50 protein-coding genes (2 of these 50 cut by a window edge) are annotated in these 57,671 nt (G+C 52.8%); 8 read left to right on the top strand and 42 right to left on the bottom strand.

What is annotated here, in order from left to right; translation table 11 throughout:
- Positions 1-1,647: the 5' portion of a DAK2 domain-containing protein gene (locus tag BLQ82_RS03110; RefSeq protein ID WP_062524085.1), read on the bottom strand. Its footprint begins 132 nt before the window's first position; 1,647 of the gene's 1,779 nt are visible here — the first part of the coding sequence; the start codon lies at positions 1,645-1,647; its stop codon lies beyond the left edge, outside the window.
- Between the two features lie 191 nt (positions 1,648-1,838).
- Between BLQ82_RS03110 and rpmB the strand changes: the two genes are divergently transcribed.
- Positions 1,839-2,027 (top strand): 50S ribosomal protein L28, encoded by a 189-nt coding sequence (gene rpmB, locus BLQ82_RS03105; protein ID WP_019911441.1) that lies wholly within the window; start codon positions 1,839-1,841, stop codon positions 2,025-2,027.
- Between the two features lie 200 nt (positions 2,028-2,227).
- On the opposite strand, the gene spoVM is transcribed toward rpmB, so the two are convergent.
- The 16 genes from spoVM to BLQ82_RS03025 all read right to left on the bottom strand — a co-directional run bounded on the left by spoVM (position 2,228) and on the right by BLQ82_RS03025 (position 19,544).
- Positions 2,228-2,308 carry a stage V sporulation protein SpoVM gene (gene spoVM, locus BLQ82_RS03100; RefSeq protein WP_020431362.1) on the bottom strand — a complete coding sequence of 27 codons (81 nt, stop codon included), beginning with the start codon at positions 2,306-2,308 and terminating at the stop codon, positions 2,228-2,230.
- Between the two features lie 277 nt (positions 2,309-2,585).
- Entirely contained in the window at positions 2,586-3,254 is a 669-nt protein-coding gene (gene rpe / locus BLQ82_RS03095; protein ID WP_062524084.1) for a ribulose-phosphate 3-epimerase, read from the bottom strand.
- Between the two features lie 4 nt (positions 3,255-3,258).
- Complete coding sequence (rsgA, locus tag BLQ82_RS03090; protein ID WP_062524083.1) at positions 3,259-4,164, bottom strand: ribosome small subunit-dependent GTPase A; 906 nt, start codon at positions 4,162-4,164, stop codon at positions 3,259-3,261.
- Positions 4,165-4,283: 119 nt separating this feature from the next.
- The gene (gene pknB / locus BLQ82_RS03085) at positions 4,284-6,509 is read right to left on the bottom strand and encodes a Stk1 family PASTA domain-containing Ser/Thr kinase (protein ID WP_062524082.1); all 2,226 of its coding nucleotides are present in this window, start codon (positions 6,507-6,509) and stop codon (positions 4,284-4,286) included.
- Entirely contained in the window at positions 6,506-7,282 is a 777-nt protein-coding gene (locus BLQ82_RS03080) for a Stp1/IreP family PP2C-type Ser/Thr phosphatase (protein WP_074647696.1), read from the bottom strand. Before BLQ82_RS03080 ends, pknB begins: the two co-directional genes overlap by 4 nt.
- Before the next feature lie 6 nt (positions 7,283-7,288).
- Positions 7,289-8,332: a dual-specificity RNA methyltransferase RlmN gene (rlmN, locus tag BLQ82_RS03075; RefSeq protein ID WP_062524080.1), complete on the bottom strand. Its 1,044-nt coding sequence runs from the start codon at positions 8,330-8,332 to the stop codon at positions 7,289-7,291.
- 197 nt (positions 8,333-8,529) lie between these two features.
- On the bottom strand, positions 8,530-9,933 hold the full coding sequence (gene rsmB / locus BLQ82_RS03070; RefSeq protein WP_082722704.1) for a 16S rRNA (cytosine(967)-C(5))-methyltransferase RsmB: 1,404 nt from the start codon (positions 9,931-9,933) through the stop codon (positions 8,530-8,532).
- Between the two features lie 101 nt (positions 9,934-10,034).
- Positions 10,035-10,973, bottom strand: coding sequence for a methionyl-tRNA formyltransferase (gene fmt / locus BLQ82_RS03065; RefSeq protein ID WP_062524079.1), 939 nt, complete (start codon positions 10,971-10,973; stop codon positions 10,035-10,037).
- Positions 10,974-10,978: 5 nt separating this feature from the next.
- Complete coding sequence (gene def / locus BLQ82_RS03060; RefSeq protein ID WP_025707141.1) at positions 10,979-11,464, bottom strand: peptide deformylase; 486 nt, start codon at positions 11,462-11,464, stop codon at positions 10,979-10,981.
- Between the two features lie 133 nt (positions 11,465-11,597).
- Positions 11,598-14,129 carry a primosomal protein N' gene (gene priA, locus BLQ82_RS03055; protein ID WP_062524078.1) on the bottom strand — a complete coding sequence of 844 codons (2,532 nt, stop codon included), beginning with the start codon at positions 14,127-14,129 and terminating at the stop codon, positions 11,598-11,600.
- Complete coding sequence (gene coaBC, locus BLQ82_RS03050; RefSeq protein WP_062524077.1) at positions 14,129-15,361, bottom strand: bifunctional phosphopantothenoylcysteine decarboxylase/phosphopantothenate--cysteine ligase CoaBC; 1,233 nt, start codon at positions 15,359-15,361, stop codon at positions 14,129-14,131. Before coaBC ends, priA begins: the two co-directional genes overlap by 1 nt.
- A gap of 223 nt (positions 15,362-15,584) precedes the next feature.
- A complete protein-coding gene (gene rpoZ / locus BLQ82_RS03045; RefSeq protein ID WP_062524076.1) occupies positions 15,585-15,785 on the bottom strand; it encodes a DNA-directed RNA polymerase subunit omega in 201 nt (66 codons plus the stop codon).
- A 55-nt stretch (positions 15,786-15,840) separates the two neighbouring features.
- A complete protein-coding gene (gmk, locus tag BLQ82_RS03040; RefSeq protein WP_025704315.1) occupies positions 15,841-16,410 on the bottom strand; it encodes a guanylate kinase in 570 nt (189 codons plus the stop codon).
- Positions 16,411-16,428: 18 nt separating this feature from the next.
- A complete protein-coding gene (remA, locus tag BLQ82_RS03035; protein WP_006209218.1) occupies positions 16,429-16,689 on the bottom strand; it encodes an extracellular matrix/biofilm regulator RemA in 261 nt (86 codons plus the stop codon).
- 51 nt (positions 16,690-16,740) lie between these two features.
- The gene (locus BLQ82_RS03030; RefSeq protein WP_062524075.1) at positions 16,741-17,631 is read right to left on the bottom strand and encodes a YicC/YloC family endoribonuclease; all 891 of its coding nucleotides are present in this window, start codon (positions 17,629-17,631) and stop codon (positions 16,741-16,743) included.
- Positions 17,632-17,669: 38 nt separating this feature from the next.
- Positions 17,670-19,544: a bifunctional homocysteine S-methyltransferase/methylenetetrahydrofolate reductase gene (locus tag BLQ82_RS03025; RefSeq protein ID WP_062524074.1), complete on the bottom strand. Its 1,875-nt coding sequence runs from the start codon at positions 19,542-19,544 to the stop codon at positions 17,670-17,672.
- A 168-nt stretch (positions 19,545-19,712) separates the two neighbouring features.
- Between BLQ82_RS03025 and BLQ82_RS03020 the strand changes: the two genes are divergently transcribed.
- Entirely contained in the window at positions 19,713-19,970 is a 258-nt protein-coding gene (locus BLQ82_RS03020) for a hypothetical protein (RefSeq protein WP_062524073.1), read from the top strand.
- Here BLQ82_RS03020 and BLQ82_RS03015 read toward each other — a convergent pair.
- From BLQ82_RS03015 to BLQ82_RS02985, 7 genes are all read right to left on the bottom strand, one after another.
- Positions 19,943-21,043, bottom strand: coding sequence for a GerAB/ArcD/ProY family transporter (locus BLQ82_RS03015; protein ID WP_062524072.1), 1,101 nt, complete (start codon positions 21,041-21,043; stop codon positions 19,943-19,945). The genes BLQ82_RS03020 and BLQ82_RS03015 overlap by 28 nt on opposite strands.
- A 19-nt stretch (positions 21,044-21,062) precedes the next feature.
- Positions 21,063-22,268, bottom strand: coding sequence for a Ger(x)C family spore germination protein (locus BLQ82_RS03010; RefSeq protein ID WP_062524071.1), 1,206 nt, complete (start codon positions 22,266-22,268; stop codon positions 21,063-21,065).
- Entirely contained in the window at positions 22,258-23,922 is a 1,665-nt protein-coding gene (locus BLQ82_RS03005) for a spore germination protein (RefSeq protein WP_062524070.1), read from the bottom strand. Before BLQ82_RS03005 ends, BLQ82_RS03010 begins: the two co-directional genes overlap by 11 nt.
- A gap of 165 nt (positions 23,923-24,087) precedes the next feature.
- The gene (locus tag BLQ82_RS03000; RefSeq protein ID WP_062524069.1) at positions 24,088-25,803 is read right to left on the bottom strand and encodes a methyl-accepting chemotaxis protein; all 1,716 of its coding nucleotides are present in this window, start codon (positions 25,801-25,803) and stop codon (positions 24,088-24,090) included.
- Positions 25,800-27,107 (bottom strand): ABC transporter substrate-binding protein, encoded by a 1,308-nt coding sequence (locus BLQ82_RS02995; protein ID WP_062524068.1) that lies wholly within the window; start codon positions 27,105-27,107, stop codon positions 25,800-25,802. The genes BLQ82_RS03000 and BLQ82_RS02995 overlap by 4 nt, the downstream gene beginning before the upstream one ends.
- 248 nt (positions 27,108-27,355) lie before the next feature.
- The gene (gene dapF, locus BLQ82_RS02990; protein WP_062524067.1) at positions 27,356-28,192 is read right to left on the bottom strand and encodes a diaminopimelate epimerase; all 837 of its coding nucleotides are present in this window, start codon (positions 28,190-28,192) and stop codon (positions 27,356-27,358) included.
- 71 nt (positions 28,193-28,263) lie between these two features.
- Positions 28,264-31,083, bottom strand: a complete 2,820-nt coding sequence (locus BLQ82_RS02985; RefSeq protein ID WP_062524066.1) for a calcium-translocating P-type ATPase, SERCA-type — start codon at positions 31,081-31,083, stop codon at positions 28,264-28,266.
- Positions 31,084-31,274: 191 nt separating this feature from the next.
- Between BLQ82_RS02985 and BLQ82_RS02980 the strand changes: the two genes are divergently transcribed.
- Entirely contained in the window at positions 31,275-33,197 is a 1,923-nt protein-coding gene (locus BLQ82_RS02980; protein WP_062524065.1) for an Rqc2 family fibronectin-binding protein, read from the top strand.
- A gap of 605 nt (positions 33,198-33,802) precedes the next feature.
- Here BLQ82_RS02980 and BLQ82_RS02975 read toward each other — a convergent pair.
- The 12 genes from BLQ82_RS02975 to BLQ82_RS02915 form a co-directional block, all read right to left on the bottom strand.
- The gene (locus BLQ82_RS02975) at positions 33,803-34,705 is read right to left on the bottom strand and encodes a PHP domain-containing protein (RefSeq protein WP_062524064.1); all 903 of its coding nucleotides are present in this window, start codon (positions 34,703-34,705) and stop codon (positions 33,803-33,805) included.
- 25 nt (positions 34,706-34,730) lie between these two features.
- Positions 34,731-35,297 (bottom strand): GNAT family N-acetyltransferase, encoded by a 567-nt coding sequence (locus BLQ82_RS02970; protein ID WP_062524063.1) that lies wholly within the window; start codon positions 35,295-35,297, stop codon positions 34,731-34,733.
- Positions 35,298-35,442: 145 nt separating this feature from the next.
- A complete protein-coding gene (locus BLQ82_RS02965) occupies positions 35,443-36,342 on the bottom strand; it encodes a LysR family transcriptional regulator (RefSeq protein ID WP_062524062.1) in 900 nt (299 codons plus the stop codon).
- Positions 36,343-36,418: 76 nt separating this feature from the next.
- Positions 36,419-36,856, bottom strand: coding sequence for a hypothetical protein (locus BLQ82_RS02960; RefSeq protein WP_062524061.1), 438 nt, complete (start codon positions 36,854-36,856; stop codon positions 36,419-36,421).
- 105 nt (positions 36,857-36,961) lie between these two features.
- On the bottom strand, positions 36,962-37,927 hold the full coding sequence (locus BLQ82_RS02955; RefSeq protein ID WP_062524060.1) for a GGDEF domain-containing protein: 966 nt from the start codon (positions 37,925-37,927) through the stop codon (positions 36,962-36,964).
- Positions 37,908-38,816: an EAL domain-containing protein gene (locus BLQ82_RS02950; protein WP_062524059.1), complete on the bottom strand. Its 909-nt coding sequence runs from the start codon at positions 38,814-38,816 to the stop codon at positions 37,908-37,910. The genes BLQ82_RS02955 and BLQ82_RS02950 overlap by 20 nt, the downstream gene beginning before the upstream one ends.
- 605 nt (positions 38,817-39,421) lie before the next feature.
- On the bottom strand, positions 39,422-39,685 hold the full coding sequence (locus BLQ82_RS02940; protein ID WP_020432997.1) for a YlbG family protein: 264 nt from the start codon (positions 39,683-39,685) through the stop codon (positions 39,422-39,424).
- 39 nt (positions 39,686-39,724) lie between these two features.
- Positions 39,725-40,165 carry a YlbF/YmcA family competence regulator gene (locus BLQ82_RS02935; RefSeq protein WP_062524057.1) on the bottom strand — a complete coding sequence of 147 codons (441 nt, stop codon included), beginning with the start codon at positions 40,163-40,165 and terminating at the stop codon, positions 39,725-39,727.
- A 73-nt stretch (positions 40,166-40,238) separates the two neighbouring features.
- Positions 40,239-42,197: a helicase-associated domain-containing protein gene (locus BLQ82_RS02930; RefSeq protein WP_062524056.1), complete on the bottom strand. Its 1,959-nt coding sequence runs from the start codon at positions 42,195-42,197 to the stop codon at positions 40,239-40,241.
- Positions 42,194-43,897 (bottom strand): DNA repair helicase XPB, encoded by a 1,704-nt coding sequence (locus tag BLQ82_RS02925; protein WP_062524055.1) that lies wholly within the window; start codon positions 43,895-43,897, stop codon positions 42,194-42,196. The genes BLQ82_RS02930 and BLQ82_RS02925 overlap by 4 nt, the downstream gene beginning before the upstream one ends.
- 130 nt (positions 43,898-44,027) lie before the next feature.
- Entirely contained in the window at positions 44,028-44,456 is a 429-nt protein-coding gene (locus BLQ82_RS02920) for a CBS domain-containing protein (protein WP_025704864.1), read from the bottom strand.
- A gap of 79 nt (positions 44,457-44,535) precedes the next feature.
- Positions 44,536-45,705 (bottom strand): M20 family metallopeptidase, encoded by a 1,170-nt coding sequence (locus tag BLQ82_RS02915; RefSeq protein ID WP_074647693.1) that lies wholly within the window; start codon positions 45,703-45,705, stop codon positions 44,536-44,538.
- A gap of 184 nt (positions 45,706-45,889) precedes the next feature.
- Between BLQ82_RS02915 and BLQ82_RS02910 the strand changes: the two genes are divergently transcribed.
- Positions 45,890-46,237 (top strand): YugN family protein, encoded by a 348-nt coding sequence (locus BLQ82_RS02910; protein WP_062524053.1) that lies wholly within the window; start codon positions 45,890-45,892, stop codon positions 46,235-46,237.
- A complete protein-coding gene (gene ftsW / locus BLQ82_RS02905; RefSeq protein ID WP_082722699.1) occupies positions 46,234-47,478 on the top strand; it encodes a putative lipid II flippase FtsW in 1,245 nt (414 codons plus the stop codon). The genes BLQ82_RS02910 and ftsW overlap by 4 nt, the downstream gene beginning before the upstream one ends.
- 115 nt (positions 47,479-47,593) lie before the next feature.
- On the opposite strand, the gene BLQ82_RS02900 is transcribed toward ftsW, so the two are convergent.
- Positions 47,594-47,959, bottom strand: a complete 366-nt coding sequence (locus BLQ82_RS02900; RefSeq protein ID WP_019911482.1) for an Asp23/Gls24 family envelope stress response protein — start codon at positions 47,957-47,959, stop codon at positions 47,594-47,596.
- A gap of 153 nt (positions 47,960-48,112) precedes the next feature.
- Here BLQ82_RS02900 and cax point away from each other — a divergent pair, with 153 nt between their 5' ends.
- Entirely contained in the window at positions 48,113-49,183 is a 1,071-nt protein-coding gene (cax, locus tag BLQ82_RS02895; protein WP_039835356.1) for a calcium/proton exchanger, read from the top strand.
- Positions 49,184-49,251: 68 nt separating this feature from the next.
- Here the strand turns inward: cax and BLQ82_RS02890 are convergent, their stop codons facing one another.
- The 5 genes from BLQ82_RS02890 to BLQ82_RS02870 all read right to left on the bottom strand — a co-directional run bounded on the left by BLQ82_RS02890 (position 49,252) and on the right by BLQ82_RS02870 (position 54,258).
- On the bottom strand, positions 49,252-49,557 hold the full coding sequence (locus tag BLQ82_RS02890) for an Fpa/YlaN family protein (protein ID WP_020433007.1): 306 nt from the start codon (positions 49,555-49,557) through the stop codon (positions 49,252-49,254).
- A gap of 159 nt (positions 49,558-49,716) precedes the next feature.
- The gene (locus BLQ82_RS02885) at positions 49,717-49,962 is read right to left on the bottom strand and encodes an HPr family phosphocarrier protein (RefSeq protein WP_062524052.1); all 246 of its coding nucleotides are present in this window, start codon (positions 49,960-49,962) and stop codon (positions 49,717-49,719) included.
- A 126-nt stretch (positions 49,963-50,088) separates the two neighbouring features.
- Positions 50,089-51,204, bottom strand: coding sequence for an aminopeptidase (locus BLQ82_RS02880; RefSeq protein WP_062524051.1), 1,116 nt, complete (start codon positions 51,202-51,204; stop codon positions 50,089-50,091).
- Positions 51,205-51,298: 94 nt separating this feature from the next.
- Entirely contained in the window at positions 51,299-52,165 is an 867-nt protein-coding gene (locus tag BLQ82_RS02875; protein WP_062524050.1) for a hypothetical protein, read from the bottom strand.
- A gap of 95 nt (positions 52,166-52,260) precedes the next feature.
- Positions 52,261-54,258, bottom strand: a complete 1,998-nt coding sequence (locus tag BLQ82_RS02870) for a sensor domain-containing diguanylate cyclase (protein WP_062524049.1) — start codon at positions 54,256-54,258, stop codon at positions 52,261-52,263.
- A 499-nt stretch (positions 54,259-54,757) separates the two neighbouring features.
- Here BLQ82_RS02870 and rpsD point away from each other — a divergent pair, with 499 nt between their 5' ends.
- Complete coding sequence (rpsD, locus tag BLQ82_RS02865) at positions 54,758-55,357, top strand: 30S ribosomal protein S4 (protein WP_025704015.1); 600 nt, start codon at positions 54,758-54,760, stop codon at positions 55,355-55,357.
- 139 nt (positions 55,358-55,496) lie between these two features.
- Positions 55,497-57,671, top strand: the 5' portion of a protein-coding gene (locus BLQ82_RS02860; RefSeq protein WP_062524048.1) for a transglycosylase domain-containing protein. The gene runs 795 nt beyond the window's last position; the window shows 2,175 of its 2,970 coding nt (coding positions 1-2,175); the start codon lies at positions 55,497-55,499; its stop codon lies beyond the right edge, outside the window.

The raw sequence follows: 57,671 nt of genomic DNA, 5'->3' as shown, positions 1-57,671 counted from the left end.
AGTTAATACGGTAACAATCTCATCACCATTCTCCAGCATGCTTACCAACAGTGCCTGGCTGGCCGCCAGCAGATCATCCGCAGCGGATACAATCTTCGAATTGGCTATCCCGATATACTGCCCGGATTTGATCTCCAGCTCCTCAATAACCGTATCACGGACCGCATTGGTAATCTGTCCCGATTTAACCTGGGTGATCGCCTCCAGCATGTTGCTGGTGTTGGCATCAACCGCATCTTCCTCCTGAAAGGCAAAAGCGGCGGCAATGCCCTGCGGGATACTTTTGCTTGGAATCACGGTTATCTCACGTTCGCCCTCTAGCAGCTCCTTGGCCTGTTGAGCCGCAAGCACAATGTTCGAGTTGTTAGGCAGGATGTAGATATGCTTTGCTGAAATCGACGAGATCGCGTTAACGAAATCCTCCGTGCTGGGATTCATCGTCTGTCCGCCGGACAGAATGGCATCCACGCCGAGGCTGCGGAAAATATCAGAGATGCCTTCACCCGAAGATACGGCAATGAATCCGTACTGTGCCATATCATCTGCAGGTGGAACCGCCGGTGCCTGAACGCTGCTCGCTTCCTGCGGAATATCCGCAAACAGCTCTGGCATCGGCGCAATATCCATGCCGGCGGTCAGCAGATCGCGATGCTGCTCCCGCATGTTAAGAATATGGATCTGCGTAATTTCACCATATTGCAGCGCCAGATTGAGGACCTCGCCCGGAGTCTTGGAATGGACATGGACCTTGATGGTCTCATCATCCGAAATGACAATAATGGAATCTCCATTAACTGACAACGCTTTCCGAAACGACTCCTCATCAAAATCCGCTTTGGCGGGGCTGCCAAGCAGCCGGTTAATAAAAAATTCCATATCGTATAGAAATTCGATGTCTTCCGTAGACAGCTGTGATTGCGCAGACGACTGCACGGAGGACAATACGTTCTCATGTTTGGTCAACACCGCCGCGGGCGGTGCTGCAGCAGGGGCTTGTCCCTGTACCGGCGCTGGCACCGCTGTACCGGCGCTGCCTGTCAGATACTGATGAAAACCCTCATAAATGTAAACCAGACCCTGACCGCCGGAGTCAACAACGCCCACTTGCTTGAGCACAGGCAGAAGCTCCGGTGTGTTAGCGAGCGCTTCTTTGGCTCTGGCCAGGACTTCGGTCATCAGCTCTGTAACATCCGTTGTACGCCGCGCGTAGTAGACTGCATGTCTGGCAGCTTCCTTGGCGACAGTAAGTATCGTTCCCTCTACCGGCTTGACCACCGCTTTGTATGCTGTATCCACTCCGGTCTGCAGCGCTGCTGCGAACTGCTGCGTGTTCAATTCATCATATTGGGCTGCATACCGTCCAAGGCCTCTGAACAGCTGTGACAAAATAACGCCGGAGTTCCCCCGTGCCCCCATCAAGAGACCTTTGGATAATACTCCTGCACATTGGCCTACTGAGCCAGTATTATTTTTTTTCAATTCGTTCGCGCCTGCGGTCATCGTCAAATTCATGTTTGTACCTGTGTCCCCATCCGGGACCGGAAATACATTCAGGGAATTGACGTGCTCTGCATGCTGCTGCAGCTTCTCCGCTCCGGCCAGTACCATTGCGGTAAAATCTGTTCCGTCTATAGAACGCTTACTCAATGAGGATTCCCCTTCCTAACTTCATGCCTAATCAATTCTATGATTAACTGGACATAATACACTAATCTATATTGTACTATAAGAGCCAAAAGAAATAAATGTTTTTGAAGCGGTTGACGAAGCAAATTTTGCTGTGATATTATATTTAAGTATTGTTTTACGCAGGTGTAAGTAACAAGGAGGTGTAATCTATGTCCCGCAAATGTACTGTAACTGGCAAGAAACCGGGCAGCGGCAACCATGTATCCCATGCGAACAACCGCAACCGCCGCTCTTGGGGAGTTAACGTTCAGAAGGTCCGTATCCTCGTGAACGGCAAACCGAAACGCGTGTACGTCAGCACCCGTGCTTTGAAAGCCGGCAAAGTTGAACGCGTTTAGTCTTGGATTATTCTGAGACCTAGCGATATCTCATATCAAGTGGAAACGGCCATACCGTCCTTAAATAGACGGTATCCGTTTCAGCGAGAAATAGAAGGATACTTTATAGCGCAAAGCATATAAAGTCTTATATTTGAAGCAAAAAGCACCCTTTACATATGTAAGGTGCTTTTTTTCATGTTTGCTGTTCTATTCCGTCCTCAGCTTTTCTGAAATGTGTTCAAAATCGCTTTAACAAAACCTCCCAAAAATCTTGGCAGCTTGAACGTGTAAAATTTCATCCTTAACCCTCCCATCAATTCATGCCGTACGGTAGGAGACTTTCCTGTCGTGCGCTAACGTTACGAATGCAGACCTCCCTTTTTGAACCAAGCAGAACCGGCCGGGCCGTACTCTGGAAGAGGCGGCTCCCGTTTCAGCGAGAAATAGAAGGAACCTTTATAGCGCTCAAATAAAGTCCTCTATTCAAAAAAAGGCTACATGAGATTTCTGCTCATGTAACCATATTTATGCGTCAGCAACTTGGCCTATACCATTAGTTCGAACGTGTGCTTTCGATTAGCGCAGGGCCGCTTCTGCGGCTTCACGGATCGCCTTGATGGCAGCTGCACGGTCGCTGCGTCCGAACACGGCATTTCCGGCCACCAAAACGTCTGCTCCCGCTTCAGCGACCAGCGGAGCAGTTGCTTCAGCGATGCCTCCGTCCACTTCGATGCGCAGGGAGGTATGGTTGACTTCCCGGGCCCACTCGCGGATCTGGCGGATCTTCTTCAGCGTGTTCGGGATAAACGACTGTCCGCCGAAACCGGGGTTCACAGTCATTACCAGCACCATATCCACATCCTCCAGCACCTCGCGCACCGCCGAAGCGGGCGTACCCGGATTGATTGCTACTCCGGCCAGAAGGCCCAGCTCCTTGATCTGATGCACCACACGGTGAAGATGCACACAGGCCTCGGCATGAACTGTAATGACATTGGCTCCCGAAGCTGCAAACTCAGGGATATAGCGTTCAGGGTTCTCAATCATCAAATGAACATCTAGCGGCAGAGAGGTATGTGCCTTCACAGCCTTAACAATCGGCGGTCCAAGCGTAATATTCGGCACAAAATGGCCGTCCATAACATCTACATGAATCCAGTCTCCGCCGCTGGCTTCCGCTTCTGCAACCTCAGCGCCAAGCGCGGCAAAATCAGCCGACAATATCGATGGTGCGATTGTGATCATAATGTTAGTACCTCCGCTTTTTATCTTTCATTTCATTGTAAAACAGCTTGTAGTGCTCATAACGGCTGTCGGCGATAGCTCCTGAATTCACAGCCTCAACGACGCGGCAGCCCGGTTCATGAATATGGCTGCAGCCGCGGAATTTACAGTTTTCGGCATAGGGGGCAAACTCACGGAAACAGGTGGACAGCTCTTCCACACCCAGTTCCAGAAAATCAAGCTGGCTGAAGCCCGGAGTGTCAGCCACAAATCCGCCGCCCCCGATATCCATCAGTTCGACATGCCGGGTCGTATGCCGTCCCCGGCCCAAGCGGAGGCTGATCTCCCCCGTCTCCAGCCCAAGGCCGGGTACAAGGCGGTTCAGCAGCGTTGACTTACCTACACCGGACTGCCCGGAGAAGACACTGATGATCCCGGCCAGGCGTTCCCGCAGCTCATGGCTGCCGGAGCCGGTAAGTGAACTCGTGACGATCACTTCATATCCGATGCGCTCATACAGCTCTTTGACCTGATTCGTGGCTTCGCTGTCGTCCTCCGCCAAATCCTGCTTCGTCAGCACAATCAGCGTCTCCAGGCCGGAATGCTCAATGTGAACCAGAAATTTATCCAGCAGGTTCAGATTCATATCCGGCTCGCGTACAGAAAACAGCAGTACAGCCAGTTTGACGTTGGCTACCGGCGGACGGATCAGCTCGGATTCCCTGGGAAGCAGCTCATCAACCATGCCTTCCCCGTTTTCAGTCAAGACGTATTTAATACGGTCGCCCACAAGCGGAGCGGTCCCTTTCTTCTTCAGGATCCCCCGCCCCCGGCACTGTACTGCTTCTTCCTCGGCAGCAATCAACCCATCGCGGAGCGGTTTGACGTAATAATAACCGCTTAATGCTTTGATGATAATTCCTTCAGGCATACATCATGAGCCATCCTCTCCTGATTTTGCACAAATGACCCAAGTTCGTAGGCTACCCGGGTCATTCTGCTGACTGCAGCCACTCCGGGAATCCTCCCGGGCAGCTCAGTTTGTCTCTTTTATTTGTTTGTGTTTTTGCCTTTTTCCTTGCCGTTCCCTTTACTCTCGTTATTGACGGCTGTTGTCTGCCCATTATCGGCATTGCCGGCGACGAATCCTGTCTGATTCACTGAACCCGTAGTAGTACCTTCTTCCGTGGATGGAGGCAGAATCTCAGGCTCTATTGTTGGATCGGCAGAAGCCGGCGGTGGTTCTGTTGGTGCCTGCGTCGGCTCAGGAGTGTGCTGGACCGGAGGTTCCGGATCCGGCACCGTCCCATTTTTGGCGTCCGCATATTTAATCGAATAGGTGGCAACAAAATCACCATCCTGGTAGACAGAAACGGAGCCGTCCTTATTAGGGGCCAGCAGCAGTTTCACAGACAGCCTTTGGCTTTTGGCAATCGTGCGCGTTCCCCATTCCTGGTTCTCGCCATCCTTGCGGGCATCGGCATAAATAATGCGGATTTTGGTTTTGGTGCCTTCAACCGAAGGGGCTACCGGCACATTGAATGTATATTCCAAGGCTTCAGGCGGGTAACCTGTACTAACGGTAATGTTAATCTTTTCACCTGGAGAAGCCGTATCGCCTTTTTCATAAGGCCATTGTTCCATAACGATGCCTTTTTCGACAGAGAAGCTGGATTCCTCCTTGATTTCACCAAGGACAAGACCTGCGGCTTCAAGCTGGCTCTTCGCCTCTGCCCGGGTCTTGTTAGTAAGATCAGGTACATCAGCAGTTTCTTTCCCCTGGCTGACAATCAGCTTGATCGTCGCGGTCGCCGGATCATACTCGCTGTCCACGGCTGGCTCCGTGCCGATAACCTGCCCTTCAGGGAAATCCTCGCTGTAGCGCTGGTCCGGGGTAATCCGGCTCTGATCCACACCTTCAGCGATTAACAGCTTAATGGCTTCTTCTTCAGTCCTGCCTGCTAAAGGAATCATCTTAGAAAGCGGCTTGGCAATGTTTACCGTAAGAGCGATATGCGTGTCTTCCTTGACCATAGTATCCGGCTCTTTACTCTGCTTCCATACTACATCAGGCTCGACATTTGCATTGTACTCCCCAGCAGGCGGTTCGTCGGCAACGAGACCGACCTTGGCAAGCTCCGCTTTCGCTGCTTCAAAAGACATACCGGTCACCTTGGGTACCGCTACTTCATCTACGGCAAGCTTGGCATTTACATACCAGACCACTCCGCCCATAGCAATCAGCACCAGCAGTGTGAGGCTGATCCACAGCACAGCACGTCCCGACTTGCGCTTGCCCGGGCTGCGGGGCTCATCCTCTTCATCCCGCCTCATCCGCTCTTCGCCGCTTCCAGCGCGGCTGCCGAGCCCCCGCTGCATGGGCCTGATTGCCGGAATAATGCGGGTTCTGTCCTCGTCTTCCTCATCATGGAACTGCGTTTTAGATTCACTGCGCCGTTCCGGAAGCAGACAGGTCTCCAGATCCTGCAGCATTTCCTTCGCTGACTGGTACCGCTCCTCGGGATTTTTGCGCATGGATCTTAAAATAACATTCTCAACGCTTTGCGGAATCAGCGGATTCAGCAGCCTCGGCTCTTCAAATTCCTCCTGCAAATGCTTCAGGGCTACGCTGATCGGACTTTCGCCCAAAAAAGGAAGCACTCCGGTAAGCATTTGGTACAGTACAATTCCCAAGGAATAGAGATCGGATTTCTCCCCCGTAGTCACCCCTTTGGCATGCTCCGGCGAAAAATAGTGCACCGATCCGACTACTGAGCCCGTCTGGGTTATCGTTGTGGAAGTGACTGCCCGGGCAATCCCGAAATCCGTCACCTTAACCCTTCCATTACGCCCGATCAGGATATTATGCGGCTTGATGTCCCGGTGGATGATCTGATTCTGATGGGCATGATCCAGCGCATCACAGATCTGGGAGGCAATACGTACGGCTTCGTCCACCTGCAGTGGAGCCCGTTCTTTGATAATCTCATTCAGATTCTTGCCTTCCACGTACTCCATAACAATATAATGAATTTCATCTTCCTGGCCCACATCATATATACTAACCACATTCGGATGTGATAACGATGCAGCGGACTGCGCCTCCCGCCGGAAACGGCGGATAAACTCCTCATCATGCACAAACTGATTTCGCAAAACTTTGATAGCAACGTTCCGGTTGAGCAGAATGTCATGGGCTCTGTAGACAAGCGCCATGCCACCTCCCCCGATGCGTTCAATAACCTGGTAACGGCCGCCCAATTCGTGACCGATCATCTATCCCACTCCTTTGTCTCGGGCACAGCGGCCTCTCCTTGATGTTCTAACATAGCGACACTTATATTATCGCCGCCGCCTGCCAGCAAAGCCAACTGTAGTAAACGGTCCGCTCGTTCCTCTAAGGATATCTCTTGTATCCCTGCCACTTTCCCCAAATGTTCCTGGCTGACGAAATTGCTGAGGCCGTCGCTGCATAGAAGCAGAAGCTCCCCCGGCTCCAGACGCACAGGCGCCAGATCAGCTGTTACCTCGGCATCCGTCCCCAGCGCCCTGGTCAGAACATTGCGGCGCGGGTGGTTATCAAGCTCCTCCAGGCTGATCTGGCCGTTCTTGAACAGCTCATTGACCAGCGTATGATCCTCGGTTAACTGGACGGCTGCACCATCCTTGATTAAATAGGCGCGGCTGTCCCCGATGTGGCCGATAAACCCGGCTTCCCCCTTAAGCAGCACAGCAACAACTGTTGTACCCATATTATGGTATTTTTCGTCACTTGATGCCTCATTGTGGACTGCATGGTTAGCTTCATATATGGCGGCAGACAGCGCGTGCTGCAGCTCTTCCTCCGGCAGATCAGGCTGAAGCCCGTACAGGGCATTCTTCATGGTCTCCAGAGCAAGGCTGCTTGCGGTGTCGCCAGCCAGATGTCCGCCCATTCCATCAGCGATAATACCGAGGGTATAGCCGTTTTGGGTCACGCCGATCCAGACTGAATCCTCATTGACGGTACGAACCCGGCCAATGTCGCTGGCATGAACTGTTCTGATCAAATATCCTCACCCCAACTTCTCCATGTGTTTGGCGCGCAGCTGTCCGCATGCGGCCGCTATATCATGGCCCTGCTCACGGCGGATGGTAACATTTACGCCATGGTCGGCCAGAGTACGCTGAAATTCAAAAATATCATTGCGGGAAGTCCGTACATACTTGCGCTCAGGCACATGATTCACGGGAATCAGATTCACGTGGCAGAGCATGGTCTTAAGCACCCCGGCGAGTTCTTCCGCATGTTCCTTCTGGTCATTAACGCCGCCAATCAGGGCATATTCAAAGCTGATCCGGCGGCCTGTCTTAGCCTGGTAGTACCGCAGGGACTCAATCACATCATCAAAAGGATACCGCCGGTTCACCGGCATCAGCTTGGAGCGCAGCGCATCATTGGGTGCATGGATGGAGATCGCCAGATTGATCTGGGTATCCTCGTCAGCAAATTTATAGATGTTCGGCACAATCCCGCTGGTGGAAACCGTGATGTGCCGTTGTCCGATATTCAGGCCTTTCTCATGAATCATCAGACGCAGGAACCGCATAGTCGCGTCATAATTCTCAAAGGGTTCGCCCGTACCCATGATAACAATGCTGCTGACCCGCTCACCGCGGGCATCCAGAATCTGCTGGGAGCGGACCACCTGGGCCACAATCTCGCCGGCGGTCAGATCGCGTTTAAGACCGCCGAGTGTAGAGGCGCAGAAGGTGCACCCGATCCGGCAGCCTACCTGTGTTGTTACACAGACGCTGTTGCCATAATTATGCTTCATAATAACGGTCTCGATCGCGTGATCATCGTGCAGACCGAACAGGAATTTCACTGTGCCGTCCTTAGACTCCAGCTTCGTAATCTCTGTCAGCGCCGCGATGCGGAACTGTTCATCCAGCTTGGCGCGCAGCGCCTTGGACAAGTTGCTCATCGATTCGAAATCATTGACCCGCTTGACATATAGCCAGTCAAAAATCTGCCCCCCGCGAAAAGCGGGCTCACCGTTGTCCTTAGCCCACTGCTGTAACTCTTCCAGAGTAAAATCATATATTAAAGGTTTCATTTGAATAAGCACCTGTACTTTCTTGAGATATAGAAATTTATCAGCATACGCACACCAATCAGTTCTACTTAAGGATATGCGTATTATTTCTCATTCTTCCTATTTTAACACAAATATCAGAGACGGTAAAAGAAAAGCCCGCCTCGCATAAAGACCTGCGGGCGGGAGACCAGTAAATGCCTTAGGAAATTGCTATGTTACAAGAGTCTCTGCAGTCTCGAAATGTAGAAGCCGTCACTGCCGTAATGCTGTGGCAGCAGCTGAAGCCCTTCTCCTGCCGCCAGTGCGGTTCCCTCCACTCTTTGCCATACCGGCGAAGTGAAGGTTGCAGAAGTAAACCCCGGATTGTTCCCGAGGAATTCAGCGATCACGCTGCTGTTTTCGGCCTGCTCTGTAGTGCAGGTGCTATAAACCAGAATACCTCCGGGCTTGAGCAGCCGGGACACCGATTGCAGCAGTTCCGCCTGAAGAGCAGCCACACTGGTTACATCCGCCGGTTGTTTGCGCCATTTCAAATCGGGCTTGCGGCGGATAACCCCAAGTCCCGAGCAGGGGGCATCCAGCAGAATCCGGTCAAACGATTCCGGTTCAAGCGACCGGGCCAGCAAGAGCGCGTCAGTGCTGCCTGTGGCAATACACTCCAGGCCAAGCCGCTGTGCCTGATCTGCAATCAGCTGGGCTTTGTGGGGATGCAAATCGTTTGCATAGATATAGCCTTCGTCTTTCATCAGTTCGCCCATGTGGGCGCTTTTGCCGCCCGGTGCGGCGCAGCAGTCAAGCACTCTCATGCCTGGCTCCGGGCTCACCGCTTCAGCCACAAGCATGGAGCTCTCATCCTGCACAGACAAATAACCGTCCCGGTACCAGGAGGTCAGCGCCAGATTGCCGCCGCCTTTGACCACTATGCCGTAGGGGCTGACCAGCGAAGGCGAAGCTGCAAGTCCCGCTTCAAGCATCTGTTCCAGCAGCGCATCGCGGCTGATCATGGTAAGATTCACACGCACACTGGCCGCAGGCGGCTCATTGTTCGCAGCGCACATTGCTTCAGCGGCATCCAGTCCATACTCCGCAGCCCATTGCTTGACCATCCACAAGGGATGGGAATGGAGGATAGAAATCCGCTGCTCAGGACTGATATTCTCTGGCAATACCGGAAGCTCCCCGGCACGCAGTACGCTGCGAAGTACACCATTCACCATGCCCGATATTCCCTGATGCCCGCGTTTCTTGGCGATATTCACTGCCTCGTTAACGGCGGCATGAGAAGGAATCCGGTCCAGATACATGATCTGATACAAGCTTAAGTGCAGCAAATTGCGGACCCAGGGCTGGAGCTTGGAAATGCCTTTGCTGACAAACCCGTCCAGTACATAATCCAGGGTAAGGAGCCGGGAGATGCTCCCATACACCAGCTCCGTGGCAAGCCCTGCATCCTCACGGCTGAGCGCAGATTTCTGCAAGCTGCTGTTCAGCAGCAGATTGCTGTAAGCTCCCTGCTGCTCGACACGGACAAGGATATCGAGCGCCACTTCCCGGGCAGATTCGGCTGCCCGGCCTGCGGCACCCGGCCGGCCAGGCTTGCCAGCTTTTTCTTTTCTTATACCGCCGCCTGCCGGACTTGCTTCAGATGCTCCCGTCCCGTTCCTGCCGCCGCCCGGCTGTGTAAGCGGCCCCTTGCGGCCTGTGCCGCCGCGGCCCGCGCTCAACCCAGCACCGTCCCTGGCTTCATCGCTGCGCCCCGGCTGAAATCGGCTGCGGTCATAGCCTTTTTGCCGGCTGGCTGAACCGTGGTAAGGGACAGGCTGCCATCGCCTGTCTTCACCTTAACGCCATCGCCGCTCACTTCAATAACCGTACCGGGCACAGCCCCGCTAACTCCGCCGTCCGCAGCAGGCTTGTGCGCAGCCCACACCTTGAACGTTTCACCGTTCCAGAGGGTAAATGCGCCGGAGAACGGCACCAGCCCGCGAATGCGGTTATAGATGTCCCGCGAGCCAGCACTCCAATCAATCCGCTCATCTTCTCTGGTGAGATTCGGCGCATAGGTGGCTTCGCTGTCATCCTGCGGAGTAGCCTGCACGCGCCCGGTGGCCAGCCGGGGCATTTCCGTCTTGAGAAGCTCACATCCCGCCAGGCTCAGCTTCCCGAACAGAATCCCCGAAGTATCCTCCTCTTCGATAGGAACCTCTACCCGTGAGATCATGTCTCCGGTGTCCAGGCCTTCCGCCATATACATGAGGGTAACCCCGGTAAGCTTCTCGCCATTGATAATGCAGCGCTGAATCGGCGCACCGCCCCGGTATTTCGGCAGCAGTGAGCCATGAACATTCACACAGCCGTACTGCGGAAGCTCCAGCACCGCTTTGGGCAGAATCTGTCCGTAAGCCGCCGTAACAATCAGATCCGGCTCATAGGCAGCCAGCTCCGCCACGGATTCAGGACGCCGCAGCCGTTCAGGCTGCAGCACAGGCAGTCCCAGAGACAGAGCTGCCTCTTTGACCGGTGACGGGGTGAGTGTCTTTTTTCGTCCCTGCGGCCGGTCAGGCTGGGTGACGACGGCAACTACCTCATACCCTTCCTCCACCAGCATTTGCAGGGAAGGCACCGCAAAATCCGGAGTCCCCATGAACACTATCTTCATTCCATTCACTCCCCAGTTTCGCTGCGCTCAGCGGTATACTCGTATACCTTCTCGGCAATATCCGTGAACAGCACCCCGTTAAGATGGTCAATCTCATGCTGAAACGCCCGGGCCAGCAGGCCGCTCCCGGTAATCGTCACTTCGTTGCCTTCACGGTCCAGCCCACGTACGGTTACCGTCTCAGCACGGCGCACGTCACCATTCAGGCCGGGTATGCTCAGACATCCCTCCGGACCGAATTGTTCGCCTTCCATGCTGACAATTTCCGGATTGATCAGCTTGATCAATCCATGCTCCTCATCGGCATCCACGACGATCAGCCGTTTCAGAATACCGACCTGCGGCGCGGCCAGTCCAACGCCTTCAGCGTCATACATGGTATCCGCCATATCATCCAGCAGCTTTTGAACATTGGGGGTTACCTTGGTTACCGTCTTCGCTGTCTTATGCAGTACCTCATCCGGTTCTTTCACGATCAGCCTTATAGCCATTACAAACACACCATCCTCGAACATTTCTATAGTATAGCTAATTCTGAACACTATATATAAGCTTTCTTCAACTCTATATGCTGAACAATAATGAATTTTCTGCAATGCGTACCTATTGTATCATGCCTGCCGATCACATCAACATTTGTGGATCTACATCCAGGCTGATCTGCAGTCCGGTATCACGAACCGAATCCTCCAGCTCTTCCGCCACCTGGCGGGCCAGTCCAATGGCATCAATGGAGCCGCGCCACTTGATGATACATTGGAACCGGTACCGGCCCTTTAGCCGGGGAAGCGGGGATGCGACAGGACCAAGCAGGTCGAGCGCATCGGAGGACAGCTTGTCCAGACTGCCGAACCAGCGCAGCTGCCGTGCTTTGCCCTGCAGGTTCAGCGCATAATTCTCCGCCAGACGCAGCAGCACCGGCAGCTGTTCATGAGAAAGCGTGACAAGAATCAGCCTGCAATACGGAGGGTAATGCAGCTCCCGGCGGTGCTTCAGCTCTTCACGTACAAAAGAGTGGTAATCATGCCCGCTGGCATGAACGATGGAATAATGCTCCGGCGTATAGGACTGCACAACCACCTCGCCCGGAAGCTGATGGCGTCCGGCTCTGCCGGCAACCTGTGTCAGCAGCTGGAAGGTTTTTTCCGCCGCCCGGAAGTCGGGCAGGTTCAGCGCGGAATCGGCGGTAATTACACCCACCAGCGTAACGTCAGGAAAGTCCAGCCCTTTGGCTACCATTTGCGTGCCCAGCAGCACATCGGCTTTTTTGTCCCTGAACTGGTTCAGCAGCTTCTCATGCGAACCCTTCTCCGTGGTAGTGTCCACATCCATCCGAATGACACGGATGCCGGGAAACAGCTTGCCGAGCTCTTCTTCAACCCGCTGGGTGCCAGTACCAAAGAAACGGATATGCTCGCTTCCGCATTCCGGACACAGCTTGGGCGCCGGTTCGGCGTGGCCGCAGTAGTGGCAGCGGAGATTATCGCTGCGGCTGTGGTAGGTCAGCGAGATGTCACAGTCAGGGCAGCCTGCCACATAGCCGCAGCTGCGGCACATCACAAAGGTGGAAAAACCTCTGCGGTTCAGCAGGAGCACCGTCTGCTCTCCACGCTCCAGCCGGCCCTCCAGAGCCGCATGGAGCCGGCGGCTGAACATCGAACGGTTCCCTTCCTTCAGTTCCTCCCGCATGTCCGTCACATGCACTTTAGGCAATTCATTGCCCAGTGCACGGCTGGGCATGTGCAGCAGCACTGGCGAGAAATGAATATCGCTCTGCGACCTGGCCGCATGATAGCTCTCGAGTGACGGAGTAGCGGAGCCCAGGATAACTGCAGCTCCGCCCTGCTCTGCGCGGCGGACCGCAACATCGCGTGCATGGTATTTCGGATTCTCCTCCTGTTTATAGGAGGATTCATGCTCTTCATCCATGATAATGAGGCCCAGATTCACGAACGGAGCAAAAACCGCGGAACGGGCGCCAACTGCCACCGATGCTTTCCCTTCGCGGATTTTGCGCCATTCGTCATACCGCTCGCCCACAGACAAACGGCTGTGCATCACAGCGACCCCACTTCCGAAGCGGCCTTTGAACCGCTCGACCATCTGCGGTGTGAGCGCAATCTCGGGCACAAGCACCACCGCCTGCCGCCCTTGATCCACGCAGCGCTGGATACACTGAAGATAGATTTCAGTCTTGCCGCTTCCGGTAACTCCATGCAGCAAAAACACTTCATGCCGCTGCTCATCCACGGTTGCAGCAATTCTGTTATATACAGCTTCCTGCTCTTTCGTCAGCGGCAGCGGTGTGCTGGGTTTGAAATCACGCCCCCGGTAAGGGTCCCGGTATACCTCAATCTCGCTGATCTCAATAAACCCCTTGTCCTCCAGGGCCTTTACCGTGCCTGCCGTGACCTGTAGAATGGACAATATATCCTTCATCGGCATCGGAAGCATAGCTTCCATATCTATCAGGAAAGACAGCACTTCTTTTTGGCGGGCGGATCGCGCCGGAAATCCGGCAAGGGATTCGCGGGCTGCCGAGAGCCCGATAGCCAAATCAACCGCCTTGAGCTTCTTTTTGCCCATCTTGTCCTTAATCGACTGGCTCTCGGCCAATACGCCGCGGCGGAGCATAAACTTCACCGTCTCCGCAGCCTGGGGGAAGGTGCGGGTCAGCAGCTTCATGGAGACTTCTCCATGGCGTCCGACAAATTCTGAAATCCGGTTTTCCTCCTGATCCGTCTCCAGGAACATCGGGAACAGTTCATCAGCATTACTGGTTCCCTCATCCGCCGCATCACCAAGCGTTATCAGCCGTTCAGCCTTGCCTTTTAGAGCCGTAGGAAGCATCGCCTGAAGTGCGGATATCCGTCTGCAGGCATATCTTTGGCTCATCCAATCCCCAAGCTCAACCAGCTCTGGGGACAGCGGGGGGAGCAGATCCAGTACCTCCTGTATCGGCTTCATCCCGGATACTGCACCTGTCTCCCCGGATTCCAGGGATACCACAAACCCCTGCACCGTACGGTGCCCAAAGGGCACTGCTACGCGGCTTCCCACCTCAATCCATAGTTTAAGCGAGTCTGGTATCAAATAATCAAACGGCCGGTCAGTGCTGCGCACAGGAACATCGACAATGACCTTGGCTATCTCCATTATAATTGTGCTCCGGAAATACGTGTGGCCGCCAGCTGCAGCAGCTGCCGCGCTACCTCATCCTTGGAAGTCTGCGGCAGATCCAGCACCAGTCCTTCTGCGTCATAGACCGATACAATATTGGTGTCTGTACCGAAACCTGCACCTTCCATGGTAACGTCGTTGGCAACAATTAAATCCAGATTTTTGCGGACCAGCTTGTCCTTGGCATACAATTCGGCATCGCCTGTTTCAGCCGCAAAACCGATGAGAAACTGCTTATCCTTATGTTTCCCCAGATTCTCCAGAATGTCTGTTGTTTTCACCAGCTCAAGGCTCAGCGTATCCCCGCTCTTCTTAATCTTAGATTCCGCGCTCTGCCGCGGGCGGTAATCCGACACAGCCGCAGCCTTAATCAGGATATCACAATCCTTCCAGGCGCTCAGTACGGCTTCATACATATCCGCAGCCGATTCAACCCTGACCACGCGAATCTCCGGGTCCTGCGGAGGCGCCTCATCGGTGCGCGCAGCGATCAGGGTGACCTCTGCTCCCATTGCACGTGCAGTGCGGGATAGGGCAAAGCCCATTTTGCCGGAGGAATCATTGGTAATATAGCGGACCGGGTCAATGCGCTCGATCGTTCCCCCTGCAGTAATTACCACTTTTTTACCGGCGAGCGGCCCCTTTGCCGCACTGTCCTGCAGAGCAAAAAACTGTTCTACCACCTTTACAATCTCTTCCGGCTCCTCCAGCCGCCCTTTGCCTACATAACCGCAGGCCAGCTGTCCTTCACCCGGTTCTATGAACTTCACTCCCCGCTTGTACAGCGTGTTGATGTTGTCCATTACCGCAGGATGCTGATACATGTGTACATTCATCGCAGGTGCCACCATTACTGGGGCTGTGGCCGCAAGCAGTGTGGTAGACAGCATGTCATCCGCCAGGCCGTGTGCCATTTTGGCAATAATATTGGCTGTTGCCGGTGCTACCAGTACAAGATCGGCGGAATCCGCCAGGTCAATATGCGAAATCGAAGACGGATCGCGCTCCTGAAAGGTATCGCTGTATACACGCTGCTTGGATAAGGACTGCAGTGTCAGCTCTGTAATGAACTGCTTAGCCGAAGCAGTCATGATCACATGCACCGTGGCCCCTTTTTGTGTAAGCTTGCTGGTCAAGGCTGCGCCTTTGTAGGCAGCAATCCCTCCGGTAATCCCCAAGATAATCGTTTTGCCCTGTAAGCTCTTCAACGTAATCTCCCCCCTGTTCCCTTGTCTTCCCGCAGTTACATACCGAAAAATCCTCAGTTTTTGAGAAAAAAATAACAACCTTCCGGTTGTCAGATACCGCCCGGTCCGGGCTATTCAGAACTACGTTCAAACTACAGACCTCCTAACCCAAGCAGAAACGGCTTCGCCGTCCTTAAAAAGGACGGTACCCGTTTCTGCAATGGCCTAGCAGGGCAACTTCAGACTACTCTTCGCCGCGGGTTACCATGATACGGTCTTCAAAAACTTCCTCCAGCGCAACACCAACGAACTTGTGCGATCTTGGAGCTTTGATCTCGGTCTTGCCGCCTTCCCGGAGCACTCTTGCCCGGCGGGCCGCAGCAACCACCAGGGAATACTTGCTGTCAACTTTGGTCATCATTTCGTCAATGGATGGATATAGCACGTAAGACACCTCTTTATCTTTTACTGTAATATGAGCTTAAGTTCTGTTATGCCTGTCATCTCACCTTACAATGTTCGGCGATAATGATGCTTTCTATTCGCTTGCAGGCCAGATCTATCTCATCGTTCACTACTGCATAATCGTAATGCCGGATCAGGCTGATCTCATCCTCCGCCACGGACATGCGGTGGCTGATGACATCAGGATGCTCTGTACCGCGCCCGCGAATACGGTCCTTCAACTCGTCCATAGACGGGGGAAGAAGGAATACAAAGATGCCTTCGGGGAATTTCTCCTTGACCTTGAGCGCTCCCTGAACCTCGATTTCCAGAATAATATCTCTTCCGCTGTCGAGTGTTCTCTCCACAAAGTCACGCGGAGTACCGTAATAATTGCCTACGTACTCCGCATATTCAAGCAGCTGGTCGGCTTCGATCATGGCCGCAAACTGCTCTCTGGTCTTAAAAAAATAGTTGACTCCGTTCTCCTCGCCTTCACGCGGCAAGCGTGTAGTCGCTGAAACAGAATAGACAAGCTCGGGCATCTTCGGCCGCAGTGCGGTGCATACGGTTCCTTTTCCAACACCGGAAGGGCCGGATAATATGATCAGCAATCCTCTAGACATAGTACACTCCATTTGTTGTTATTCGTCGTTATCGTCATCTTTGCTGGACAGGCGGTGGGCCACAGTCTCCGGCTGCACAGCCGAAAGAATGACATGATCGCTGTCCGTAATGATGACGGCCCGCGTCCGGCGGCCGTAAGTGGCATCGATCAGCATATGCCGGTCTCTCGCCTCTTGGATAATACGTTTAATTGGTGCTGATTCCGGGCTGACAATGGAAATAATACGGTTGGCCGATACAATATTCCCAAAGCCGATGTTGATTAATTTAATTGCCATGTTCCGGTTGTTCCCCCCATAGGTTACATCTTCGCTTACTTCAGGCAGTTGTCATTCCAAGTTCGCTGCTTGCTCACGTATCTTCTCCAGCTCGGCCTTCATATCCAGCGTCAGGTTCACCAGAGTGAGATGATTGCATTTGGACCCTATAGTATTCGTCTCCCTGTTCATCTCCTGAATGAGAAAATCCAGCTTGCGTCCTGCAGGCTCACTGCTCTTCAGTACAGCCTTGCATTGTTCAAAATGACTGTACAGCCGGGTAAGCTCTTCATCAATATTACAGCGGTCGGCAAAGATAGCCATTTCCATTCCGAATTTATGCTCTTCAAAAGGGAACGTACCGTCATTCAGCAAGGTCAGCCGCTGCCGCAGTTTCTCGCGGTACTCGCTCACCACAACAGGAGCCAGTCCAGCCATTTCAGCATGGAGCTCCTCCAAATGATTCAGTCTTCCCAGCAGGTCACCCGCAAGATATCTTCCTTCACGGGCGCGCATGTCCATCAGGGCTTCCAGACTCCCGTTCAGCCCCTGCTCAAGGATATCCTTGAGGTCCTGGGATGAGGTTAATGCATGTATATCTTCCTTGAGTTCCATAACACCCGGCAGCGCGAGGATGTCGCGAAGCTGAAGCTCACCGCCGATTCCGAATTCTTCACTCAGCTGCTGTGCCGACTTCAAATAAGAACGTACCGCTGAACGGTTCAGCACCTGAGTGGAGCCGGCCTCATCGGCATGCTCCCTGTTAATGATGACATCGACCCGTCCCCGTTTGATATGAGCTTGCACCTGTCTTCGCAGCATATCCTCATAAACCGTCCAATCCCGGGGCATCCGCAGCACAACTTCGCAGTACCGGTTATTCACCGATTTGACTTCGAATGTTATCTTGTAACCGCCGAATTGCCGGGATGTTTGACCGTATCCGGTCATGCTAAATGACAACGGAATCACATCCATTACACTATTGTAATTGATTATTACTAGCGAAACAAGGGGGACAATTTGCGCCCTTGTTTTGCCCACACGTACTCCAGAAGCTGCACACTCATATCATAGAACATGAATGGCGTCATCAGGTAAATGCCGTTAAAATGCGCAGTGGCCGCGTCCAGCAGCTCTTTGGCGATCCGCACTCCCTCTGCGCGCCCTGCTTCGCCTTCCAGTCCCTGCATACGGTTGCGGACCTCCGGGGAAAGCTGAATGCCGGGCACCTCATTGTGCAGATATTCGGCATTGCGTCCGCTGGCAAGCGGCATAATGCCGATAAAAATCGGAATCTCCAGATGCTCCGTAGCTTTGGCAATCCGTACAATCAGCTCAGGATCATATACGGGCTGGGTCATAATATAATCTGCACCGGAAGCGATTTTTTTCTCCAGCCGTTCAACAGCCTTGTCCAAATGCTTGACGTTAGGATTAAATGCAGCGCCGATCACAAAATTGGCGTTCTGCTTCAGCGGCTTGCCGGAAAAAGCGATGCCGTCATTGAGCTGCTTGATCATCCGAATAATCTCAAATGAGGTCAGGTCATAAATAGAGCTAGAGCCCGGCAAATCCCCGAAGCGGGCCGGGTCGCCTGTGACTGCCAGCACATGATCAATGCCCAGCGCATCGAAGCCCATAAGATGGGACTGCGTTCCGATCAGATTGCGGTCCCGGCAGGCAATGTGGACCAGGGGCCGCAGCCCCGTGCGGGCCTGCACCAGATGTCCCAGCGCCATGTTGCTCATCCGGGTCACGGCCAGCGAATTGTCCGCCAGGGTCAGCGCATCCGCACCTGCCTTGCGCAGTGCTTCCGCACCCCGCATGAACTTCGCGATATCCAGATCACGCGGCGGATCAAGCTCCACGATCACTGTATGGCGTTCCTTAACTAGATCAACCAGTGTCGGCTCTCTGCCGTCACGTTCCCCATCCTCTGCCAGATGCTCCTGGACCGCCAGGTGCTCGGGATTCCTCTGTCCCGTTGGTTCCGGCAGGGGCTGCAGAGTATAGTCACGCAGCGCAGCAGAGATTTCGGCAATATGCTGTGGCGTCGTGCCGCAGCAGCCGCCGATAATCCGGGCACCCATATCCGCAAATACCGGAGCCATCTGGCCGAAATACTCCGGCGATGCGCCATAGCGGTACTGTCCGTCCACATAATCGGCGATCCCGGCATTGGGATATATGGAAGCGGGGAGCCTGAGGCTTCCCTGCAGCGATTTCAGCGCCCGCTTAATGCCGTTAGGACCGGTCCGGCAGTTGAAGCCGATTATATCCGCCCCGTCCTGCTCCAGAATATGAAAAGCCTCCGGCAGCGTTAACCCGTCGAGGGTACGCGCAGTCTCATCCACAGCAAGCTGGCAGATCACCGGCAGGTCGCTGAGCTTGCGCACGGATCTCAGCGCCAAATGCAGCTCCTCCACATCATAGAAGGTTTCCAGCAGAATGCCGTCTGGCTGCTCTTCCAGCAGCGCCGAAAATTGCTCGGTATAAAACCGCTTCAGCTCCGCGCCGGACAGATTTGCCCGTTTACCGGCACGGATCGAGCCTACCGCACCGACAACATAACCCGATTCACCTGCGGCACGCCGCGCAATCCGCACACCGGCACGGTTGATATCACCGACCTTGGCCTCTAACCCGAACTTAGACAGCTTGTCATAATTAGCCGAGTACGTATTGCTCTCCAGCAGCACCGCTCCCGCTTCAATATAACTGCGGTGCACATCCTCAATAACCTCCGGAGAGGTCAGATTCAATTCTTCATAGGAGATGCCGACCGGAAAGCCTTTTTGATATAAAAAGGTTCCCATCGCCCCGTCTCCGACCAACACGTTATTCTTCCATGCAGAGCGTAAATCCGGCTTCACCGCAAGAACCTCCCCTAATCAGTCCGTAGTTTCATACTAATGTAACATAAAACGGGATGGATGATAAGCTTTCGGGGACAAAAGCGCAGCCAGGGCACAACAGCAATTGCATGGCTGCGGGGAAAATGATTCATACTAGCAGAAAGCGCCGATAGGGGGCAAGGTTTCATGAAGAAAAAAATCAGAAAGATGCTGCTGAAAAAATATGCGGTAATTGTGCTGCTGGCTGCACTTTCCCTGCTTTATTTATATCTGGGGGACTGGATCTTCGGTTACGGGCTGGATAATATCAGCTACATTATGAACTACTTATTGTACTCTGCTTCAGAAAAGCTGGTTGCTCTGCTTATGCTGCTGAGTCTCGTTATCCCGGATGCCGTGTACTTCATTCGGGGCGCTCAGCCCGGCCGGGGAGCCGAGAAATAGCTTTTCAATACCGAGACGAGGATTAGAACAGCCGGTATGGCTATCATCAAGAACGGATACACGGTATACAGCAGTCTCCCTCCCTCATCGAGATGCTCGGTAAAGCTGCGGGCATCCAGCATAGAGGTAAACAAAATAATCAGCGTGCAGGGATAGAGCATTTTGCGGTAAGGTATGCCGAAGAGGTCAGATATCCCAATCAGTGCCGCAGCGAAAAACACAGAAATTTTAAAAAACACGCCGATGATCAGCACCATGACCACAAAAATATCCACACGCTGGATAAAGTCCGAAATCGATATCTTGCTGATCGTAGGCATCAGCGGCAGAGGGGAGCGCTCCACAATGTCATCCCCGAGCACAGAGATGTTCAGAGCCATCGTAAAACTCAGCATCAGAGCGGAAACCAGCATCGCCCCCGCAATAACCCAAGGGCCTTTTTTTACATTGGAGAGAAAGGGCATGAGCATGGTAAAAGCGATCATCTCGCCAAAGGGGAACATATAGTTCTGATGCAGTACTGAACGGATCACAGGTTCTACCCCATCCTCCAGCATCGGCAGAAGCCGGTTCAAATTAATCGATCCCGAGAACATCAGCATAAGGGTGCTGAATAGGCCGATCAGCAGGACAAGGAGCAGAAAAACCAGGGATGTCCGGGTCAGAACTTCAAAACCTTTGTGCAGAACGTAGGCGCTTGAAAGAATCATCAGCATGCTGAGAATAAACAGCGGGGTGTTATGCATGGTAGCCATCGCGAGCATTGTACTGCCGTCACGCAAATCCCGGGCGGCCAGATTGATATATAAAATAACGTAGATCAACGCTACGGGGGTCCCAATATATTTGCCCAGAACCTTCCGGGTATAGGCTGTGAAAGGCAGTTCAGGGTATTTCCTGTACAAATAAGCGTATCCTGCAAATACGCCAATCCCTCCCGCACTGCCGATAAGTATAGAAAGCCATGCATCCCTGCCTGCTGCCATGCCCAGATTGACGACCAGCGCCGTTCCCAGCTCAAACAGCAGGGTAATGCTGAAAAACTGGATCAGCCCGACTTTAACCGTTCCCATTTCCTCGACCTCCGTCTAGTTAATACACCTGGAAGGAATTCCCCCGCATATCCGTATGTCTGATTACGGTGTCCGCATCAATTTTGATCTCGCAAGCCGCAAAAATGTCCTCCCAATGATCCTTGACCTTCTTCCAGCCATGTGGATTTTCCCGTTTTACGGCCTCTCCGAAGCCGATATAATCACTTTCCAGCTTCCGGGCAGCGGCAATCGCCTCCCGGATTTGGCTGCGGGCCTCCATCGTCAACTGCTCCGACAGCTTCTCCAGGACTTCGGGCGAGGTAAGGTCAAGTGAATTTGGAGATTCCTTGAGCGCCGCCTGTTGGGTGATTTTAATGATAATCACAGGATGTTCAGGATCCTTGGCCTCTGCATCAACCGATACTTGGGATTGATACACATTGAAAGCCAAATAACCGTTATCCTTTTTAATGACTACGGGGAATTCTTTAAGTTTGTTAAGCAGAAGGACCGTACCGAACGCGGTTTTTCCTTCAAGCCAGCCCTTGAGCTTATCATCCTTGAACACGGCCAATCTGGAAATTCTCAGTATCGTATCAGGAGTGATGGTTTTCAAGTTGTCATTCGAATCCCCGCGTTCTCTGCCTCCGGTCCTGAAAACCCCATTAATAACCGGTCCTCCTCCCCTGACCTGGATGCCTCTGATTACATCATCCACCTCCATTTTGTAATTGTAGCCGAACTGCTTCGAGGTAGTGTCCAGCTTCTCAACCAGATCATTGGCAGGAATCTTGCTGAACACAGTCATGGTCGACATCACTTCACTGGCCGGCTGATCCTTGGAGATAAAAACCAGGCTGGTCAGCCGCATGTCGCTTTCCCTTTCCAGCACATCCAGCATATCTTTAATGCCTTCACGGGCGAATTCCTCGGAAATGACCACCACTCTGACATGCCCGAGCGACAAAAAACGTGCAGTTTGCCGCGAGGCATTCGCCAGCGCTTCAAACATCGTCCGTCCGCTTCCGGAATATAAAGCCACCGGCGAACTGCTTCTGGTCTGTTCTCCGGAGATCTCCTCCGCAATGATTACCTGAAAGGAAAGGATATATTTCTGGTCATCCGACGGCCCCCTGTCAATCCCAACTCCGGAAACGATCGCCCTCCGGTTGAGCTCGACACTGTCCCAGCAGCCGGTTAGAACGAGGGGCAGCAGCATTTGCATGGTGATCAAGAGGGAGAGTCCCAGTCTTTTATTGTTCATCGGGTTGATCTCCTTCAGCGGTTTCAGGAGGCCTGCCCGCCTTGCCAATCAATGGGGCCAGCAGTTCCTCATTCCCTGTAGTCAAACGCATGAACTCCGGCAGCTCGGCACGCATTTGCTGCGGCGATTTGCGGGGAGTCATCAGCCAGAGCGGCAGCCGCAGAATGGTATCCTTCTGGCCTTTTACAGACAGCGGCACAAAGGGCGACAAATAAGGGACGCCGAAGGAACGCAGACTGTTCATATGCGCGACCATGACAATCAGCCCCAGAATGACCCCATAAAAGCCAAACATCCCCGCAAGCAGAAGAAAAGCAAAGCGGATAAGTCTGCCCGCAATCGACATGTTATAGGCTGGAATGGCAAAGCTGGCAATCCCGGTCAATGCGACGACAATCACCATTATCGGCGTGATAATGCCAGCCTCAACTACGGCAGAACCCAGAATAAGCGCGCCGACAACCGACACCGTCTGTCCGATGACACGCGGCATCCGCACACCGGCTTCACGGAGGATCTCAAAAGCACCTTCCATCAGCAGCGCCTCGACCAAAGCCGGGAACGGCACATTCTCCCGCTGGGCCAGCAAATTAATCAGCAGTGTAGTCGGGATCATTTCATAATGGTAGGTGGTCAGGGAGATGTACACGGAAGGACCCAAAATCAGAACGATAAAACTCATATATCTGACGACCCTCATCAGAATGGCAATATCGAATCTCTGCGAATAATCCTCTGCGGATTGAAAAAATTGCGTAAACACTGCGGGCAGAATTAGGACAAAGGGTGTGCCGTCGACAATGATCACTACCCGCCCCTCCAGCAAATTGCCGGCAGCCACATCGGGACGCTCTGTATTATAAATCGTCGGGAACGGCGTAAAGGTTTTGTCCTGAATCAGCTCTTCGATATAACCGGATTCCAGCACTTCATTCATAGCAATCTTGCCCAGCCGTTCCCGCACTTCACTGATCAGATCTTCTCCCGCAATATCCTTCACATACATCAGCGCTACAAGGGTCTGGGTTTCACTTCCGATCTTCATGTACTCCAGATGCAGCTTGGGCGACTTGATTCTCCGGCGGATGAGGGAAATATTGGTAGCCACCGACTCAACAAAACCATCCTTCGGGCCCCGGACAACCAACTGGGAGGAAGGCTCGCCGACCGAACGCCATTCCCCTCCTCTCGTAGCGCAAAGAATAGAGGTCGCATAGCCGTCAAGCAGAATGACGGTATCCCCCGATAGAACCGCAAGCATCATTTCTTTCCACTCTTCCTTGATTTCTGCCTCTCCAATCTCCAGAGCCCGGTTCAGGATCATGGCTGGGAGCCGGCCTTCATCAATGCCTCCTTCTTCGCTGTCCATGAACAGACCTTCCATGTTGCCAAGGAGAGAGCCTATTACAAATTGATTTACAGCCGAGGTGTCGGCCAGCCCGCTCAGGTGGACGGCTGCGGCCTGGATACGGAGAGGACCGCCCAGCTGGATCTGGCGTATGATGAGGTCAGGGCTGTTCCCAAGCTCGGACTGAATGCCCGCCAGGCTCTCGGACAGCTCAAAAGACAGCCCCGGCTGTCTTCCGGTCTGCGATACCGTTTGATCCGTATGTGCCGCCTTGGCGCTGCGCTTCCATTGACCTTTCGTATCCATCTCAGGCCTCCTATCCAGTACTGGGTGGTATTATTTGCATTAAGTCCTGCCATTATTCGGCTGTCCAGCCATATTGAAGAACGTCGGGCACATACGCAAAAAACAGCAAATCTCCATATTCGGAGACTTGCTGTCAGTCAGGTGATGATCATAGCTTATTTGAAATCAGCTAATTTTAAATTTTCCAGCCAGTTCTAAGAGCTCTTCAGACATTTTTGCCAGAGCAGTAGAAGCACTGTTCACTTCTTCCACCGTAGCCAACGTTTCTTGTGCAGATGCTGAGACACTTTGTGTCCCTTCGGATGTTTCATTCACAATCACAGAAATCGCTTCAAAGGAGGTAACCAGATTTTTAGTATCATCGGACATTTCTTTCGAAGCCGTGGAAACTTCACTAATCTCTGCAGTCACACCGCTCATAGCCATTTCAATCTGTTCAAAGGCTTTTCCGGCCTCCGTTACGGAACGGATTCCCAGAAGAACCTCTTCTTCCCCTTTTAATACATTATTCACGCTAATTTCGCTCTCCAGCTGGATATTCTTAATGACCTCCGAAATCTGCTTTCCGGACATTGCGGTTTGGTCTGCAAGCTTTTTGACCTCGGAGGCAACAACGGCAAATCCTCTGCCGGCTTCTCCTGCACGCGCCGCTTCAATGGAGGCATTCAAAGACAAGAGGTTCGTCTGGCCTGCAATTTCATTAATAAAGTTAATAATCGTGCTGATTTCCTTTGACTTTTCCCCCAGGGATTTAACAGATTCTGCAACCTCATTGGAGTTCGCTTGAATAGATGACATTTGGCTGATTGCCGACCTGACGGCATCAGATCCCTGAACAACAATCTGCGAAGCATTTATGGCGGACTGATTTACACTGTAGGCGCTCTGTTCGATAAAGATTGCCTGTTCCTCCATCCGGTGTACCATCTTCATGCTGCCGCTTATGCTTTCTACTTGTTGTTCCGTTCCTTGGGCCAGATCTTCTGTAATGTGAGCAATATGCTCAGTGGCCTGGCTTGTTTGTTCAGCACCTGCTGTCAGTTCCTCGGCGGAGGCTGCGACCTGTTCGGCATGGGTGCCGATTTCTTGAATTAAATGCCGCAGATTGCCTGCCATCTGATTAAAAGCACCCGCCAGATCGCCAAGTTCATCCTTGTTTTTGATATGAATTTCGTTAACTGTCAAATCTCCGTCGGCAATCTTGGCAGCGGCTACCCGAAGCAGCTTAATAGGATTGGATATCTGTCCGCTGATCAGAATTGCCAGCAATGCTGCTGCTATCAGAGATATAATGCCAATACCAATGATGGTAGACTTCACATTTTCTGCCTGCTCCTGTGCTATGGCAATCTGGTCATCAGCTTCCGACTGTTCTGTGGCAACCAGCTTGCGTGCTACTTCAATAAACTTGTCCAAGACGACACTCTGATTGACGGCAATAGATACAATGCTCTCCGATTCACCTTTATTTTTAGCGTCAATCATCTGATCGGAAATGACTATAAATTGCAGCTGCAGCAAATCTAACCCGGCCAGAATCTGCCGTTTACCGCGATCGGTTATCAATGAATCCAGCTTTGCATGATGCTCCGTGAATTTAAGGCGTGCTGCCGCATAATCATCCAATTTTTTCTGATCTCCGGAAACAAGAAAATCGGATACATTCGCATGTTCAGATTCGATTGTTGTGTTCAAATCTTTGATTAAGCCAATCGTAGCGACTTGCTTGTTCAGGAGGGCCGTATAGGTTCCGTTAATTTGCGAGAGATACATGTATCCGGTAACTCCGAGAAAGACCAGCAATATCAAAATGATACCAAAACCTACATATAGACGCTGCTTTATACTTTTTGCTTGAAACATCCCCAAGAGCTTGTTCATTTGCTTCCCTTCCCCTTCCCTTCCAAAACCTCTTCGGCCTGTGCTCTAAAGGAGCGTGCAGCCGCCTCTGGTGTAATGCTGCCGCCATACAGATTTTTGAGAATAAGCTTTAAAGAGTTTTGGATGACCGCATCGGACAACGGTGCAGGCGGATCAATCGGGGTGGAGTGCTTGGCAATATAATTCATAAATGAATATTGTTCTTTCCCCTGTTCAGCAGCTTCATTGGATAATTGTTCAGCAACTTTAGCGGCGATCGGAACCCCGCGCTCACCTTTTAGAATATCATTCGCTTCCTTGTCATTCGTAAGAAAGCTGACGAATTTGACAGCCGCTTCCTTATGTTCAGAGTAAGAAGATACCATTATAAACATGGATGGTTTGATAAAGTTCCCTTCTGCGGCAGCACCCTCGACGGTTGGAAGGTTCATGATTTTCAGGGTTCGGCCTGCTTCGTCACCCATCGAAACCATCTGGTTGCTTACACTTTGTAAAAATGCTGTTTTCCCGGCTGCCAACGGATTTTTCTCATCAGCGGCTACGGCTGTACCGGGGTTCAAAAGCCCCTGATCCAGCCATGTTTTGATCAAAGTCAGATACTCAATCATAGTAGCATCTGTGTAACCAAGACCCGTTTTTTCCTTATTATAAAAAGATTCACCCTTCATTCTGAACCAATAGGATAAGTCAAACATCGCATTCAAAGGATAAAAACCCGGGGTCTGCACCTTATCTTTAAATTGCTGCATCGTTTGTTGCAGATCCTGAACGGTATATGGATCTTGAAGGGGCTGTATCCCATACTGCTCAAACATGGCAGGGTCATATGCCATTCCCAAAGCGTTTGATCCCATAGGGATGCCGTACTGCTTCCCTTCATACTGTCCTGACACCAGGTAAGACTTATCCACATCGGACAGATCAAGAATATTGGATTTAACATATGGGCCGAGCGGCTCAATTAAATCGTGGGTAACATAATTAAAGGCAAAATTGTAGTCCATCTGCATAAGATCCGGTGTTTTTTGCTCGGCGGTATCCATAGCAAGCTTTTGGGCGACCTCACCGGTTGAAGGGTAATCCTCAGTATTAATTTTTATATTGGGATTTTCTTTTTCAAACAGCTCAATAACTTTTAAAGTGATCTCTTTCCGGCTCGGCTTCCCCCACCACATAAAATTCAACGTGATTTGTTTATCAGACTTCTGTACTTCTTCGTTTCCTTTCCCTGCGCAGCCAACAAGCGTTACCAGCATCACAAAGGCTAAAATCATTGCAAAATTGCGTGTTGAAGCATGTTTCATAAATGTCCACCTTTCTAATGCTGATTGGTTACTGAAAATCTAAACTATGTATTTTTTAACAACTCAAATATATATCGGACGATCATCCTAATTCACTTTGTGTAATTCGACTTTTTTCATCAAAAAAAATGAAAAATGAACTATTTTCAGATTTTTTTCATTCGCAAAAACGAAAAGAGCTATTTCCAAGTAAAGGTTCACCTGAAAATAGCTCTTTTATTGTGAATCCCAGCCTAGGGAGAGACTGATTAAATCTCTACAGACCCGGTATATACCACTTGAGCCGGACCCGTCATATAGACATGATTGTCTTCTTCGTTCCATTCAATAAACAGATCGCCGCCCTTGAGGCTGATTGTCGCCGAGCGGTCGGTCAGACCGTTCAGCACTGAGGAAACCAGCGTGGCGCAAGCACCGGTTCCACAGGCCAATGTAGGCCCTGCTCCGCGTTCCCAGACACGCATATCGACATGACTGCGGTCCAGCACGGTGGCGAATTCAACGTTTACTTTTCTCGGGAAAAGCGGGTGAACTTCGAGCTTCGGCCCCCAGGTGGCCAGATCAAAGCCTACGGCATCGTCCACATAGATTACACAGTGCGGATTGCCCATGGATACGGCAGTGAATCTGAACGCCCTTCCATCCGCCTCAATCGGCTGGTCCAGCACCAGCTCGGCATCAATGGCTACAGGAATCTGCGTTCCCGACAAGACAGGCTCGCCCATATCGACGGTAACCGTCTCCACCACTCCATCCTTCACCTGCAAGCTTACTTTCTGCTCACCTGCACCAATCGTTTCAATTACTATCTGCTCTGAGCTGACCAGCCCGTGCTCGTAGACATATTTGGACACACAGCGGATTGCATTGCCGCATTGCTCTGCTTCGGAGCCGTCCGAATTCATGATGCGCATCATATAATCGCCGCGTTCCGACGGAAGGATGTATACCAGTCCATCGGCACCGATGCCAAAAAACCGGTTGCATAGTGTAACTGCCAGCTCAGAGGCATTCCCCGGCAGCTCCTGCTCGCCGAATACAATAATAAAGTCATTGCCCAGGCCGTGCATTTTGGTAAATTCCATTGTGATTCCACTCCTAAAGGACGTATTGTGAACCAAGCATACCTTAAAGGAATGGGTTAAAGCTATTGATTTTATGCCGAAATTTTTGTACTTTTTATCATCGTCCGCCCTCCGCTGCGGCTGCGGTTCTTCTTGCCGCCCCACACGCTGCCCGCCCCCATCAGGAAGGTAGGAACACCGGCCATGACCAGCACCAGGCACCATTCGCGGAAACTGAGCGGTACGGTCTTGAAGATTGGCTGGAGAACCGGCAGATACATTACAACCAGCATCAGCAGTACGGATGAGAGCACAGCAAGCACCAGATATTTGTTCTGGAGCGGATTGCGGTGAAACACTGAGCGGGAGCTCCGGCAGTCGAAGACATGAATCAGCTGGGCCATGACCAGTGTGGCAAAAGCAACCGACTGCGCCCGGATCAGCTGCTGCGGGCTGCTTGGGTCAATGCGGAGCGTCAGCCAGAAAGCGGCCAATGTGCACAGGCCGATCAGCAATCCGCGGCTGATGATTTTCCAGCCAAGACGGCGGGCAAAGATGTTCTCCTTCGCGCCGCGGGGCTTATGCTCCATCAAATCCTTCTCAGCCTGGTCCACGCCCAGGGCCATCGCCGGCAGCCCGTCAGTTACCAGATTAACCCAGAGAATCTGGATCGGAACCAGCGGCAGCGGCAGACCCAGCATCATGGCGAAGAACATCGTCAGAATCTCCCCGACGTTGGAGGCGAGCAGGTAACGGATAAATTTACGGATATTCTCGTAAATGTTCCGGCCTTCCTCAATGGCTGCTACGATAGTGGAGAAATTGTCGTCACCCAGGATAAGCGAGGACGCTTCCTTGGTTACATCCGTGCCGGTGATGCCCATGGAGATGCCGATGTCTGCCGCTTTGATCGCCGGGGCGTCATTGACGCCGTCGCCGGTCATAGCCACCACATGCCCGTGGCGCTGCAGGGACTTGACGATACGCAGCTTGTGCTCGGGGGAGACCCGGGCATATACGTACACATTATCCGATACCTTATCCAGGGCATCGTCATCCATCCGCGTGAGCTGGCTGCCGGTCAGCACCGTTCCGCCGCGCTGCAGAATGCCAAGCTGGTGGGCAATCGCTTCCGCTGTAGTGCCATGATCTCCGGTAATCATCACGGTCTTGATTCCAGCCCGGCGGGTGAGGCTGATGGCATCACGCACCTCACGCCGCGGCGGATCAATCATCCCGGCCAGTCCGGCGAATATCAGTTGACTTTCCGCTTCCTTTTCGCTGCCCGCAACCTCACCTGAACGCATATCACGATAAGCCATTCCCAGCACACGCAGTGCTCCTGAAGCCATTTGTTCATTGGCCTCCAGGACCTTCTGGCGCAAGGTAGGCGTGCAAGGTACGACAGCACCTTCCCACAGCATGTATGAACAGCAGTTCAGCAGAACATCCGGTGCGCCTTTGGTGCAGATCATCCGGCCGCCGGGATGACTCACAACCACAGACATCAGCTTTCGTTCGGAATCGAACGGAAACTCCGTCTCTCTGGCATAGGTTACAGCCAGCGACTGCGCTGTCAGCCCCATTTTTGCGGATAAGGCGACCAGCGCTCCTTCTGTCGGATCCCCTTTCAGCTCCCAGGCCGGCTGGCTGGCCGCATTTATGTCTTCCTCGCTCCCCTTTTCCTTCCCTTTGCGTTTGGCGCGCATCTCGCCGGGAAAGGTCTCAATGATCTCAGCATTGTTGCACAAAGCACCGATCTGGAGCATACGCCGCAGGTTTTGATCATTTTTCAGGTCAATGGGCTTGCCCTTTTCCAGCACTTGTCCGCTTGGGGCATAACCTTCACCGGTGACTTCCAGAATCCGTCCGGCATTCCACAGCCGGGTTACCGTCATTTTGTTCTGGGTCAGCGTTCCTGTTTTATCGGAGCAAATGACTGATGCGCAGCCAAGGGTTTCCACAGAAGGCAGCTTGCGGACAATCGCCTTCCGCTTGATCATCCGCTGGACGCCGAGCGCAAGCGCAATGGTCACTATGGCCGGCAGCCCTTCCGGAATAGCGGCAACGGCAAGGCTCACGCCAGCCAGGAACATGGCAGCCGCAGGCTGCCCGTGCAGTATGCCTGCAATGACAACGACAATGGTAAGACCCAGCGAGACATAGATCAGAATTTTGCCGAGCTGCTCCAACCGGTGCTGCAGCGGGGTTTCCTGAGATTCGGTATTCAGAATCAGATCGGCGATTTTACCCATCTCGGTATCCATGCCTGTGCGAACCACGATCGCCCGGCCAGTCCCCCGGGTGACCATCGTGCCCATGAATCCGATATTCTTCTGGTCGCCAAGCGGAATTTCTTCGGCATGAATCACCTCTGCATGCTTGGAGACAGGCAGCGATTCACCGGTCAGGGCCGATTCCTCAGCATACAGCGAGCTGCACTGCAGCCAGCGGACATCGGCCGGAATCCGGTCACCGCTCTCGAGCAGCACGATATCGCCGGGCACGAGCATTTTGGCGGGAATATGCTCAACCCTGCCATCGCGCAGCACCTTCGCGGAAGGTGCCGAAAGCTGCTTAAGCGCCCGCAGCGAACGCTCGGCGCGGAATTCCTGCACAAAACCCAGCACCCCGTTCAGCATAATGATTGCGACAATCGTTATCGCGTCCAGATATTCGCCGAGCAGGCCGGACACCAGCGTGGCCCCCATGAGCACCAGTACCATGAAATCCTTGAACTGGTTCAGCAGCAGGGTCAGCGGGGATATCGCCTTCCCTTCCGACAGCTCATTGTGGCCGTTCTCCTTCAGCCTCTGCGCGGCATCCTCTCCGCTTAGGCCCGACCCCGGATGAACGCCGAACATCTTCTGCAGTTCCTCTGCACCGAGCCTGTGCCAACTTTTTTGTTCCATATCTCTTCTTTCCCCTCCCGGTCGTTTCTTGACTTCCGGCGGCGCACAGCTTTTCCACCTGTTCATGTCCAAGTGTATTCATGGTCGTCCCAAAATATCACTTCCGCCCGCTTCTCCTTTTGCGCAAATGTGTCAAAGTATGGCATCATAGAGAGGAGTATATTATTATCAGGCGACAGGAGAACATGATCATGGCATTAGACGGTATTGTAACCAGAGCGATCGTGCATGAGCTTCAGCCCTTTATCGGTGCACGCATCGGCAAAATATATCAACCCAGCACACACGATCTGATCTTCATCCTGCGCGGCTCCGGCGGCGGCGGCAAGCTGCTCTTGTCGGCCAATCCAACCTATCCGCGGGTTCATCTGACTGACAGAAACAGCATTAATCCGGCGGAAGCGCCAATGTTCTGCATGCTGATGCGCAAACACTGCGAAGGCGGAACCATCGAGAGCATCAGCCAGGTCGGCATGGAGCGCATCATTCATATCCAGGTGCGGACCCGGGATGAGCTGGGAGATGTATCCGCCAAAAAAATCATTATTGAGCTGATGGGCCGGCACAGCAACATCATCCTTACCGAGCTTGCGACCGGAATCATTATCGACGGCATCCATCATGTCACTCCGACGATCAGCAGCTACCGGAACGTGATGCCTGGCATCGCTTATATCGAGCCGCCGCGGCAGCACAAGCTGAACCCTCTTGACATCGGGAAAGAGGCCTTTGTGAGCCTCGCGGCAGCGGCAGAAGAAGCGGCGCTGTTAGCTGACTCCGGCGAAGAGCAGGAGCCTGAAGAGATCATCGAAGGCGAGCTGGCCGGCCTCTTGAAATCGCTGGAGGAGCCGAAGGCGGACGGCACCGGCGGTCCCGCACCCTCTGCCGACCCTGCCGGCTGGATGGTCCATGCCTTCAGCGGCATGAGCCCGCTGATCGCCGGGGAGATTGTGCGGCAGCGCGGCGGCGGATCTGTTACATCAGCAGGTCTCTCAGGAAATGGGCAAGCCGATTCAGGTATATTAACCGACCATTGGACGGAAGAAATAGCGTCATTATGGCAAGCCTTCAATACGGTACTTGAACCGGTGCGGGAATGCAGATTCTCCCCGATGTCCGGAGCAAACGCCAAAGGTAAGCCTGTCTTCTCGGCGATTCCCCTGACTCTTCCGGATGACCATGTGAAGCACTACAGCTCAATCAGCAGCTGTCTGGAGGATTATTACGGGGATAAAGCCGAGCGCGATACGGTGAAGCAGCGGGTCAGCGACCTGATCCGCTTCCTCAGCAATGAACGAAGCAAAAACGTCAAAAAGCTGGCCAACCTGCAAAAGGATCTGGACGAAGCCCAGGATGCCGATCAATTCCGGATCTGGGGCGAGCTGCTGTTCGCTTCACTTCATGCCGTATCCAAGGGTGACAAACAAGCCAAGCTTGTCAACTATTACGATGAGGACCAGGCGGAAATCACCATTCCGCTTGATCCGCTGCTTAGCCCTTCGGACAATGCGCAGCGCTATTTCAAAAAATACAACAAATACAAAAACAGCCTGCTGGTAATCAACGAACAGCTGCTCAAAACCCATGAGGAAATTGCCTACATGGAAACACTGCTTCAGCAGTTGGCCCACGCTTCCCTGAATGATATCGAAGAAATCCGCGATGAGCTTGTAAGCCAGGGCTACCTGCGTGACCGCAGCAAGAAAGGTAAGAAGAAGAAAAAAGCTGCCCGCCCCACCCTGCAGGTGTTCACTTCTTCAGAAGGCATAGACATTTATGTCGGCAAAAACAATCTGCAGAACGAATATGTCACCAACCGTCTCGCCTCGGCGAATGATACCTGGCTGCATACCAAGGACATTCCCGGCTCACATGTAGTGATCCGCAGCGAGTCCTTTGGCGACGCCACCCTTGAGGAAGCCGCGCAGCTGGCGGCTTACTTCAGCCAGGCCAAGCAATCAAGCAGCGTCCCTGTGGACTGCACGCTTATCCGCCATGTCCGCAAGCCCAGCGGGGCGAAGCCCGGCTTCGTCATTTACGACCATCAAAAGACCCTATTCGTCACTCCCGACGAAGAGCGGATCAAAAGTCTGCCGAATACCCTGAAGAGTTAATGGCATCCGCAGGAATGCAGCAATAACTCTCAAGTAGAAACGGCATGCCGTCCTTAAAAGGCTGGTACCCGTTTCAGCTAGAGATAGAAGGATAATTTATAGCGCGAAGCATACAAATTCGTATATTTGAACGAAAGAACCTCCAGCCTAGGACGGAACAGCATCCGCCGGCTGGAGGTTCTTTATATTGCGGTGCTACGGGCACCGCTTGCGCCATTCAAGGGTATTTCTACACTTAATTCCCGGCCTCGCGCCAGTTCCGGCCCATTCAAGGGTATTTCTACCCTTGATTCCTAGCCCGGCGCCGGTTTCGGCCCTTTCAAGGGTATTTCTACCCTTGATTTCCGGCTCGGCACCGCTTGCGGCCCATTCAAGGGTATTTCTACCCTTGGTTTCCGGCCTGGCGCCGGTTGCGGCTCTTTCAAGGGTATTTCTACCCTTGATTCCTAGCCCGGCGCCGGTTTCGGCCCTTTCAAGGGTATTTCTACCCTTGATTTCCGGCTCGGCACCGCTTGCGGCCCATTCAAGGGTATTTCTACCCTTGGTTTCCGGCCTGGCGCCGGTTGCGGCTCTTTCAAGGGTATTTCTACCCTTGATTCCGCACCTCAGTGCTGCTTCGGCTTATCCCGCAGCTGCTCCAGCACGTCAACAGGAACCGACACGCTGCCGATCTCGCCGTGGAACACAACCCCCTGGCGGGCACCGTGGAAATCGGAGCCGCCCGTGACCAGCAGCCCGAACTCTTCTGCGAGCGCGAGGTAACGTTCTGCGTCAGCCGGGCTGTGGTCCGAATGGTACGCCTCGATGCCGCGCAGCGCGCTGCGTTCAATAATGCTGCGGACCAGTTCATCATCCCCGTAAATGCCGGGATGGGCCAGAACTGCCGCCCCGCCGGCCTCGGCAATCCAGCCGCAGGCCAGCTCCGGCGTGATGCGCGGCGGCGATACAAAAGCCGCTGCGCCTTCAGCCAGATACTTGTCGAACGCATCGCGCATGTCCACAGCCGCGCCAAGCCGCACCAGTTCATCGGCAATATGCGGACGGCCCACACTCTCATCAGGCTTCAGCTCACGGCCAATTCCGGCGGTGACTTGATCCATTGTAATATCTATGCCCAGTGCCTGCAGCTTGGCAATAATAGCCTCATTCCGCTGCGCGCGGGTATTCCTTTGCTCCGCAAGCCGGGTTAAGAACAGCTCCTGCTGCGTATCCAGGTAATACCCCAGCACATGGATCTCTTTGCCGCCGGCGCGTGTGCTGATTTCTACACCAGGTACAACGGTGATTCCATATTTCCGCCCCGCTTCAAGCGCTTCAGCCACTCCGGCTACTGTATCATGATCCGTGATTGCTACCGCCGCGAGCCCTTTTTCATAGGCCAGCCGCACATTTTCCGCCGGAGACTGCATCCCGTCTGAAGCCAGTGTATGGGTATGCAAATCGGCTCTGCCGGCGAATCCGCCGCCCGCCTGATCTTTTACACTGCTATTCTTGCCCTTAGTTTCCATTGGTTCCACCCTGCCCTTCAAGTATTCAGCTCTGGGCTGCTTCCCATTCCTCACGAAGAATTCCCATCTTAATGGCATCGTAGTACTCACCGCGCACAATCCGCGCCTTGCGTACCCGGGCTTCTTCGATCATGCCGCATTTGGCGGCCAGCCTCATCATCCGGACATTGCCCGACCACGTGCCAATTCCAAGCCGGACCGTATCCAGCGAATCAAATAAATATCCCATCCACATCCCGAAGGCCTCGGTACCATACCCGCCGGACCAATCACGCGAATCAAACAGCACAATCCCGATCTCGAACCAATTCGTCACCTTGGACACCCAATATCGGCCTACCGTTCCTTTGAGTTTACCGTCAATCTCAATCACCAGGCGGCTGCGGGGCTCACCGGTATAAGCCAGCGCCAGCGTCTCGGCAAATTTCTGGGCGAACGTTTCATAGCTTTCCCATTCCCGTGTGCCGTAAGGGCCATTCCAGAGCAGATGCTCCCTAGCCCCGGCTTCAAACTCATAATAGTATAGGGTGCGGATGTCCTCTTCCGTCAGATCTCTCAGCGTTACCTTCTCACCTTTAAGCAAAATCGCCATACTTGCCCCCCGCCCGTTAAGCTATAAAGTTGAACTGTATCCAAACTTCCCCTTCGCACTTCTGCCCTTTTTATCAATTTCTCAAGTTCAACTTATACAGCCATCTGTTCTCCATAATACCATGGGCACAAAACTGCCAGCTTCCCTACAGATCACCTGCACGGTCACGCAAAAACGTTAAAAATGTAACCGCCGATATCGGCAGCAGCGTTGACTTCAGGTGAATCGCATAGAACTGTCTTTTAAAAGAGGCATCTGTAATATTGACAATCTTCAGCAATCCCAGGGCAACCTCATGCTTGACCGAGGACGTAGAGATAATGGTTATGCCCAGCCCCGCCTCAACCGCAGATTTCACGGCCCCCGTGCTTCCCAGCTCCATCACCACACGCATCGCCCCCGGGTCCAGCCCTTTGGCCAGCAGCTGCTCTTCCATGACCCGGCGGGTTCCCGAACCCTGCTCACGGAGCACAAAAGGATGCTGCAGCGCTTCCGCAAGGGTTACCTCATCCTTCCCGGCAAGCAGGTGCTCTTTTGGCACAATCAGCTTCAGCTCATCCCCCATGACTGGTTCAATCACCATATCCGGATGAGATACCGGTGCCTCGATCAGGCCAAAATTCAGCTGATGCTTGTGAATCTCCTCCAGCAGCTGCGAGGTATTCATGACCTTCATCATGATTGAGATATGCGGATAAGCCTTGCCGAACGGACCGAGCAGGCGCGGCAGCACATACTCTCCGATCGTCAGGCTTGCTCCCAGCAGCAGGCGCCCCTCAAGCATATGGGTAAAAGCCGCCATCGCCTGATCGGTCTCCCTCATCAGCTGGATGCTGCGCAGGGCAAACGGCAGCAGGGTGCGGCCGGCTTCGGAGAGCATAATTTTTTTGCTGGAACGGTCAAACAGCTTGGCTCCGAAATAATCCTCCAGCGCCTGGACCTGCATCGTCACCGCCGGCTGTGTCATATGCAGCGTCTGTGCTGCGGCCGAGAAACTCCCGCGCTCGGAAACCGTGTAAAAGATATGAAGCTGGTGAAAATTCATGCGCTCAGACTCCTTCATAAAATTCAAAAAAACATGCAGCCTTCCGCCGCATGCCTTTTCTGCAACTGTGTGCTTGCTACTTGCGTCTGCGGCGTTTTTTCATCAGCTTCATGCGGCGGGAATGCCGCAGCCACGAGAAGTAGGCCCGCAGATCACGCAGCTGTGGAGTGGCGGAAATATTACCGAGAAAGGTAACCACCACCATTACATACAGCGGATGTCCCGAAAGTGTGGTCACACCCTCCAGCTCCCTGAACTCAGCCACAATAGAGGTGTCGTTATCGATCAGGTAAGCATTGAACTCACTTTGCGAGTACGGCCTTACCCGGTTCTGCTTCACGCACTGCCATATCCATGCACCCATATCTGCATCCTTGCCGTCTTCCTTATTAATCCGGTCGGCAAAACGGCTTCTCGCATGCGGTGTTATGACAATATCAGCCACCCTGTATTCGTTCAGCATGATGTGAAAGGGCTCGTACACCCCCCACATTTCCATCCCCTTGCCATGCATTATCATCACACTCCACTGAAAGGGTCTTGGCATGCTCTTATTGTTGTCAATATTACCGCATTGACGTTTGTTGTTCAAGCATGACGCCCGTCCCCCCTTGCGGAATCACCCGGATTTGCTTGCAGAGAGATCCCGGTCATCCACAAAGCTGCTGCCTTTGATCATTTTAGATTTTTTCTTGAGCCTTGCCGCCTCGCCCGAAAGGTCCTCAATGGAATCAAAATGACGGTAGCGGTTAGTTACAACGGCTATCGAGATGGAGACCAGCGGAATCTCCTCCACTGTACCAGACCGGCTCTCGGTCAGCACATGCTGCTGCAGCAAATGAACAGGATGATAGAACGCCTGCAGAATCCTGTCAAACTCAGATATAATGGTCCTGCAGTATTCCTCATAACAATAATCATCGATAAAGATAATGAAGTCATCCCCCCCGATATGGCCCAAAAAACCCTCCAGCCGCAGGGTGCAATGCTTCAGAATCTCCGCCGTGGCCTGGAGCATCCGGTCGCCTTCCTTAAAACCGTAGGTATCGTTGTAAGCCTTAAAATGATCGAGATCTATGTACAGCACACTGAACTGCTCCTGCAGCAGTGATTTTACCATCCATTCATTAATGCTCAGATTGCCCGGCAGACCGGTCAGCGGGTTCAAAAAGCTTGCGGCCTCCGCTTGAATCTCGGCAAAATTAAGCAGCAGGTCCCTGACGCTCACCGCCCCAAACATAGCCCCTTCATGGGTGACCAGCACATAATCATAGAGATGCTCCTCAGTTCGGTCCATCGCCAGCTTGCTGACTTCTGTAATCGGCGTTTTGTACTCTACAACCAGCGGCGAACCATCCATAATCAGTTCGATGGAGCGGCCCATGTACAACGTGAAGCCGTACAACGTACCGATCTGCTGATAAAAGCGGATCCTCATAATCAGCGCCACCGGCTGTCCGCTGTCAGTCACAGCCACACCCTGCAGCTGAGGATTGCTTTTAAAAATATGGTCCACATAGGCGCACTTGTGATGAATGGAGATCTCGGGAATTTGTTCAGCAATTTCACCGATCTGAAGAAACATGCTTATAGCCTCCTCCGGAAGAAACTTGTGGTGAATCCGATGGAAAAGCTCCCTGTACTGGCAAGTATCCGGGCCTTCCGAGCGCATAGCCCTGGCCGAATTCAATACCGCCCATCTGCAAATACAGCAATTCTTCCTCCGTTTCGATGCCTTCCGCAATGACCCGGGTCGCAGAACGGCTGGCATACTCGCTGATCAGCTCCAAAAGCTCCTGCTGCTCCCGGTTGCTGTGAATTCCGCGGATCAGAGACTTGTCCAGCTTGATGAATTCCGGCTTCAAATATACCAGAGTCTTGAGACTGTTATAGCCGGAGCCGGCATCGTCCACGGCAATACGGAAACCCTGCTCGCGGTAATGGGAGAGCACCTTCTCAAAACTGACATAATCCTGCACCGCCTGACGCTCGGTAAGCTCAAACACCACACGCTCCGGGGAGAGCTTCAGCTCCTGCAGGAGACTGAGCGTCTCTCCGCTTCTATGTCTGGAATCGTTCAGCACTCCCGGGTGCACGTTGATAAATACAAGCCGGTCTGTCCCCGATTCAGCACCCGGCAGGCGTTCCATATACCGCGAGAGCGAAATCCGCCGGCAGTAGCGTTCGAATCTGAACATCTGGTCTGTTCGTCCGGCAAACTCATAAAAATGCTCCGTGGTCGGAAACTGTGCGGAGTGGGGAGGCCTGTTTAGCACCTCATGCCCCATCGTCCGCCCGCTTCTCAGCTGCAGAATGGGCTGAAAAAGAGTCTCCAGGCGCCCGCGTTCCATAATATCCAGCAGCGCCGACAGTCTGCTCAGCTCTTGTACTTCGTTCCTCAGTCTCCCGTTAATGTGCTGAAGATATTGGGGGATTGCCAATAAATTTTGGATCAATGCCATCCGTTTTGTCATTTGGTCACCTGTTTGCTTTTCCTCGTGAATTTTGTCACTCTCTTGCCAGCATATAGCGCAAGTATTAAGCAGCGATAAAATAGGCGCAGAACAGGCGGCATTTCACCAAATTTTGAAACTTTATAGTATTCAGCATCTATATTTGCCCAAATAGAAACGTCTGCGCCGTCCTTATAGGCAGGGTACCCGCTTTTTATGAATCCTACGGCAACTCTAAGTGGAGAAAGGGCAGCTAATTTGCTTGAACCCACTGTTCTCCGCAGATGAGGTGGAAAAAGGTTAACTAATTCAGCTCATTCCGGCCTGCGCCGCTCTAACATGGCATTCCAGTTCCAGAGATTCCGCTATTTGTCTTCCCCTTCCCATTTCAGGCTCCATCGAACGATATAACGGCTGAGTCCGAATCCGCCCGAAAAGCAGACTTTTCCGCAAAATAAAGTAAAATAAAGGCTTCTCAGTCCGCTTCACTCCGCTGCTGAAGTCCAGCCCCCCTCCACCGCCTCTGAAACTCACAAGATATCCACACTTTGGGGGTTGTATAACTTCCTCCACACCAAAAAAAGCAGATGCCGCAAGGCACCTGCTTCATCTTCAAAGAACAGAATCTACAAACCATAATAACGGGACTTGTCCGGTCCGTTGCTGGTGTATTCCGTCTTCAGCTCATTCCGGTAAGACCTTTCAATCTTGCGCACGTAAGACAGTCTGCGGACGTTCTTCATCACTTCCTCGGCACGTTCCGCATTCACATACATGACGGCGTAATGCATCTTCCGGGAAACATAATGCAAAGTCCCGTATTTCTCCAGATTGCGTGCCGCCTTAACATCGCTTACCCATACAATATATCCTGTCCGTTCCGCAAACATCAGCTTTTCGCCTCTCTTTCTCTTGCCCTTATCAGAAGCCTATCCGCAGGAGCACTTGCCTCCGCTGCCGCATCCTCCGCCCTTGGGAGACGGGTCATTGCTTGGCACCTTAATGCTGTCCGATACGGAAAAAGCAATCGTTTCGGACATCGAATGCAGCATATCATCCAGGGTTTTTTCCGCCTGCTTGAAGCGGACAACCTCCTCGAAGCGCTCAAGCTCCTGCTCGACTGCGGTCACTTCATCCATAGCTGAATGATAGTTGGGATGAAAATGTCCGAACCGCTTTGTCTCCTCAAACAGCTCCTTTTTGCTCTGCAGCCGTTTGACCATGGCCTGGATGTCAGGGTTGGCGTCAACCCGTCCTTTCCAGTATAAGTAATCCGACACTTCAGCGGATTGATTAATCATATCACCTAATTCATAGGCGTATGTCAGTACTTCGGCCATATCAACCGTATTTAATTCCGCTACGCTCATGAACTTCAACTCGTTTCTGCGTTAATATTCTACCGCATATCGTAGACCCTCTTATCATAACATACCCTCCCGCCTAAGCAGAAGAGGAATTTCTCCGCATTTTGGGAATCATGAGCTGCATTTCCTGCCAGTCTGCCGCATTCAGCCGAACCTCTTGTACACGGTCAGGCTTGGCCAGAAGCAGTGTGCCCTGCACTTCCCACGGATTGCGGCTGATTCCGGCAGGAATGAAATCACAGGCCTCTCCTTCCATAGACAAACGGACCTTCACTCCCCACTCCAAAGCCTGTTCCATTACCTTCTGGGCAGTAGTAACGTGATATTTCCGCCACTGCTTGATCCACATCTGCGGAACAGCCGCAAGGCCGGAGAGCACCGCTTCTTCGGCGGCATGGAGATTCAAAGGGATCAATGGCGGCACTGGCGGAAAAGCAAACAGCCCGTTTTCCTGCCCATGAACCGGCAGAGCATAGGCAGAGAAATCCTCCGTCTGGCTTCCGTTAAGCAGCGGCCAACGACTGCCTGGCTGTGCTTCCTGACCTGCAATCCTCTTGGGGGGAGCCAATCCGGCTGCTTCCAGCTCCTTGCGCACGGCCTCCACGTCTTCACTGCGGACGATGAAATGCAGCGGTCCGATACGGGCAAGCATCCCCGACAGCCGGGGATGGGCGGCAATATCATTACCGTCCGCCTCAGACCGGCAGGCCAGCAAGATAACCACAGCCAGTTCCGTTCTTCCTATACCTTTGCTCCACTGCCTTAGAGACAGCTCCACCTGAGCCGGCAGTCCGCCCTGGGCATGGTCCGCAAGCCACGAAATTACAGTTCCCGGAGACATACCTAGCTCAGCTGCAGATTCCAGCTTCTCCCGGGTCAGCCGGTAGCTCCACAGGTCGTCGCTATGCAGAAGCTCTGCACACCCCGCGAGCAGCCAGCGGTGGCTGTAAGGACACTCCGCAGGGACCAGCACCTCGAAATCCGGCTGGACAATGAACCCGGGGGAGTCAGAAGCTGGCCGTGTTTCATCTTGCTGCGGCAGATCCTCCTGCTGATCAACGCTTCCTTCTGTTACACCTTCCGGTTCCTGTACCTCTAAACTCCGTCTTAAGAACGCAGCCGCCTCGTCAAGAGGAAGCTGCGGCCGGGCCGCTGTCCAGCGGAAGCAAACTGCTCCGTCTTCCGTACTCCCCAGCTCACACCAGCCGAACCCGGCCAGCCCAGTAAGCCATGTCCGGGCAGAAGCCTCCAGCGTTGCAGCGGCTTCTTCTTGGACCAGCCCCGCTTCCAGCATCCATTCAAGGATATCCGGAAGGGCAAACCACCTTCCGGATGGATAATCGGCTGAGGAGACCATATAGCGGAAGTGCTGCCCGGCAGGGTCGGGCTGGCCGTAACGGCTCAGCACCAATCCGTAGAGCAGGCTTGACATCTGTTTCCCGGAGAGCTGCAGCCAGCTTTCCAGCACCTGTGTTACCAGCAGATATGCGGAATCCTCCCGGCGGACGAGTCCCAGGCACAGCAGCAGATCGAGTATCACCATCACTGGCAGCGGGAACGGGTACACCTCCTGCTGGGCTGCCGGGAACAGTCCTTTTAAATGTTCCTCCGGCAGCGTAAGGCTGGCGGCCAGCCGGTTGATGTTTTTTTTGTGGATCGCCCCTTTTGCCGTTAGGGGCAGCCCTTCTTCAGCAATGAAGGCCAAGGCCCGAAACAACTCCCCAGACAGCTCAGGTCCCGCTTCTACGACCATTTTATTCACCTTTACGGCCTGTACAGATACACGCGGGAACAACATGCGCTGAAGTAAAGGCAAATGTCTCTCGGAAATTTGATACAGCCTCTCGCCCCACAATTTCTGCCGGAGCTCCAGCAGTCCGGCCTCCCGCAGCTCCAGCAGTGCCAGCTGCAGCTCTGCCCGGCAGAGCGCTGCCGGACAGAGCTGCTCAGCCTGTGCTTCAGTAAAAGGCCTGGCGGCGCAGGCCCCGATGATCTTTTGCAGCACCAGCAGCGCTTCCGGCGTTAAGCCATTCATAGGCTCACCTCCTCCGGTTCGACGGTCTGTACGGCATACTCATAGCCCTGCTCGGTCAGAAACAGACGGCGGCGCAGAGCGAAATCCTGCTCCCTGCTGTCACCGGACACCAGAGTATAGAAGTAGGCCTTGTTCTCGCCCGGCTTCGGCCGGAGGATACGTCCCAGACGCTGGGCCTCCTCTTGCCGTGAACCGTAAGCACCGGACACCTCGATAGCTACAGAAGCATCCGGCAGATTTACGGCAAAGTTTGCTACCTTGGATACCACAAGCAGCCGTATTGTCCCTTCGTTAAAAGCAGCATACAGCTCGCTTCGCTCCTGCTGGGAGGTCTTGCCCGTAATCAGCGGCGCCCCCAGGCTTGCCGCCAACTGCTCCAGCTGGTCCAGATATTGTCCGATGACCAGAACCGCCGCCCCCGGGTGGGCTGCTATGATCCTTGCCGCGGCCCCAGCCTTGGCCGGATTGCCTGCAGCAATCCGGAACTGCTCTTTTCCTCCGGCATACATATACCGGTGCCTGGTTTCGGTGCCCATGGGCACAACGACCTCGATGCAGTCGACTGCCGCAATCCAGCCTTGCTTTTCCAGCGCCTTCCAGGGCAGTTCATAGCATTTGGGGCCGATTAGCGAGAATACGTCATCTTCCCGCCCGTCCTCTCTAACCAGCGTAGCCGTCAACCCGAGACGCCGGGTGGCTTGAATATCTGCAGTGGCTCGGAACACCGGAGCCGGAAGCAAATGCACCTCGTCGTAAATAATTAGCCCCCAGTTCCGTTCATTGAACAGATTCATATGACCAAAGGGGCCTCCCTTGGAGCGCCGGTGCGTCAAAATCTGATAGGTAGCCACCGTTATCGGGCGGACCTCCCTCTTCACTCCGCTGTATTCTCCTACAGCTTCTTCATCCAGCCCGGTCCTTTTCAGCAGTTCTGCCCTCCATTGTGCAACCGATGTGGCATTCGACGTGAGGATCAGCGTCTCGCACTGCAGGCTCTCCAGCACCGCCAGACCCACAAGTGTTTTGCCCGCCCCGCAGGGCAGGACCACGACACCGCTTCCTCCGCTGCCGCCGATTCCCCCAAATCTGCGGACGGCTTCCTCCTGATAGTCTCTTAGGCCAACGAACTCTCCGGATACCGCTCCGCTTCCGGCAGCCTTCTTCCAAGGCACGTTCAGCGCCTGCCCGTCCCGGTAGCCCGCATAATCGAGGACCGGGAACCCCAGCCTAGTCAGCTCCTGCTTCAGCAAGCCCCGTTGTTCAGACGGACACTGGCATTCCAGGGGAGCTGTTCTTTTCAGACCCAGCTCCTGTACAGCAGCCTGCTCTGCCAATTCGTCGAGCAGCACCGGGTTATCGGCACGCAGGACCATCAGCGAACCGCCGGCCCCGGAATGCAGCTCCAGTCTTCCGTAACGTGAGACAAGCTGTCTGACCTCCTCCTCAAGACCGGCGGGTATACCACAGCGCGAGAGTAAGCTCAATACGGTCAGGATCTCGTCCACTGTTTTGCCTGCAGCAGCTGCGTTCCAGAGTGATAGATGGGTTATCCGGTAAGTGTGGTAGGCAGGAGGGCTTTTCACCAGTTCGGCAAAGTCAGCCAGAGCCGTCCGGGCCGCCTCAAAGCCGGGGTGTCCGCATTCCAGCAGGATCGTCCGGTCTTTACGGATGATACATGCTCCTTTTCCGTTTCCGTTCATCAACAAACCCTCCAATACTTTATGCTTTATGGTCCAGACCGTCCGGGACTATGTATCTCTGAAACCTGTGCATAGCGGAAAAAGCCCACCTCCGCGATAACGGACATGAGCTTCCCCCTTGCTTCTATTACTAATGCAGATGCTGCTGAGAAATGTCAGTCAAAGCTTCTGCTGCTTCATCAGCAAAAATATTCTTTACGGCCAAATCACCCAGCGACACGATCCCGATCAGTTTTTTTCCGTTGACCACCGGTATGCGCCGGATCTGCCTGGAGGCCATCAGTTCGGCCGCTTCATCCACCGAAGTGGATTCGGAAACGGCAGTAATTCCTTTGGTCATGACCGTTTCCACCGCAGTCGAGCCGGAATGCTTCTCTGCATAACCCCGGATCACCAAGTCCCGGTCCGTAATAATACCGATCAAGGTTTCCCCGTCAGCTTCTACCACCGGAATAACGCCGGTATCCGCATCTCTCATTTTCACGGCTACCTCATAGAGATTATCCTGTAAGGTGACGCACACAGGCTGCGCCGTCATTACTTCTTTGACTGTCTTCAAGATTGAACCCTCCTGTCATGTTTTCCATGTTCTACGGAAGTAGGTTCCCCTTGAACCGTTAAAATATACGGGCGGCTAATTATTCATTCAGGCAGGAATCCGCCATCGCCACCAGCACCTTCGCCCCATGCAGCAGAGCATCCTCGTCAAAATCGAATTTGCTGTGGTGATGCGGATACACCGCTTCTTTATCCGGGTTGCCCGCTCCCACAAAGATGAAGCAGCCGGGGATTTCCTTCACATAATAGGAAAAATCCTCTGCCGGCATGATCTTCTCCATCCGTTCCACGCGGACTCCGTCTCCAAGCGCAGCCGGCGCCACGCGGAAAAAGCGGTTGAATTCCGCTTCGTCATTCACCAGCGGCGGATAACCCATCAAGTAATCGAGCTTGGCTTCAGCACCGTACGATGACGCTACAGAAGCGGCCATCTCTTCAATTCTCTGGCGGATGAGATAACGGGTCTCCTCGTCAAACGCGCGCACCGTGCCGGTGATCCGGCAGCGCTCCGCAACGATGTTCTGGGCGGTCCCGCCCTGAATCGTTCCCACACTTACGACTGCAGGGCGCAGCGGGTCCACCGAACGGCTGACTATGCTCTGCAGCTGGGTCACAAGCGCGGCGGCGGCCACGATACTGTCAACCGTGCGGTGCGGGGTACCGGCATGTCCGCCTTTACCGGTGATGTCGATGAAAAATTCATCCGCGGAGGCCATCAGCGGCCCCGGTGCGCTGGCTACCTGTCCGACCGGCAGCGGCGTCCACAAATGCAGGCCGTATACTGCGTCAGCTCCCTCCAGCACCCCTTCAGCGATCATCCCCAGCGCTCCGCCGGGACAGATCTCTTCCGCAGGCTGGAACAGGAAACGCAGCTCGCCCTGGAGCTCTTCCCTGCGGCTGCTGTAATAGGCAGCGGCGGCAAGCAGCATGGAGGTATGCCCGTCGTGGCCGCAGGCATGCATAACTCCGTGATTTTGCGAGGCATACTCCCGGCCGTTCTCCTCCGTAATAGCCAGCGCATCCATGTCCGCGCGCAGAACAACGGTTTTGCCCGGCGTTTTTCCTCTCAAGATCCCGGTCAGCCCGTAACCAGCCTTGCTTCTCACGACTTCAATCCGGAATTCTATTAGCCTCGCGGCAACAAACGCCGAGGTCTCTCTCTCCTGATAAGACAGCTCCGGATGACGGTGCAGATGTCTGCGCCATTTCACCATATCCGGCAGCAGCTGTTCCAGTGCCAGCCTCTCCATATAATCTCCACCATTCAGCCCTAAAGGCTATATTTCTATTATTGTAGCAGAAACACAAAAAAGAGGGTACCAACAGGTCCGGCACGCCTTGCACAACCCGGGGAAACATACTATCATGAAAAGGAACATCTATAATAATTGGCATGAATTTATCATTATACTTCATAAGGGGGATATGTGCGCTATGATATTTGAGAACACGGGCCTCGTTGGATTGACAAGCGACCTTCTCTATCTGGACGAAAGCGCGGCCAAAGCCGGATTCATCCGCTGGCAGTGGGAATACTACCGGGCCACCTATGACTGCAAGATCGAGGACAGGCAGAACGGCGGAGAATACTTTTTGCGGATCAACACGCGTGCTGTCGAGGGTAAGCTGGAGAAGTCCGACGCCGTGCTGGCGATTGAAGCCGTCTACTTGGGCAAAGCCACCTTTCCCCATGGCCTGGAGTATGAATCTCCCGTCCCTAAGCCTGTTCTGGATGATGCCGCGAAGCATATCCTTGAACTGAAGGCGCTGCTGGGGGCTTGAGCAGTGTAAAGGGAACGACGAAAAAAAATGTCAGCCTGCCCAAAAGAGGAACGCCCGATTTTCAGCTGCTTATTCTGACTCTCCTGCTCGTCGGCTTCGGATTGATCATGGTCTTCAGCTCCAGCTCCAGCCTGACGCTGGCCAGTGAGAAGTTTGGAAATGATCCCTTTTATTTTGTCAAACGCCAGATCATCTGGGTAGTATTGGGAAGTGTAGTGATGTTCGTGACGATGAATATCCACTACAGTAATTTTAAGAAATGGTATGCCCCAATCTTTATGATCACGCTGGTTCTGCTGCTGTTTGTGGCCTTCGCGGAGAGAATCAACGGTGCCAAAAGCTGGCTCAACATCGGAGGCCTCGGCATTCAGCCCACGGAGCTGGCCAAAATATCCATTATCCTCTATCTGGCTGCCCTGATCTCCAAAAAAGGCGAGCGGCTTAGAGATTTGCGGACAGGTTATATTCCGGTGATGGTGATTGTGGGCATCGTCGCAGGACTCATTATGATGCAGCCGGATTTGGGTTCCTGTATGATTCTGGTGGCCACCAGCGGTCTGGTTATCTACGCCGGGGGGGCCAGCATGAAGCATATAATGGCCTCCATCGCCTTGCTGGTGCTTGGTGTCGGAATTGTTATGGGTGCAAAAGCAGCCATCGATTCCTTATCACCGCCTTCAGAAACGGCGGCGGTCAGCCAGGATTACAAAAAGGACCGGATCAGCGCCTTTATCAACCCGCTTGCTGTCGCTGACGACGCTGGATTTAATATCGTTCAATCCTTGATCGCCTTTGGCGAAGGGGGAACCAACGGTTCAGGCTTTGGACAGAGCATACAGAAGCTGCACTATCTGCCCTATCCATATACTGATTTTATCTTTGCTGTTATCGGTGAAGAGCTGGGATTTATAGGGACCTCCCTTTTCCTGCTGGTCTACCTCTATTTCATCTGGCGCGGCATCCTGATTGCCCTTAGGTGCACCGATCCCTTCGGAACCCTTGTCGGCATCGGGGTCATGGGTCTGATTGCCATTCAGGCCTTTGTCAACATCGGCGGAGTCACCAACACGATCCCGCTTACCGGAGTTACACTTCCATTCATCAGCTACGGAGGTTCCTCACTGCTCGTAACCATGCTCTCCATGGGCATTATGCTGAGCATTTCCAGAGAAACTAACCGGCCGGCCAAAGAGGAGGTAACGAAGTCTGTTACTACGGTTAGACAAGTCCGTGCCCGCTGACGCTACATACGTGCCGGGTTCTTATGCAGTAACCAAAAAGGCAGCCCTGGGATTACCTCCCGGGCTGCCTTTTTGGTTACTTTCTGCAAATTGCCTCGACTGCCAGTGCACCGCTTTACGAAATTTCGTCGTTCTTGAAGGCCACGCCTTCCACCTTGACGTTGACTTCAACAATATGAAGCCCCGTCATGCTCTCCACAGCCTCGCGCACATTCTGCTGAAGCATCCGGCATACCTCGTGAATCGGAGTTTCATACAGAACGATGATGCGCAGGTCTACAGCCGCTTCAAGCTGTCCCACTTCAACAGTAACACCTTTTTGCACGTTTTTGCCGCTGAGCCGCTTGGCCCAGCCCTCGGACAAGCCGCCGGACATGGCCGCGATTCCCGGGGTCTCCAAGGCAGCCAATCCGGCAATCTTCGAGACGACGTCATTAGAGATCCGTATGTTTCCCATTTCCAGTTGAAGTTGTTCCGCCATGCCATAACCCCCCTACACTCATTATCAATTATTGTAATTCGAAAACAGGCTAAAAAGCAAATGACTTTCTTGCATCCCCGTTTACACACCGGAACAATTTGGGTATATTGATTATGAAATCAACCTACATATAGAGACTGGAGTGTGCATTACTTGAAAAAATGGATCTCTCCGGCGCTGCTGGTAATAACCTTTATCCTTAGCGCCATCGGACATTACGCAGACTGGGACCACACCCTGCAATTCGTGCTCTCTGCCATTTCGGTCGTTTTTGTAGCCGGTTTTCTGGGCCGGGCTACAGAAAGTGTAGCCCACTATGCCGGGCAGCGGCTGGGGGGCTTTCTTAATGCCACCTTCGGGAATGCGGCCGAGCTGATCATCGCCTTTTTCCTGGTGAAGGAAGGCCTGTTCGATATGGTCAAGGCCAGCCTCACCGGCTCCATCATCGGCAACCTGCTGCTGGTGCTGGGCCTCAGTATTTTTGCCGGCGGCATGAAATTCAAAGTTCAGAACTTCAATGTTACGCTGGCCGGACTGAATGGCTCCTTGATGATCGTGGCTGTCATCGCCCTCTTTGTACCAGCCATGTTCTTCAACACCCATTCCATCACAGAAAAGGATACCGATGTACTCAGTCTGGTTGTAGCAGGACTGCTGATCGCCGCCTACATGGCCTGGCTGATCTTCTCCATGATTACACACAAAAAGTACCTGGCGGACGTTACGGTAGACAATGAGGAGGAGCTGCCGAATGAGCATAAGCCGGCCTGGTCCATGGGCAGATCGGTTATTTATCTGATCCTGGCAACGGTTATGGTCGCTTTTGTCAGCGAATGGCTGGTCGGAACACTGGAGACGTTAACGGAGCGTTTTGGCTTCAGCGAGCTGTTTGTCGGTGCCTTCCTGGTGGCTATCATCGGGAATGCCGCGGAGCATAGTGCCGCCATTATGCTGGCCATGAAGAACAAAATTGGCGCAGCCGTCGAGATCGCCGTCGGCAGCAGTCTGCAGATTGCCTTGTTTGTGGCCCCCGTCCTGATTTTTGCCAGCTATTTCATGGGCAATACGATGGACATTGTCTTCACCACCATAGAGATTGTCGCGATCGCCGTGTCTGTCTTTATTGCCAAATCCATCATCCAGGACGGTGCAACCAACTGGTATGAAGGCTTGCTGCTGCTGGCCGTGTATATGATTCTCGGAGTTTCTTTCTACCTCGTATAACACAAAAAAGCACATGGCCGGACTTCCATAGTCCCCCATGTGCTTTTTTTTATAAATGATAATAGTGATTACAGCATCTCGCGCTCTTCAGCCTTCTTATTGAGCGCTTCGTACAGTACGGCCAGATTGCGCTCCAGCTCGCTCAGAATGAGCTTGCCTGAAACTTCCGGCACCAGCCCTGCCCTGACCGCAAAATCGACTTCTCTGGAGAACCCGTACATCTGGGTATCGAGCACTTCCTCATAGAGAGGGCAGTAACGGGTAGCCAGATTCTCCATCTGCACTTCGATGAGCTTCTGAATTTTATCGGCATCTTCTTGAAGAAGAGTGACTGCTCTAAGATTAAGCTGTTCCTGCAAATCCGATGAAGTCATGCATTATCCCCCCCATGTCCAAAAGTTACAGCTGCTATTGCTATTTAGTTTAATATTAGTCGAAATCCGAACCCAATACAAGAATGCTGCATATAAAGTCTTTTATTTATAGAAAAAACGCCCTGCCGCAAAGGCAGGACGTCCTACGGAACCATTCGCTTATTCCGCTACCACTGTAAATTTCAAACCATGTTTCGCAAAAACTTCGCTCATTGCCTTCTTGGCTTCCTCAGCATCTGCACCATGAACATGGAGCTCATAGCTTTGGCTGGAGACAAGAGTAGTGAACAGACCGAGAATACTCTTAACATCAATGTACTTGTTGTCTGCCTGAAGAACGATCGATGAGTTGAACTTGCCTGCCGTTTGGGCAATATCCACGATTGCCGCATTGTTACTGGACATAGGAATCCCTCCGCAACTTGATTATGAAGCTTAAGTCTTTTGTAACCAATTCCATGATACATTGAATCCGCTTACTCGCGCAAGGCATTTTCCTGAAACAAGAGAAACGGCTGCTGTGATTACAATTTATTTCAGATTCTCGGGATTCAGACCTTCCAGTTCCGGAAGAACAAAGATCCCATCCTTACGGATCAGCACATCGTCAAAATAGATTTCGCCGCCGCCGTATTCGGGCCGCTGAATCAAAACAAGATCCCAGTGAATCGAGGAACGGTTCCCGTTGTCCGTTACATCATATGCTTGGCCCGGTGTGAAGTGCAGGCTGCCGGCGATTTTCTCATCGAACAGGATGTCTTTCATAGGGTGCAGGATATAAGGGTTGAAACCGATGGCAAACTCGCCAATATGGCGGGCACCCTCATCGGAATCCAGAATTTCGTTCAGCCGCACAGGGTCATTGCTGGTAGCTTCAACAATCTTTCCGTTTTCAAATTTGAATTTCACATTTTCGAACGTCACACCGTTATAGAGCGTTGCGGCATTGTAGCTGATCGTTCCATTGACAGAATCGCGCACAGGAGCACTATAGACCTCACCGTCAGGGATATTCCGCAGTCCGGAACATTTCTCCGCACCAATTCCCTTGATCGAAAAAGCAAGCTCCGTTCCCGGACCCGAAATGCGAACCTTATCCGTTCTGCGCATCAGCTCAGCCAGGGCATCCTGGGCTCTGTCCATTTTGGCATAATCCAGATTGCAGACCTCGAAGTAAAAGTCCTCAAACGCTTCGGTGGTCGTATTAGCCAGCTGTGCCATACTGGCATTAGGATAACGCAGCACTACCCACTTGGTGTGTTTGACGCGTTGTTCGCTATGTACCGGGTGGGAATACAGGGAATTGTAGAGCTTCATATTCTCTTCCGGAACGTCCGAAAGATCGTTCACATTCTCGCCGGCCCGGATACCGATATAGCAATCCATCTGCTTCATACGGTTCAGGTCGATTTCCGCCCAGGCCTCCAGACCTTCCCGGGTAGCATATTTAAGCATGCTGCGCAGAACGGTACGGTCGGTAAGCTGCACAAATGCATGACCGCCCGCTTTGCCTACTTCCTCCACGACAGCTTTGATTAAATCTCTTTCGCTGCCAATCATTTCGACGAGCACATTCTCGCCAGGCTGCACGTTTACGGAGTAGCCTACAAGATTTTCCGCAAGCTTCTGAATCCTCGGATCCTTCATCCTTCTCTCTCTTCCTTCCTCATGCAAATAATAGACATACCGTTATATTGTAGCACGCCCGCAGTGGAGCGCAAGGCATTGGGGATGCTGAAATTCAGCGGTAACCGTAAAAATTGACCTCTGTTAAATAAATTTCCTCTGCACCGCCTGCAGCTGTCCCCTGATTTCCGGAATCATTCACCCGGCGGGTACAGGTCAGGCGTTTCGGGAGATTCCGCTTCGTATCTACCTTCAAGTAGTACACGGTCCGGACAGATACTTCCTTAAGCTTCTGCTGAAGCTCATTATTCTTCTGCTCCCACAGCAATTGCAAGGCCTCTGCTCCCTTACCCGCTTCCTTCCCTTCAGAGCCGGATTTATCCGGACGAATGGCCTCCATCTGCCCCTCAAGCTCAGCAGCCAGCTGCCTGCCCGCCTCCGGTTCACTAAGCTCAATACGAAGCACTCTGGTTCCCCTCGCCGCGCCCGCTTCCTCTGAGACCTCTATCTCAAGCTTCTCCAGATCTTCGAGCTGGCGGAGCGGATTCAGCGCAGGCAGCGGGTTATCCGGCGAGGCGGTGCTGTCTTCCTGCAGCAGCGTCCACCGGCCGTTTTTTTTCTCTAACTGGGTATAATAGGCCGGGGGTGCTGCCGAGCTTGATTTCAGCTTGTTTTCTCCTGCCTGTGCCACCGTCTGCGGTGTGCCGCCATCCGGTAAAAGCGTATGCAAACTAACCTTGTTATGGTCTGAAACCGTCCCCCCATAGTAGAGTGCGGCTTCCGGGGCCGGATTGCCGTCAAGCAGCAGGGAAGATGCCCCCTCAAAGGATACCCCGTCGCTCCCCGCCATCCCGGCCAAAACCAGATGGAGCACCTCTGCAGCGGGTTTGTCATTGATGCGGGTACAGCCGGTATTAAGGAGAGGACCCATCAGCAGGACTGCGCTCAGGATCATCATCCGGCGGATATTAATGGTTCTCATGGACTCAAGCCTTTCGGGTCAAGGTTATGAACATTTCTATAGGATTTCCCGCCGCCCGGGGCTTATGCAAAAAAAGAATCCCCATGGCTTAACGCTTAAGGATTCTTTGTACTGATCTCCGCTAATTTGGTATCGAGCACGACCTGGTTCCTGCCGTTGTTCTTTGCTTCGTAGAGGGCCATGTCCGCCCGGTAGAAGAGCGATTCTACGCTCACCTTATCATCTGTCCAGCTCCACTCTGCAATGCCGCAAGAGACGGTTACACGCGGTTCCGTTTCGCTCATTACCCGCTTGCGGATACGTTCCGCTACAAATACGGCTTGCTGCACGCCAAGCTGGGGCAAATACACCGCCAGCTCCTCCCCGCCCCATCTCGCAGCGATATCCCCTTGACGGATGGAAGACTTGACGATTTCGCTGACCTGTCTCAGAATTTTGTCGCCCCTCTGGTGACCGTAAGTGTCATTCACCATCTTGAACTGGTCGATATCCACGACGATCAAAGAACCGCAGAATTCGGTAATTTGTTTATCCTTGATTACCTCGTCCAGATAATGCCTCGCATATAGACCGGTCAGACTGTCACGGTTGGCCAAACGCCGCACCTCGGCATGCAGACGCGCATTGCCTACAGCAAGTCCGATATGGCCTGCCATGGCCTGGAGCAGCCTGTAACTGTCATATGAGAAAAAATGCGGCTCCAGGGAAGTGAGCATAATCGCCCCACGAACCTCGCCTCCTACATTAAGCGGAGTAGCAATCACTGAGTTCGAACCCGTAGCATCCATCAGCCGTGAATAACTTCCGTCCGCGTTCTTGTAATCCGACAGGATGAGCGCCTCGCCCGTGGTGTATACCTTGCCGCCAAGCCCTTCGCCAATTTCAAGAATCTCACCCTGCAGGGGATGATAGTTGCAGGCGATCGCCTCCAGCCCGCCCTTGTCCTCATTCATATGTAGTATACAGCAGTAATCGGCATCGAACATTTCCAGAAGCTCTTCAAAAGCGAACTGAAAAATATCACCAAGGCGCAGGCTCTGATTCAGCCGCTGGGTAAGCTCATTGCTCATGCGCAGTTCCCGGATCAGCTGATTGGACCGCTCATACAGCTTGGCATTCTCAAAAGCGGTTCCTGCAGTATCGGCCACCATGGAGAGGAAGCGCAAATCCACCTCTGGAAAAGCCGGCTTGTCCATCACCATATGAAATACGCCATAAACCCCCTGCTTGCCGCCAAGGGGAAGGCCAATTTCAACCGAATGGCTGTCCTCGCGTCCGGCATACAGGGATACGCATCCATCTTTGAACGCTTTTGCGCAGACATCATCGTTCCCCCAGCGAAGCGGGAGCGGCTTGACCAGCGGGTTCGCGCTGCGGTGGTCCTGCGACATAAAAAGTTCAAGCCGGGCTCCCGGATACATGGCCGAAATACTGTCGATCACCTCGGTCAGCACAGCATCCACATCAATATTGTCATGCATCCGCTGTACGATCTGGAACAGCAGTGAACGCCGGCTGCTCTCACGCTCCGCATGCAGATGCACCCCAGCCAAATCTGACACAAACATATGCTCAAATCTGCGGTAAAAGCAGGCCTGATAGTGCAGGGACATGGCTTCCGCTATATACAACCCGCCTTGTTCATATTGCTCACGCGGCATCGCGCAGCCAAGGAGCGCAAATATTTCCCCCTGACTGCGTGTGAATACCGGAATGATTAAGAAAGACATTGGGTGTCCGGCAGCCTGTTCATGGATCGCATAAGGCTTCATGAATTGCAGGGAGGCAGCCGCAGCTGCCTCCAACTGTCCTTTCCATTGATCCGCAGTTCCTGCATCCTCTGTAAGATTGATGTATTTCCCTTCAAAATTAAGCACACACCAGTCCCAGGCCCTGGCGAGTTCCGGTCCGCTCTGACCCCGCCACTCCCGGAAACTTTCCGCAATCAGGTTGGCTGCATGGGGAAAATCATATGATACAATATCCGTTTCCCTAAGCCATGCGGCGGGATCTTCGGTATCTCCGCGTGATTGCATAGTGTCCTGTAACAGCACACGATTGTCTTGGCGTCCGTATGCTTCCTGCTCTGACATAAAGAGGATCCCCTTTGCATCTCACACTGGCAGAAATGGCTGTGCCGTCCTCAATAAGATAAAATAGGCGTACCGTTCCAGCGAGAATGAGAAGGATAATTTAACGATTTAAACTTGTAAATTCTTTTATACTAGAAATTTCTTTCCGATAACATCTAATTAACTATATTTTACTCCCTTTCTTTGGGTATTGCATTATATTTTCCTCAAAACCGGGATTTTTTTTAGGACCAAAGAACTAACGACAAAGATAGACAAAATCTCTTTAAAGATGCTCTTGACTTTAGCTGTCGTTTTCATATAATATTTATTGTTGAACAAGACTGTAACAGGTCTTCATTGGGCGTAACGTTGTGTCACCCTCACGCATCTCGTTACTGCCAGGGCAGCGGCTGAACTTCCCCGGCAGTGTGAAACCATCTAACGCTTTCACGGATACGATTTGCGGCGCAAATAGGCCCTACCATGAAATTTCAATTATAAAGGAGTCTACTATAACATGGCACGTTACACCGGACCTAAATTCAAACTCAGCCGCCGTCTGGGCATTTCCCTTAGCGGTACAGGCAAAGACCTGAAACGCCCTTTCCCTCCGGGACAGCACGGCGCTAACCAACGCAGAAAAGTAAGTAACTACGGAATGCAGCTTTTGGAAAAACAAAAACTGCGCCACATGTACGGCTTGGGCGAAAAGCAGTTCAAAACTCTCTTCACCAAAGCACAAAAGCTCCAGGGTATTGCGGGCGAAAACTTCATGTTCCTGCTCGAAAGCCGCCTGGACAACCTGGTATACCGTCTTGGTTTCGCCAACTCCCGCGCTGGTGCGCGTCAGCTGGTATCCCACGGACACGTTACCGTTAACGGCAAAAAAGTCGACATCGCTTCTTACCGCGTAAGCGTGGGCGACGTAATCGGACTTCGCGAAAGAAGCCGCGCTATGGCTTCCATCAAAGAAGCTCTGGAAAACCGCTCCCACCTTCCAGGATACCTGGAATATGCTGATGGCTCTTTCGAAGGCAAATACATTCGTTTGCCGGAACGTGCCGAGCTGTCCCAGGATATCGATGAAAAGCAAATCGTCGAGTTCTACAACCGTTAATATTTCGCTATACAGCGAAAACGTTCAAAGCCCCCAGAGAATTCTGGGGGCTTTTTTCATTGATATTGCTGAGGCTGAGGCGCATTCAAAACCGCCAAATTGTGCTATAATAGTTCCGTTAAAAGGAGGATTAACGTCGATGGTTGAGGAGAACAAAAAGAAGACCGCAAAGCAGCGTCCACCCCGTAGATCCTGGCTCCGCAGGTTCGGTTCCGTCGTGAAGTGGATGTTTATACTCGGCATATTAGGCATTCTGTTTGCCGGCGGTGCTGTTTCTGGATATGTCGCTTCCATAGTGAAGGATGATCCGGTCCGCTCCGAAGAATTGATTCAAAAGGAAGTCAGCCAGAATGCCGTTACCGGCTTTGCGTATTTCCGCGATGGCCAACCGATCGGCCAGCTCCGGACTGAAGAGGACCGCAGGCTTGTAGAGTTCAATAATATCCCGCAGCTTGTGATTGATGCCGTTCTCGCGATAGAGGACAATAATTTCTACAATCATAAAGGGGTCGATTTCAGCGGTACCCTGCGTGCCGTCAAGCAAAAGCTGCTGAATGAATCCGTTCAGACCGGCGGCAGCACCCTGACCCAGCAATTGGCACGGCGCGTGTTCCTCAGCCTGGACCGCACAGAGGACCGCAAGATTAAGGAGATCCTGCTGTCTCTAAGGCTGGAACGGTATTTATCCAAGCAGGAAATTTTAACAGCCTATTTAAATAAGGTTCCTTTCGGCAACGGTTCTAACGGATACAACGTGTACGGTATCAAAGCCGCCGCCAAAGGGATATTCGGACTGGATGACCTGGATAAGCTGAATACGGCCCAGGCCGCATATCTGGCAGGACTTCCCCAGCTTCCTTCTAAATACTCCGCATTTAACGGAGTCGGAGAATTTAATGAAACGGCATTTAACCGTGCCTTGGAACGCCAAAAGCTTGTGCTGCGCCGGATGCTGGAGGAGAATAAGATCACGGTCTCCCAGTACAACGAAGCACTGCAATTTGATATCAAGGGTTCTCTGGCTCCGCACACGAAAAAGGCATATGCTACATATCCTTATCTGATGCTTGAGACCGAGCGCAAGGCAGCCGCGATCCTGCTGTCCCTCAATGAGGGCAAGAATGGTGTAGTTGACCCGAATACCTCATCTTCTGCTGCAGATAACAACACACTGTTCGAGGAAGCGCGCCGGCAGCTGATGACTGGCGGATACCGCGTCTACACGACGATCGACAAAAAAGTATACAGTGCGATGCACAGTGTCTCGGAAGACAGCGGTAACTTCACGAAAGACAGCAAGGCCCGGGGCAAGGAACAGACAGCCGGCATGATGATCAACAACAAAACCGGTGCGATTCTCGGCATGATCGAAGGACGGGACTTCAATATTGAACAGATGAACTATGCTACCCAGATGATACGGCAGCCGGGTTCAACAATGAAGCCCATTGCCGCTTATCTGCCCGCACTGGACGCCGGATTGATTCAGCCTGCAGGCATCCTTGATGATGCGCCGATCATTCTTAAGGATGGCGGCAAAGGCTACCACATTCCGAAGAATGCCAACAACCGGTATCAGGGACTGGTCACAGCCCGCTATGCCCTTAACAAATCCTTGAATCTGCCAGCCCTTAAGCTGTTCAATGAGAAGGTTGGAATCGAAAAAGCATGGGCTTTTTCCAAGAAGCTGGGAATTACCACGATCCAGGATGATGATTATAAAGCACAGACCGGAGTCATCGGCGGGCTCAAGTATGGGGTTACAGTTGAAGATTTAACAAATGCCTATTCCTCAATTGGTAACCAGGGAGCCTTTAATGACGCCTATATGATCGAGAAGATTGTGGACGCTCAGGGCAAAATCATCTATCAGCATAAAGTCAATCCGGAGCAGGTATATTCTAAGCAAACCGCTTATCTTATGACAGATATGCTGCGTACCGTGATAACCAATGGAACCGCAAGCACGGTCAAGAAAAACTACAAACACTTCAAAGATGTGCCTATCGTCGGCAAAACCGGTTCCACCCAAAACTACGGAGATGTATGGTTTATGGGCTACACGCCGGATGTCACACTTGGCATGTGGGTGGGCTATAAGGAACAAATCAATACGCTTCAGGGCGATACCCAGAAACGTCAGGCGCAGACCTTGTGGACCAAAGTAATGAATGCGGTCATTGACAAGCAGCCTGAGCTTTTTGTCACAAAGGAATTTGCCAAGCCTGAAGGCATCGTTAAAAAGACCGTATCCGCCTACAGCGGCAAACTGCCCACTGACTTAACCGACAGGTTCACTACAGATATTTTTAAC

The organism is Paenibacillus jilunlii, from assembly GCF_900102965.1.
GTDB classification, from domain to species: Bacteria; Bacillota; Bacilli; order Paenibacillales; family Paenibacillaceae; genus Paenibacillus_AQ; species Paenibacillus_AQ jilunlii.
The sequence above is the reverse complement of the archived record's forward strand: the minus strand, read 5'-3'. Positions and strand labels throughout refer to the sequence as shown.

What these genes read in the sequence shown, in the direction of transcription:
- BLQ82_RS02935 (WP_062524057.1), bottom strand. Translation starts at nt 40,165, where the DNA reads ATGAGCGTAGCGGAATTAAATACGGTTGATATGGCCGAAGTACTGACA.
- BLQ82_RS02985 (WP_062524066.1), bottom strand. Translation starts at nt 31,083, where the DNA reads ATGGAACAAAAAAGTTGGCACAGGCTCGGTGCAGAGGAACTGCAGAAG.
- rpe (WP_062524084.1), bottom strand. Translation starts at nt 3,254, where the DNA reads ATGATCACAATCGCACCATCGATATTGTCGGCTGATTTTGCCGCGCTT.
- BLQ82_RS03000 (WP_062524069.1), bottom strand. Translation starts at nt 25,803, where the DNA reads ATGAACAAGCTCTTGGGGATGTTTCAAGCAAAAAGTATAAAGCAGCGT.
- BLQ82_RS03010 (WP_062524071.1), bottom strand. Translation starts at nt 22,268, where the DNA reads ATGAACAATAAAAGACTGGGACTCTCCCTCTTGATCACCATGCAAATG.
- BLQ82_RS02960 (WP_062524061.1), bottom strand. Translation starts at nt 36,856, where the DNA reads ATGCATGGCAAGGGGATGGAAATGTGGGGGGTGTACGAGCCCTTTCAC.
- BLQ82_RS02885 (WP_062524052.1), bottom strand. Translation starts at nt 49,962, where the DNA reads ATGTCCAGTAACAATGCGGCAATCGTGGATATTGCCCAAACGGCAGGC.
- pknB (WP_062524082.1), bottom strand. Translation starts at nt 6,509, where the DNA reads ATGATCGGTCACGAATTGGGCGGCCGTTACCAGGTTATTGAACGCATC.
- priA (WP_062524078.1), bottom strand. Translation starts at nt 14,129, where the DNA reads ATGGAGATAGCCAAGGTCATTGTCGATGTTCCTGTGCGCAGCACTGAC.
- BLQ82_RS02950 (WP_062524059.1), bottom strand. Translation starts at nt 38,816, where the DNA reads ATGACAAAACGGATGGCATTGATCCAAAATTTATTGGCAATCCCCCAA.
- remA (WP_006209218.1), bottom strand. Translation starts at nt 16,689, where the DNA reads ATGGCAATTAAATTAATCAACATCGGCTTTGGGAATATTGTATCGGCC.
- BLQ82_RS02890 (WP_020433007.1), bottom strand. Translation starts at nt 49,557, where the DNA reads ATGACTTCATCGGATTTGCAGGAACAGCTTAATCTTAGAGCAGTCACT.
- spoVM (WP_020431362.1), bottom strand. Translation starts at nt 2,308, where the DNA reads ATGAAATTTTACACGTTCAAGCTGCCAAGATTTTTGGGAGGTTTTGTT.
- BLQ82_RS03020 (WP_062524073.1), top strand. Translation starts at nt 19,713, where the DNA reads ATGAAGAAAAAAATCAGAAAGATGCTGCTGAAAAAATATGCGGTAATT.
- BLQ82_RS02980 (WP_062524065.1), top strand. Translation starts at nt 31,275, where the DNA reads ATGGCATTAGACGGTATTGTAACCAGAGCGATCGTGCATGAGCTTCAG.
- BLQ82_RS02975 (WP_062524064.1), bottom strand. Translation starts at nt 34,705, where the DNA reads ATGGAAACTAAGGGCAAGAATAGCAGTGTAAAAGATCAGGCGGGCGGC.
- BLQ82_RS02870 (WP_062524049.1), bottom strand. Translation starts at nt 54,258, where the DNA reads ATGTCAGAGCAGGAAGCATACGGACGCCAAGACAATCGTGTGCTGTTA.
- BLQ82_RS02995 (WP_062524068.1), bottom strand. Translation starts at nt 27,107, where the DNA reads ATGAAACATGCTTCAACACGCAATTTTGCAATGATTTTAGCCTTTGTG.
- rpmB (WP_019911441.1), top strand. Translation starts at nt 1,839, where the DNA reads ATGTCCCGCAAATGTACTGTAACTGGCAAGAAACCGGGCAGCGGCAAC.
- BLQ82_RS03015 (WP_062524072.1), bottom strand. Translation starts at nt 21,043, where the DNA reads ATGGGAACGGTTAAAGTCGGGCTGATCCAGTTTTTCAGCATTACCCTG.
- BLQ82_RS02910 (WP_062524053.1), top strand. Translation starts at nt 45,890, where the DNA reads ATGATATTTGAGAACACGGGCCTCGTTGGATTGACAAGCGACCTTCTC.
- fmt (WP_062524079.1), bottom strand. Translation starts at nt 10,973, where the DNA reads ATGAAGATAGTGTTCATGGGGACTCCGGATTTTGCGGTGCCTTCCCTG.
- BLQ82_RS02880 (WP_062524051.1), bottom strand. Translation starts at nt 51,204, where the DNA reads ATGAAGGATCCGAGGATTCAGAAGCTTGCGGAAAATCTTGTAGGCTAC.
- rlmN (WP_062524080.1), bottom strand. Translation starts at nt 8,332, where the DNA reads ATGAAACCTTTAATATATGATTTTACTCTGGAAGAGTTACAGCAGTGG.
- BLQ82_RS02940 (WP_020432997.1), bottom strand. Translation starts at nt 39,685, where the DNA reads ATGTTTGCGGAACGGACAGGATATATTGTATGGGTAAGCGATGTTAAG.
- BLQ82_RS02970 (WP_062524063.1), bottom strand. Translation starts at nt 35,297, where the DNA reads ATGGCGATTTTGCTTAAAGGTGAGAAGGTAACGCTGAGAGATCTGACG.
- dapF (WP_062524067.1), bottom strand. Translation starts at nt 28,192, where the DNA reads ATGGAATTTACCAAAATGCACGGCCTGGGCAATGACTTTATTATTGTA.
- BLQ82_RS02955 (WP_062524060.1), bottom strand. Translation starts at nt 37,927, where the DNA reads ATGTTTCTTCAGATCGGTGAAATTGCTGAACAAATTCCCGAGATCTCC.
- BLQ82_RS02930 (WP_062524056.1), bottom strand. Translation starts at nt 42,197, where the DNA reads ATGAATGGCTTAACGCCGGAAGCGCTGCTGGTGCTGCAAAAGATCATC.
- BLQ82_RS02925 (WP_062524055.1), bottom strand. Translation starts at nt 43,897, where the DNA reads ATGAACGGAAACGGAAAAGGAGCATGTATCATCCGTAAAGACCGGACG.
- BLQ82_RS02900 (WP_019911482.1), bottom strand. Translation starts at nt 47,959, where the DNA reads ATGGCGGAACAACTTCAACTGGAAATGGGAAACATACGGATCTCTAAT.
- rpsD (WP_025704015.1), top strand. Translation starts at nt 54,758, where the DNA reads ATGGCACGTTACACCGGACCTAAATTCAAACTCAGCCGCCGTCTGGGC.
- BLQ82_RS02915 (WP_074647693.1), bottom strand. Translation starts at nt 45,705, where the DNA reads ATGGAGAGGCTGGCACTGGAACAGCTGCTGCCGGATATGGTGAAATGG.
- BLQ82_RS02875 (WP_062524050.1), bottom strand. Translation starts at nt 52,165, where the DNA reads ATGAGAACCATTAATATCCGCCGGATGATGATCCTGAGCGCAGTCCTG.
- BLQ82_RS03005 (WP_062524070.1), bottom strand. Translation starts at nt 23,922, where the DNA reads ATGGATACGAAAGGTCAATGGAAGCGCAGCGCCAAGGCGGCACATACG.
- gmk (WP_025704315.1), bottom strand. Translation starts at nt 16,410, where the DNA reads ATGTCTAGAGGATTGCTGATCATATTATCCGGCCCTTCCGGTGTTGGA.
- rsgA (WP_062524083.1), bottom strand. Translation starts at nt 4,164, where the DNA reads ATGCCTGAAGGAATTATCATCAAAGCATTAAGCGGTTATTATTACGTC.
- BLQ82_RS02965 (WP_062524062.1), bottom strand. Translation starts at nt 36,342, where the DNA reads ATGAATTTTCACCAGCTTCATATCTTTTACACGGTTTCCGAGCGCGGG.
- def (WP_025707141.1), bottom strand. Translation starts at nt 11,464, where the DNA reads ATGGCTATAAGGCTGATCGTGAAAGAACCGGATGAGGTACTGCATAAG.